Source organism: Desulfatiglans sp. (assembly GCA_012513605.1).
Lineage (GTDB): Bacteria > Desulfobacterota > DSM-4660 > Desulfatiglandales > HGW-15 > JAAZBV01.
Genome location: JAAZBV010000009.1, coordinates 1 through 46,740, shown reverse-complemented (window position 1 = coordinate 46,740; position 46,740 = coordinate 1). Strand labels below are relative to the sequence as shown.

Sequence of the window (46,740 nt, the reverse complement as noted above, 5' to 3'; positions counted from 1 at the left end):
GTAACCAGACTGAACTATTACTTGAACATGTAATACTACGCCATTGTTGCTATGAAAAACGAAAAGGAAGAATCAACTATTACAAACATTTAAACCATATTTGTCGCTTAGCTTGACGCCAATGCGCCTTCGCGGGAATGACGTATACAGGTAAGGAAAATTAATGTCAAATAAATATCCTATATATGTAGTTGATGACGAGCAATCCATCTGTGATTCTCTCAAGGGGATCTTTTCAGATGAAGGCTATGATATAGTCACCTGCCCTGATGCAAAGACTCTTTTTGAAAAGGCAGCAGAGTTGCCTCCCGCCCTTGTGCTTCTAGATATATGGCTGCCCGATATTGACGGCCTTGAGGTGCTGACTAAACTCAGGCAGTATTACCCTGATACAGCGGTAATAATGATGAGCGGTCATGCGGGTATAACATCTGCGGTTACCGCAATCAAAAAAGGCGCATCAGACTTTCTTGAAAAACCCCTTAATATGGATGTACTACTAGAAAAGGTAAGTAACGCCCTCAAGACACACGGTGAAAAAGATGTTGAGATACATCTCCCCGGCAGCAGGGAAAATATCAGCCATAAAAAGATAAATGCCGGGGTCGCCTCATTGATAGATTCTGATACGCCACAGAAGACCCTTAAGAGTAACATTGTTTTAAACGGCACAGGGCTTATGAGCGGCAGGAACACAGGAATTATTCTTTCCCCCCTTGGTGAGAACCAGGGAATAATATTTGAAACACTTGATGGTCAGCGCATTCCAGCCCATTTAACATCGCTTGAAAATTATCCTGCTGGTCGTGAATCATTAAACTTTCCGGCAAACTCAACTGTTCTTGTGTCAAACGGGAGCCACATCCGCACTGTTGAACACCTTATGGCAACCCTTCATATGTTTGAGATTAATAATGCCCTTATCAAGGTGGATGAAGAGATCCCCAATGTTGACGGGTCTGCCGAGGATTTCTGCAAACTGGTAGAGGAAACAGGGACAGTAAACCAGGGTGCATTATCCAAAAAGATAGTTATTAATGAAAGATTTGTCATAGGCATGGAAAAGGAAACTGAAAAATATATATGTGCCGAACCCTATAACGGGTTTGAGGTTTCCATGCGAATCAATTATGCGGCCCCTATATTTGAACAGATATTTACATTTAATAAGAAAAAACAGTCTTTTGCTCAAGAAATAGCCCCGGCCCGATCCTTTAACACATTTGAAAATATTGGTATGGCCCAGAAGATGGGGAAGGTTGGCGGAGGATACCTTGACTCGCACATTATCATTTATGATGGAGAGGTTATTAACACAACCCTTAGATACCCTGATGAGTTTGTCAGGCACAAGATTCTGGATATCATCGGTGACCTTTATCTTCTAGGATACCCGGTTCAGGGTAGAATAACAGCAAATATGACATCACACGGTTTTAATCATGCCTTTACGCAGAAGATATATGATGCTTTTCGATAAATAAACAATTAATAAAAGGAGGGGATTTATGAGAAAAGGATTTATGGTTTTTACTGTAATCTTGTTTTTATTACCCGGAGTTTATGCTTTTGGTGCAGGCAAAACCTGTGACCGCGCATGTCTTGAGGGCTATATAGATAAATATCTTGATGCCATGAAGGATAACAATCCGAGCCTTGATCTGTTTGCAAGAGACTGCAAATTTACTGAAAATGGCGTTCAGCTGCCTCTTGGCGGTGAAGGTCTGTGGTACAGTATGTCAGGAAGGGCAAATTACAAATTTTATGTGCCTGATATAGAGACGAGGCAGATCGCATATATCGGGACAGTAAAGGAAGCGGATATGCCTGCTCAGGGTGGTCAACCTGCCAATGAGAAGATAGTAGCGGTTTCCATACGATTAAAAATAGATGACAATGGGAAGATATCCGAGGCTGAGCAACTTGTGATGCGGCCTGAAAGAAAACTGTTTCCTGAAGAGCAGGCTGGTGGGGCACCCAGATTCCTTCCAACAGGTGAGGCAATAGATAAGATGGGTGCGCCGCACCCAATATATATGCAGGCCATACCTGAAAAAGAGCGTATGTCACGTGAAGAACTTGTAAAGGTGGCTGACTATTATTTTGAAGGCCTTCAGAGAAACGATGGGAAAGGTTATTATCCCTTTACCGATGACTGTGTCCGTTTTGAAAATGGTATGGATGTGTTGCTGCAAACCGATCCAACAACAGGTGCAAAGACACGCATGACATGCAAACAACAGTTTGAAGAAGGGTTAAAGGGTATTGTTACACGCATCCGTGACCGAAGGTTTGTGGCAGTTGACCAGGAACGAGGGATTGTTTTTGCATTTGGTTTTTTTGACCATTTATCAATAAACTGGACATGGCAGATTTCAGAGCTTTTCAAGATAGAAAAAGGGCAGATAAGGCGCATAGAGGCCGCATTTCTGCAATGTCCATACGGCATGAATTCAGGCTGGAGCACATATCAGCAGGGTATGTCTGAAGAGATCCAGAGTGTGAGATAGATTTTGTGCCAACAGCAGGGGACGGCCGCGACCATTCCCTGCTGTGGTGCTTGACCCAAATGTTTTCGTATGCTGTAGAGACAATGCCAACCAAAATACCGGCGGATAAACATGCCTTGTTTTTTCGGCATACAGTATTATTGTTTTAGGGACTATGCATGTCTTTTTCATTGTAACATACAGTTATAATTGTCTTGACATAGGGAGCTTATCTCCCTATATTCGCTCATAAAAAAGATAGCTATTATAGCTTTTATCTAAGGTGCCAGAAGGCACATCACACTATTTTCTCCAAGGTTTTTATGGTGAGGGTTGATATGAAATACAGATCATTATTTGCAGTCCTGATTTCAATTGGAATATTTTTATCTTTTTTATCATGCATGAAACGCCAACCCATCAGGTTCTATGATGCATCAGAGGTATCACCTGCGGAGGCAGCACGCATAAGGGTTCCCGCAGACATCGAGGTTGTAAGTGTTGATGACCACCGTGTCAAATCTGTTGCTGATTATATACTCAGCACAATAGAGGAGATTCATGTGGCTCCGGGTGAGCGTGAAATCGTGGTTCGCTATATTAAGTTTTGGCCCTACGACAAGAAAAAAAATGAAGAAATCAAGTCTGAAAATATTGCACTGAAGTTCATCGCGGAAAGGGGTGGTCTTTATACATTGATCCATCCCGAGCTTGATGACATTATGGAAGCTAAGAAGTTCGCTGAAAATCCAGATATTCGGATAACGCAGATTGGACAATCTTCCTACAAAGAATACAAAATAAGCCAACCTGACCATAAGATACAAATAGAGAAATCCTCTGCCATGAAAGAAGATACAGCGCTAAAAGACGAATGGTATAATCTGAGTGAGGAAGAAAAGGAAGAATTCAGAAAATGGTTGGAATGGAACAACATGAGCGCGGAGGAAAAACAGAAGTTCAGAGAATGGACGAGTAAAAGCGATAAAGAGTAGTATTCCAGGGGTGTAAATGCGGAAGCTGGCAAAAAGTTTTCGGGCAGTTGAGCTGATAAATTCCCCAAATACACTTTAGAACAGGTTGAAATAATTTAAAAAGCCGCATATATTTATGCGGCTTTTAATATTTATGGTGGTAGGCGCGAAGGGATTTGAACCCATGACCCCTACCGTGTCGAGGTAGTGCTCTCCCCCTGAGCTACGCGCCTGAAGGTGAATGGGATAATAAACAATCCATACTCAATATGTCAAGGGGATTTGTGAACAACATTATGAAATATAAGGCTGTAATTTTTGATATGGACGGGCTCCTGCTCGACACGGAAAGGATATTTCTGGATGCATTTATAAATACCTGTGCAGAGCTTGATCAAAAATTTGATATGTCCCTCTTTATAAGTATTATCGGGACAAACTCCGTTAAGACAAAGGGTATACTTACAGAGGGATTTGGCAGGGGGTACAACCATGACAGGTTCAGGGAGGTATGGCTCAGAAATGTTGAAGAATATCTCTCAACCAATTTTATACCATTAAAGGAGGGTGCAGTTAATCTGCTTGAAAAGATCAGCTCTGTACCCATGCCAATGGCTATTGCCACATCGACAGGATATCACGATGCTGTAAAGACCCTGGAATCCACACATATTATTGACTACTTTAAATTTGTTGTTGGCGGGGATCATGTGACCAATGGCAAGCCTGACCCTGAAATCTATCTGAAGGCGGCTTATAAACTCGATGTTGCCCCAAAAGAATGCATTGTGTTTGAAGATTCTGAAAATGGAGTGAAATCAGCCCATGCAGCAGGTATGGATGTTATACAGGTGCCTGACCTTGTAGCCCCTTCCGATGAGTTAAAGACACTTGGGCACAGGATTTATGATTCACTTGATATGGTGACAGGTGATTTTGAACTTATATTTACTGGCTCCCACGGTCCAGCCGTGAAATGACCTGAATTTATTTTTTACATCCTTCCAATAAACCTTATACACTTTGTGGGACATTTTTCTTTTGCCTGAGATGTCTCTTCATATTTTGAAGCGTTGCAGGAGCTGTAATCAGCCCTTGAAAGAGTGCCTTCTACTATGAATATGTCAGAGATTTTTGAACATGCCTTGCAGCCAATACATGCCTTTTGACATACCTCTCTTGATTCCTTGCCTGTGTCTTTATTAGAGCATGCAACCACAGGTATGCTGTTTTCATTAAATGGCACAATGGTAATAATGCCCCTCGGACATACACGGGCACATGCGCCGCAGCCAATGCATTTATCATAATCCACAGTGGCAAGGCCATCTGTAACATGTATTGCATCATATTTGCATGCCTCTATACAATCCCCAAGCCCGAGGCAGCCATATGTGCATCCCTGTATCCCTGCAACCTGACTGGCTCCTATACAGCTTTTTTCACCATGGTAGTCATTACACAGAAGGCGTTCATAAAGTTTTGACCCGCAGTGCACAATGGCATATGATTTTAGCATCTGTCCGGCATCAACCCCCATTATCCGGGCAACAACATTAGCGCATGATTCACCGCCAACAGTGCATCTGTTTACAGGTACATTATTATCAACAACAGCGGCAGCATAGTCACTGCACCCGACATAGCCGCACCCGCCACAGTTGGCGCCGGGAAGTGCATTAAGTACCTCCTCTATCTTTGGGTTAACTACAACTTTGAATTTTATATTTGCCCACCCAAGTATCCAGGAAATTGCAACAGCGAGTAAAAAGAGGGTACAGGCGGAAATAGCAATGGTAATAAATGTCATCTTTTAGTGCTCCTGTATCTCTCTGTTTTATTTGATTCAATAGATGCTGTTTTTAATGATGTTTCAATATTATACACGGTCTGATCATTGCTGTTTTGAATCAATTCCTGAGGAGAAGAGATAAATGCCTTTCTTATACCTGAATCCACGCCTGTAAACCCCATAAAGGCAATAGCAAGTATCCCGCCTGTTACCAGGGTAATCGCAGCCCCCTTAAACGGTTTGGGGATATTGCACAGTTCAAGCTCTTCCCTGATCCCGGCCATTATGGATATGGCAATGGTAAATCCCACTCCGCCAAAAACAGCCAGTGTTAAAGACCTGCCGAGGTCCCATACATCATCAGGGTTATCAACACCGACAATGTTGCTCATTATTGTAAGGCAGGCAAAAAGGATAGCGCAATTTGTGGTTATCAGGGGCAGAAAGACCCCAAATGATTTATACAGCGGCGGATAAAACCTTTTCACATACATCTCAACAAACTGCACTGCGCCGGCAATAGAAAAGATATAGACTATATAACAGAGGATGGTAAGGTCAATTCCCTTTGCCACTGACTCAGGGACAAACAGCCCTGCAATAAATGAAGAAAGTGGCGCGCCAGGAATCAACACCAGCCTGGTTATAACCCAGCAGATCATGGATGCAATTGTTATGACAAATGTAACCGCGCATCCCATGCCGAATGCCATGCTGACATTCCGTGATACACCTATAAAAGGGCATATCCCCACAAAGTAATAGAGAACAAAATTATTAATGAGCGCCGCAGTCAATGCAATCATCAATATGTCAAAAAGATAATTCATTCAAACACCTGTCTATTATAATTTTAAATATCTTTCACTATTTTATTTCCCGGATTTTTTCATGTCGATCCAGTTTACAAGCCCCAGCATCAGCCCAAGTGTAATGAATGCGCCAGGTGGTAAAACCATTATTACCCAGTCAGGCCATGAGGCAGGAAGAACTGCAATACCAAAGAGACTTCCTGTTCCAAGTATCTCCCTTATTGCTGCAATACTGAGAATGGCAAGGCCGTAGCCAATTGACTGCCCTATGGCGTCTGATGCTGCAACAAATACCGGTTGTTTTGATGCGCACACCTCGCAACGGCATATTATTATGCAGTTGACTATTATAAGCGGTATATATGGCCCCAGAGTCTTGCTCATCTGGAAAAAATAGGCAGCAAGAAATCTGTCGGCTATTGTAACAAAGGTGGCTATTGTAAGTGTGAAGATCACAATACGAAGATGAGGCTTGAGCAGGTTTCTTATGAGGCTTGTAACAACATTTGCCCCCAGAAGAACAAAGGCCACAGAACAGGCCATTGTGATAGCAGGCTTCATTCCGTTGGTTACCGCAAGGGTAGGGCAGAGTCCCAGCAGTTGTCTGTAAACCGGATTTTCAGGCAGTATCCCGTTGATAAATCTCTCAATGGCAGTAGGTTGATCGGCCATTATCTGTTCTCCATGTTATTTGATTCAGGTGTAAGCGTTATATCCTTTTTTACATCGCCTATGGCGCTGTTAATGATGTCAGTTACGCTTCTTGATGAAATGGTTGCGCCTGAAACAGCGTCGATTTCATTCTCGTTTACCGATTTTCCTTTAATCGCAACCAGAGGAGAATAGGAGGATTTGCCGTTAAACTGATTTCTCCATGCATCTTCAATAATCTTGTTGCCCAGCCCAGGGGTCTCCTTCTGGTCGAGAATAAAAAGACCGGTGATTGTTTTTGCAGTTGCATCAAGCCCTATCAATAACTCGATTTTATCAGCATACCCCTGGCCTGATGCCTTTACCACATGGCCTGCCACATTTCCTGTATTATCAATGGCATCATAAACCGTATATGATTTTACAATACCCTTTTTTTCTGCCAGGATGCTTCTCTGCTTTATTGTAAAGGGCCTAGAAGAGGAGTCTGTATTGCTTTCTCCGGTAATTAACGCCGGTATCCTCTCCATTGTCTCTCTGGTCTTGTTTTCTTCGATTACAGGGCTGAGCCTGATGTGGACAGCCGCAAGTGTTACACTGAAAAATATTGAAAGCAGCAAAACAAGCCATGCCTGCAAAAGGTTATTGTTTTTAAATGAGCCCATATTATTTCCCCCCGAATGGTGTTGGTATAAACCAGCGATTTATCAGGGGAGTAATTGCGTTCATCAACAGGATTGCGAACATAAAACCTTCAGGATAACCGCTGTACATCCTCATAATCATGGTTAGAAATCCTACGCCAATACCAAAACAGAGCTTACCTTTGAAGGTGAGTGGCGAGGTAACAGGATCGGTGGCAATAAAGAATGCCCCGAACATGGTCGCACCGCCCAGTAGATTGTGATAAAAAAAGAGACCTGCATGGCCGTAGGTAATATCAACAATACCGGATATAAGGGCAATTACTGCAATAATAGTTAAAGGTATCTCCAATGATGCGGCCTTTCTCAAGATGAGATACAACCCTCCTGTAACGCTGGCCAGGACGCTTGTCTCTCCAATGGAGCCGGGCGTGTTACCAATAAGCATATTTGGGAGCGCAGTATGAATATTGCTGTATTTCAATGCTGCAAGGGGTGTTGCGCCTGATACTGCATCCGCCACACCGGATAGATTTGAGTAGGCGTCTGCACCCAGTATCCCGGTAAAGGCCATAATTACAAATGCCCTCCCAACCATTGCCGGGTTAAAGATGTTCATACCCAGACCGCCATAAATAATCTTACCCAGCCCAATGGCGGCAAACCCCGCTATTACGCCAGCAAACCAGGGCATGGATGGTGGAAGGGAAAATGCCAGGATAATGCCTGTAACAGTCGCTGAAAAATCATTAATGGTTATGGATTTTCCCCTCAGCCGCACAAAAATGAACTCAGCGGTAAGGCATGAACCAGTGCATATAACTATCTGCTTTACAGCGTATAATCTGAAGAAAAAGAGAGATACCAACATGACCGGGATCAGGGCAATAATAACATCTATCATAATTCTTCTTGTTCCTGCCCCCCTGTCAAGGATATGGGGAGAAGAGGTCACATGGATCACTGGTTCTCTTTTTATAATATTGTTTGAGTCTGTAATTTCAGGCATGGTTTATTTACCTTTATTTAATGCCTGTTGATTTGCTGCAAGTCTTTTGCCTGACCTTATCAACTGCACTAGATTTATTTTAGCCGGGCACACATAGGCGCAGCACCCGCATTCAAAACATGCATTAATGTTGTATTTTAATGCAACATCCAAATTATTATATCTTGAGGCCAATGCAAGCCTTGTCGGGACAAGGTTCATTGGGCAGGCATCAACGCATCTCCCGCACCTGATGCATGAGGTCTCTTTACCTTCACTGATCTCCTCTTTTGACAGTACAATTATACCTGTATTCCCCTTTATAACAGGCGTTGAAAGGTCAGCGAAGGCAAATCCCATCATGGGGCCTCCGGCCACAATCCTGCATGCCTCTTCCCTGAGCCCGCCGCAGCAGGCGATTATCTCTCCAACAGAGATGCCAAGGGGAATGAAAAGATTTTTTGGAATGTTAATCCCCTTACCTGAGATGCTTACTACCCTGTGGGTCAGTGGCCTTCCCTTAAATACCGCCATTGCGATGGCAGCCATAGTACCTGTATTACCTACATTTACACCAATATCCCCTGGAAGGCCTCCAAGCGGAACCTCAAGCCCCAGCACTGATTTTATAAGCTGTTTTTCTCCCCCCTGCGGGTATTTTGTCTTAAGCACTGCCACCTTTATGGATGTTCCTTGAGCCACCTGTCTGAGTTTCAGCATTGCCTCAGGCTTATTGTCTTCTATGCAGATAATTGTCTGCCCTGCAGATATTGCATGAGCCGCTATAAGGGAGCCGGCAACGATCGAATGAGGCGCTTCAATCATAAGCCTGTAGTCGCTGGTAAGGTAGGGCTCACATTCACATCCGTTTATGAGGAGCGTATCGATTTTCCGTTTATCATTTGGGGCGATTTTTACATGGGCAGGAAATGCAGCGCCGCCAAGTCCCACAATCCCTGAATCCCTGATTACTTTTGATATATGCTGAGGATCATAGGAGGATATCTTATCTAGTGACCAGTCATCTGAGGTAAGTTCATCCCACAATATTTTCGGAGCAGTCTGTTCCCCTTCACTCTTTATAACAACAGCCGGTAGACGTCTCCCATTCACCATAGTCACATTTCTATTATTTTTAACGATTCCTGAAACAGGGGAATGTATTGAGGCGGAAATAAATGCCTCTCCTGCGGCAACTGTCTCGCCGAATTTTACCACCTGTTTTAGTTCGACAATCTGCCTGGCCGGTGCCCCCACATGCTGTAGAAGTGGAAGCGTGACTGTTTCAGCTCCTTTTACAACCTCTATCTTTGATGTCCCTGAGATACCCTTGTTTTCAGGGGGATGGATGCCATGTCTGAAACCGCCTTTTCCAGAGGGTCTCTTAAAATTGAAAAGACTCATTATTCAAACCTTTTATCAGTAGAGTATCTGTATCCTTGTCCAATTGAAGATGACTGTTTTACCGCTCTAAATTATCCTTGAATTTAGTCGGCTATATAACAATATTTTATGCAAATATATCAACAACTTTTTTAAAAAATCCTGTTTTTTTTCACTGGATACTATTTGTCAATATCTTTATATCTTCTCCCCAGGGCATCCGCGGCCAGAATGATATCAGAGGCAAGCTCCTCAGTTACATCAAATGAAAGATTCTTCAGGTTTGAGCCCGGCCCGAAACAGCCCTTTCCTGCAAACTGGATGTTTTCTCTCGAGAGGTCATCCACCCCAAGCTCTTTTAGTGTGACAGGAAGACCTACAGCAATGCAGAATTTTAATACTTTTTCTATTTCTTCAAATGGGTAATTCTCTATCAGAAGGTTTGCTATTACGCCGAAACTGACCAGTTCCCCGTGAAGACAAGCCTCTGTCCCATTAAGTGAACCAACCCCTATACCAAAGGAGTGGGCAGCCCCAAGCCCGCAGTTCTCAAATCCGATGGAGCTTAAATAGCAGTTGGCCTCTATTACCATTTCCACGGCAGGGGTGACAATCTTGAGGTCAACTGCCATTTTTGCAGACTCACCATACTGCATAACAGTGTCATAGGTAAGTTTCGCAATGGCATTCCCGGCAAGGGTCGGTCGTGCATTCGCAAGGTTTTTTGCGCCTGTCAAATTGCAGGTGTTTGCTTCAAACCAGGTTGAAAGGGCATCACCCATACCCGCTACAAAATAACGCACAGGCGCCTCGGTTATTATCCTGGTATCGACAATTACAATGTCAGGATTTCTTTTTAACAGGATTATCTCATCTATAATATGATCCCAGGTATACTGCAATGCAACAGAGCTGCATGGTGCATCTGTTGATGCTACTGTGGGAATAATTATGAGAGGAAGGTCTGTCTGGTGGGAAACAGCCTTGGCAGTATCAATAGCAAGACCTCCTCCTACCCCTACAATAACATCGGCCTTGTGACTAAGCGCCCTGGATGAAAGGTCAAGGGCATCCTTTTTTGTGCCCCTTCCTGTAAAAACAGAAAAACTGCATTCAAGGTCATAGATGTTGATGCCCGGTAGCATCCTCTTTTCAACACGCGAAAGGGCGGTTTTGCCTCCTATTATAAAGGGTCTTTTTCCCAGTCGTGTAACATGTGTGGCAAATTCATCAATAACATTGTAACCCTGAATATACATGCCCGGCGCCTTCATTGTCTTAAGCATTTGTTGCCCTCAATTTTTTTAAAACTGTTTAAATCTGGATATAGTATGGCGCAATATAACAGGTTATGTTTTAGTTTACTATACTTAAAAGACAGAAATATGGTTTAATTTGTTAGTTGAAAGCTCAAAGCTGCATCCGGAAATGGCCTGTTCCCGGATGTACTCTATTCAGGAAGCAGGTCATAAAAAAATCTCATGGCGTCTGTTCGTGTGATAATGCCTATAAGCTCATTTTCCTTCATAACAGGGAGTCTGCCTATATCATGTTTTACCATAAGACGGGTAGCGCTCGATACAGTGCTGTTAAGGTCTATATTGATGACCTTCTCTGACATAAATGCCTTTACAGGTGCTTCCATCTGTTTTGTATCCTTTACCTTTTTAAAGTCGCTGCGAGAGATAATGCCCACAATGGATTTTTCCCTTGTTACAGGGACACCTGTGCACCCCTTTTCACGAAAGAGCATGGCCACCTCCTTCATGGTTGCTGTTTCAGACACAGTTATCACAGGGTATGACATAAGATCGCCTATACTTGGAGAAGATGGCTGTTTTGTCTTCATGATATCTATTATCATCTCTCTGATATGCCTCTGGTCAACAGATTTTATGACACCTGAACCTGCCCTTGGACGGCCACCGCCATTATCAAGATGGCTTAAAATAAAACCTATATTTATAGAATCTACAGCGCTTCTGCCTATAACAGCGCTCTGATTCCTTTTTTTGTCAATAAAAACGCCAAAGACTACATCAACACCCATTATCCTGTGGTATATATCCACGATAAGTGAAAGACCGGGCGAATGCCCTTTGACCTCAGTAAAATTAATGCTTACCCTGTTGCCGTTTACCTCTTCTATATTTCCCTTTTCAATCATCCTGAAAAGGAGCTGTTTCTGGATATGGCCATATTTGGGTTTGAGAAAACTGTTCACAATGTCTAGGTCAGCGCCATTATCCAGGAGAAAGGCAACTGCCCTTGCATCTATGCCCCTGCTTCCTGGAAATGATAGATTCCCGGTATCCTCATAAATGCCCGCAAGGAAGAGGGTCGCCTCAATCACTGAAACGGGGATACGCTTTTCTATGATTTTCGTTACCAGGAGACTCGTTGCAGAACCGCAATCCTGGACGCAACTCCATTCAGCATTGATATCTGACTCACCAGGGTGATGATCCCAGACATGAAAGGCCGCATTAAGTGAGGAATAACGCTCTGAATTTTCAATCCTTTCCCACCTGTTGGCATCCACTATTATGATCCTTTTTACTGAATCTAGATCCTGAGGGTTTCCTGATTCCTGATACTTGAGTTTATATTTATGCATAGAGAGGAAGTTTTTTACATTGGGGTTGATGCTTGCCGGAAGGTATGGCATTGCACCCGGATAGACCATGGATGCAGCAATGGAAGAGGCAATGGCATCAAAGTCTGCATTTTTGTGAGTGAGGATCATTTCCATGAATTACCATTAAAAAGGTGATAATCTGCTGAACTTATTATCGGTCGGGCTGAAAATAACTTGAATAATATTCTTTATTTACATATTCTCTGAATATAAATCAGCTTTGAGCTTTCAGCCATCAGCTTAAGGCATCAAAATCAAAAATTTGCTGGCTGCTGAACATTCCATCCTGTAAAAAAACAGTTACCGGATGAACATCAGGTAGTTTTTTGCCAGTGTTTTTCGGTTGATCACTAAAAACTATTATTTATTGGAGGCATAAATGTCGATTGAATATAACAAGAAACTGGTAATGAGGTTCCTTAATGAATTTATGATAGGTCATGATGTAAAGGTGCTTGATGAACTGCTCGGCCCTTCATACAGACAGCATAACCCCGGCGCAGGGCATGGCAAGGCAGCCCTTATAAAATTTTTTCAGGATTTCTGGGAGATACACCCAAAGCCCGGATATTACCTCAAAAGGATACTCGCGGAAAATGACCTTGTCGCCATACATTATCATTTTCAGCCTGAACAGGACGAACCTGGATATGCCATTGTGGATATCTTCAGGGTTGAAAACGAGAAGCTGGTTGAGCACTGGGATGTATGCCAGGATATGCCTGAAAGTGCAGAGAATGACAGTCCGATGTTTTAGTAAATATATTATGAGGTGTGGAGGTACTGAAAACAGATGCGTGATAATCCCATTAAGGTCTTTTCTTATAAAATCATATTACTTGCTATTGCTGCTGCCATCACAACGATTTATCCTGCCAATGCACAGCTGGAGATAGAAAAATCGGTTGTAAAGATACATACAAATCAGAGAAGACCGGATGTATTTAATCCCTGGTCCAAGATGCCGGCTAATGAGATATCGGGCACGGGTGTTATTATTGCCGGAAACAGGATACTCACCAATGCCCATGTGGTAATGTATGCGAGCCAGGTTTATGTGCAGCCATACCAGTCCGCAGATAAATTACCCGCAAAGGTGAAAGGTATTGCACCAGGTATTGACCTGGCCCTGCTTGAGGTGGATGATGGCGCCTTTTTCAGTGACCACCCGCCATTGACACTATCTGCAATAGTGCCAAAGACCGGACAGAAGGTAAATGCCTATGGATACCCCATAGGGGGGACGGGTGTTTCTGTGACAGGGGGCATCATCTCAAGGATAGAGTTCAGCCCATATTATTATAATACCGCGGGCTTAAGGATACAGGTAGATGCTGCCCTTAATCCGGGCAACAGCGGTGGCCCGGCCATATCAGAAAATGAGATAATCGGCATTGTCTTCAGCGGGATCAGGCAGGCGGATAATATCGGGTATATTATCCCGGTTGAGGAGGTCAATATCTTTTTAAAGGATATGGAAGATGGCAGATATGATGGCAAACCCATGATGTTTGACCAGCTTCAGACCCTTGAAAATGATGCACTGAGGGAAAAGCTTAAACTGGATAAAATCCAGACAGGTATGATGGTTACAACCCCCTATGGCGATGGTGACAAGGGTTTATTAAAGAAATGGGATATTATTACAAAGATAGGTGATGAGAAGATAGATAATGATGGAAAGATCATAACAAAGGATGGCATGCGCCTCCATTTTGCATACCTGATTCAGCATATGGAAAAAAAGGGGCATATAAGCCTGACTGTTTTACGCGATGGGAAAGAGATAATAATTGATATGCCGCTTTTAAGAGAAAAAAATTCTCTTGTGCCGGATTTAAAGGATGGGTATCCAAGCTATTTCATATATGGGCCTCTGGTGTTTTCACCCGCTACAAATGATTTTTTAAGGTATCTTCAGAGAGAGTGGCTGGGAAATCTTTTAAGGAGTTCAAGCCCCCTGATCACAAGGCTCAATGACACAGCAACAGAGGAGCAGGAGCAGCTGATTGTTATATCATCAAGGATGTTTTCCAACCGTATCACAAAGGGGTACGGTGATCCAATGGCCCAGGTTATAAAAGATATAAATGGTATAAAGATAAAGAATATAAGACATCTGGTTGAGGTTTTACAGAACTCCAAAGAGTATATTGAGATAAATTTTGAGGGTAATTTTGTAGAGACCATGATCTTCAGGAAGGCTGATATGGAAGCTGCCACAGAGGAGATCCTTACTGAGAATGGCATAAGGTTCCAGTGCTCCAGTGACCTGATGGACATGATAAAAAGATAGGGGTTGGGCTAAAAGATAAAACCCTGAACCGCGAATTACGCGAAAGGCGCGAAAGTAAAAAAAAGGAAAATAAAACTTTTCGTGTGGTTCGTGTGTTTCGCGGTTAAAAATGCATCTTATTCATTCCGATAAACAGGCAAATGCCCTTCCTGTGTATCCCTGAGCGGGGGGTATCTGCTGTCCTTTTCTGATAAGAGGGGCTTTTCTATTGGCCAGTCAATACCTATATCAGGCGCATTCCATGCAATGCCATATTCATCACCGGGAGAATATACGTCTGTACATTTATATGTTACATCCGCCTCTTCACTCATAACACAGAAGCCATGCGCAAAACCGGGCGGTATATAAAACTGTCTCTTGTTTTTATCAGATAAAACCGCACCGGTCCATTTACCGAAAAAGGGTGAACCTTTTCTTATATCCACTGCCACATCATATATCTCGCCCCTTACCACATAAATGAGTTTACCCTGAGGGTGTTTGAGCTGGTAGTGGAGCCCGCGCAGGGTGCCTTTGACTGAGTGTGAATGGTTGTCCTGTATAAACGGTGTGCTAATGCCATTTTCAGCATACCTGGTAAAATGGTATGTCTCCAGAAAAAAGCCCCTTGCGTCATTGAATACGGCTGACTCTATAATAACTGCACCGGGAAGGTCTGTTTTTATAAATGATACTGGCATTAAGTCTGCTCCCCGTCCACTATGGAGATAAGGTATCTGCCATACTCATTGTTCCTGTATTCCTTTGCCAGATCCATAAGCTGTTCAGCGTTAATATAACCGAGCTGATAGGCTATCTCCTCAATACAGGATATCTTGATCCCCTGCCGCTCCTGTATGGTCTCAACATAATTTGATGCCTGCTGAAGCGCCTCATGGGTTCCTGTATCGAGCCAGGCAAACCCTCTGCCTAAAAGCTCCACCCTCAGCTGACCGCGTCTTAAGTATTCAAGGTTTACATCGGTTATCTCATACTCTCCGCGTGGAGAGGGCTTAAGGTTTTCCGCTATCTCTATCACGCTGTTGTCATACATATAGAGGCCCGGCACAGCATACCTGGATTTTGGCTTGGCCGGTTTTTCTTCAATGCCTACAACATTTTTATCCTTATCAAACTCCACAACGCCATATCTTTCAGGGTCTTTAACAAGGTAACCGAATATAAGGCCGCCTTTATCCAGTTTTACTGCATTCTTTAGTATGGCATCAAGATTGTTGCCATAAAAGATATTGTCTCCAAGTATAAGGCATACATTATCCTTGCCGATAAACTTTTTACCGATGGTAAATGCCTGTGCAAGGCCGTCAGGGCTGGGCTGCTCCTCATATGTAAACCTTATGCCAAGTTTTGACCCATCCCCAAGGAGCCTTTTAAAGCCTGGGAGATCAACCGGTGTGCTTATTATTAATATCTCTCTTATGCCCCCTGCCATCAGGATGCTCAGAGGATAATATATCATTGGTTTGTCATAGATTGGTAAAAGTTGTTTACTTACCACCCTTGTTAATGGATATAAACGTGTCCCTGATCCGCCAGCAAGTATAATTCCCTTCAATTGGATGCTCCTTTATATTGGTTTCCCATATTGTTTATCTATCCATGACTGGTATTCACCGCTTTTTACACGATCTATCCAGCCCCTGTTATCAAGGTACCATCTTATTGTCTTTTCAAGACCGGTCTCAAATGACTCTGAAGGATGCCAGCCTAAATCCCTCTGTATCTTAGTGGAGTCTATGGCATAACGCCTGTCATGACCGGGCCTGTCCTTTACAAATGTGATCAAATCCCTTCTTGATTTGTGATTTTTAGGTTTTTCATTTTTATCCAGATAATCACATATCAGTTCAACAATGCGGATGTTCTCCATCTCATTATTACCGCCAATATTGTATGTCTCACCCCTTTTACCCCTGTCCATTACCATTTTTATGGCGCTGCAATGGTCTTTTACATAGAGCCAGTCACGCACATTTTTCCCGTCGCCATAAACCGGAAGCTGTATCTCGGAAAGGGCATTAAGGATAATTAAGGGTATCAGCTTTTCAGGAAATTGGTATGGGCCATAATTATTACTGCAATTTGAGATGGTGACAGGGAGATTATAGGTCTTGAAATATGCCCGCACCAGGTGATCAGATGATGCCTTGGATGCGGAATAGGGGCTGTTTGGTTTGTATGGTGTGGTCTCAGTGAAAAGCCCCTCTGTGCCAAGACTCCCAAAGACCTCATCTGTGCTCACATGATGAAAGAGCTTAATATTATTCTGGTATTTTCTGGCACATTCAAGCAGGTTGAATGTGCCGATGATATTTGTATAAATAAAATCTGATGGGCCAACAATTGATCTGTCAACATGGGATTCTGCTGCAAAATGGCAGACCGTATCTATTGAATATGCACTGAACAGAGGCTCTATTGCATCCATGCTGCATATGTCTGCCTTGATAAAGATGTAGCGTCCAGGGTATTTCTCGTTAAGCCCCTCCAGGTTTTCCGGGTTACCTGCGTAGGTGAGTTTATCAAGATTGATAATTCGACCCCTGAAATCAGCATCCTCAAGCAGATACCTGATAAAGTTGCTCCCTATAAAACCGCTCCCGCCTGTTACCAGTAGATTATCCATATATATCATTCCTTGAATATAGCGCCTGTATTGGCTGAGGTTACCTGTTTTGCATACCTGTAAAGATAGCCTATCTTCACCTTGTAATCCGGCCTTTTCCATTCAGCGGAACGCTTTTTAATCTCCTCGTCCGTGAGTTTTACATTGAGTGTACGTGCAGGTATATTTATCTCAATTATATCCCCTTCCATGAGTATTCCTATGGGCCCGCCCTCCTGTGCCTCCGGTGATACATGGCCTATGGCTGCTCCGCGTGTGCCGCCTGAGAACCTGCCGTCTGTTATAAGCGCAACCTCTTTATCCAGGCCGACCCCTGCAAGGGCGGATGTTGGGGATAACATCTCCCTCATGCCAGGGCCCCCTTTAGGACCTTCATAACGGATTACTATTACATCACCCTTTTTGATCTTCTCATCCATAATGGCCTTCATGGCCTCCTCTTCACTGTTATAGATTCGTGCAGGGCCTGAGTGGGCGAGCATTGATGGGTCAACAGCAGACTTTTTAACAACAGCGCCAAGCGGGGCAAGGTTACCAAAAAGTATTGCAAGACCGCCATCAGCAGAATAGGGGGCATCGATCTTTTTTATGATATCAGGATCAAGGGACTCTGCCTTCCCCACAATCTCTTTAACCTTTTTACCGGTTACTGTGATTATATCTTTATGGAGCAGCCCTTTTTTCATCAGCTCTCCCATAACCGCTGTTACACCCCCTGCTGCATGGAGGTCTTCTATATGGGCTGACCCTGCCGGAGATATCTTGCAAAGGTTGGGTGTCTCTGCGCTTATCTTGTTAAAGAGGTCAAGATCAAGCTTAAAGCCTGCTTCATGGGCAATAGCAGGGAGGTGCAGCACTGTGTTTGTTGAGCTGCCTATAGCCATCTCCACATGCATGGCGTTTTCAAATGCCTCCATGGTGGCAATGTCCCTTGGCTTTATGTCATCAGCTACAAGCTTCATTATTCGTTTACCTGCCTCCTTGGCAAGCCTCTGTCTTTCTGCCATTACAGCAGGGATGGTGCCGTTTCCGGGGAGGGCAAGGCCAAGTGCCTCACTCAGGCAGTTCATGGAGTTTGCTGTAAACATCCCTGAACATGATCCAGCCCCAGGGCACGCGTTTTCTTCCATGTCATGAAGCTCATCCTCGGTGATCTTGCCTGCCTTTCTTGCGCCTACTGCTTCAAAGACAGTAATAAGATCAATATTCCTATCCCTGACCTTTCCTGCCAGCATTGGCCCTCCGCTTATGATAATAGAGGGTATGTTAAGCCTGAGCATGGCCATAAGCATGCCCGGTACGATCTTGTCGCAGTTGCATACAAGCACAAGGCCGTCAAAGGGGTAGGCAGTGGCCATTATCTCTACAGAGTCTGCAATCAGTTCCCTTGAAATCAGTGAATATTTCATCCCCTCATGGTTCATGGCAATACCATCGCAAACGCCTATTGTGGGAAACTCCAGTGGTGTGCCGCCATTCATGGCTATACCCATCTTGATGGATGTTACAAGGCTGTCTAAATGGATATGGCCCGGTATCACCTCGTTTGCCGAGTTTGCTATGCCGATTATCGGTCTGTTTAATTCATCATCTGTAAGCCCCATTGCCTTGCATAAAGACCTGTGAGGCGCCCTTTCCAATCCCTTTTTCATCTTGTCTGATCGCATTTGTTTCTCCTTAAAATCAAGTTCGAAGTGTGAAGTAACTAAAGTTCGAAATTAACTTCAAACTTCGAACTTCCAACTTCGTATTTAAAAAAATTCTCCCCCTCTGGCTATGGGATACCTCCTTCCATATCCGAATGCCTTTGAGGTTACCTTGAGGCCGGGTGATGCCTGCCTTCGCTTATATTCATTAATTACTATACGTCTGAATGTATCCTTTACGATAGAGGGATCATATCCCTGTTCTACTATCTCTTCAAAGGAAAGATTTTTTTCCACAATATTTTCTATTAATTGATCAAGCATATCATATGGGGGTAAAGAGTCCTGGTCTGTCTGGTTTGGCCTCAACTCAGCAGATGGCGGACGCTCTATGATCTCCTGCGGGATTATCACTTTTTCCCTGTTTATAAACCTTGCCACCCTGTAACATATGGTCTTTGGCACATCTGAAATAACAGCAAGCGCACCGCACATGTCACCATACAGAGTGCAGTAACCGGTGGCTGTCTCGGATTTGTTCCCTGTAGTTAAGAGCAGTGCATTAAATTTGTTTGACATGGCCATAAGTATGCTGCCCCTGATCCTGGCCTGCAGGTTCTCCTCTGTCTCATTCTCCTTGAGCCCCTTAAACATGTGGGAAAGGGCGCTCTTATAGCTGTCAAAGATATCTGTAATCGGGATTTCATCAAAATGGATGGCCAGGTTTTTAGCAAGGTCTCTTGCACATCTTTTACTCAGGTCTGATGTATATTGTGAAGGCATACTTATGCCTGTAACATTTTCAGGGCCAAGTGCCTTTGCGGCTATAAAGGCCACAAGGGATGAATCCAGACCGCCTGATAAGCCAACAAGTACCTTTTTAAAGCCGCACTTTGTAACATAGTCCCTGATACCCAGTGTAAGACAGTTTATAATAGATACCTCCTCTGCCGGCCATGGATCAGTGACTGGCGAATAATCCGTATCACTGTCCCATAAAAGTGTATCGGACTGGAATTCTTTACCCCGAAGAATAAGCCTGCCTTTTTTATCAAACACCATGCTTGACCCGTCAAACACAAGGTCATCGTTACCACCGACCTGGTTGCAGTATATTATCGGGAGCCCATATTTACAGGCAATCTTTTCAAGCACCTTCATCCTTAAGGAGGGTTTTTGTATGGTAAATGGGGATGCAGAGATATTAATCAGGATATCGATGCCTTTCTGGGCCAATTCTTCAACAGGGTCAACACTGTATCTGTGAAGGTTCCCTATATCACCCACATTCCATATGTCTTCACAGATAGTTACCCCAATTATTTTATTATCAAGTTCAATGTAAAGGCTATTTTCAGCAGGTTCAAAATACCTGGTTTCGTCAAATACATCATAGCTGGGCAACAACTTTTTGCCACCAGTACAGATGACCCTGCCATTTTGTAAAAATGCCACGCCATTGATAAGGGGCTTTCCTTTTTCTGATTTGTTTATATCTGCAAAACCGCAAATAATTCCAGTATTTAAAGACTCTTTTGAAAGCTTTTCCAGATATTCCAGGTTTCTTTTTATGAAAGCAGGTTTTTCTAGGAGGTCCTTGGGCGGATAACCCATGAGCGTGAGTTCCGGAAATACCGCAAGATCACATCCTGATAATGATGCTTTCCTTACCGCTTCAGAGACCAGTGATAGGTTATGCTCAAAATCACCGATAATCGGGTTTATCTGATGGATGGATATTTTCATAGTAAACAAGCTCAAAGCTCAAAGCTCAAAGTTGAAAGCTCAAAGTTCTTACTACATCTTCGAGCTTCGAGCTTCTCTCTTATACACCCCTCCCTGCCTTTTCTATTGCCTTTAACAGCCCCGGCATCTTCTCTTCCATATTCAGGGTAATCTGAATGGTAAGGGCCCTTGACATTATGGCTGCTGTTTTGGGCAGGGCATTTTTATCATAGCTGCATCTTGTCTGGCCTTCAGGGGTTTTAAAGGGATACCCTGTTCTTGTCAGGCTTTTACCCCCAATCAGATGCTCCCACCTCTCATAATAGTGCCAGTCATTATCATACCAGTATACAGCGCCATAACCCTCAGCAGCCATGATTTTATTGAATTCCCTTGCACGTTTTTCATCAGGCAGTAGAAATATCATAAATGTTGCGGTGTCACCGGATGGGTCAGGTATATGGCGGAATGTAATATCCCTGAACTGTGAAAGTGTTTCTTTAATTCTTGCCTTGTTGCCTCTCTGTATCTTAAGGATATTATCGAGCTTTTTAAGCTGTGCAACACCCAGCGCCCCCTGAAGCTCCATCATTCGGTAATTAAAGCCTATATAGCTGCGTTTCTCAAGCCCCCTTGAGACATTTGGGTTGTGATCATGCCCGTGGTCAGAGTACTCTGATGCCTTTGTGTGCAATGCCTTATCATTTGTAAGTACTATGCCGCCTTCACCGGTGGTCAGAGTCTTGACCGCATCAAACGAAAAGGTGCCAAAGCTGCCAAATGTACCAAGCGCCCTGCCATTGCAACTGCCCCCGGTAGATTGTGCTGTATCCTCAAGTACAGGTATGCCGTGTTTATCAGCTACCCTCATTATCTCCTCTATATTTGCGTGTGAACCGCACATATGGACAGGGATAATCGCCTTTGTTTTAGGGGTTATTTTTTTTTCAAGATCCTTGGGATCAAGGCACAGGGTATCATCTATCTCTGCAAATACAGGCACTGCGCCTGCATCCAGGATAGACTCCCATGTGGCGATAAATGTGAATCCCTGTGTAATAACCTCATCACCCGGCCCTACACCGAGCGCAGCAAGGGCTACCCTTAAAGCCGCAGTCCCGGATGATACTGCAAGGGCATAGCCTGCATTGCAGTATTTGGCGAAATTACGCTCAAATTCCAGCACCTTGCTGTTTTCTTTATGCTCATACCTGAGCAGCATCTTTTTTGATAAGGCCTTCTGTACCTCTTCAATCTCTTCCTGTCCTATAATCTCATATCCTGGCATTTTTTTTCCTTTCTCTATCCTTCATAGGCATTTCTGTATATCTCCATTGCCGCCTCTTCTGTCATTGGCCTGGGGTTATTTGCTATCGGTACAGCAACCTGCATGGCCGCCTTTGCCATCTCAGGTATGGAGTCTTCAGGTATATCAAGTTCCTTCAGGGTCATTGGCACACCTATATCCTGTGCAAGTTCAAAAACTGTATCAGCCACAAGCGACGCATATTCCCTGCCTGAAAGCTCTCCCATCTCCTGATCCATGCACATTGCCATATTACAGAATTTGTCGATATTTCCGGGATAGTTGTATTCAAGCACGTATGGAAGCAGAAGGCCGTTACCAATACCATGGGGCACATCAAATATTGCGCCCATAGGGTAGGCCATAGCATGCACTGCGCCGACACCGGCCATGGCAAGGCCCAATCCGGCAAGGTAGCTCCCCATCATCATATTTTCACGGTATTTCAGGTTCTTTCCGTCAAATACCGCACCTCTCAGGTTATCCATTATCAGTTCAATGGCCCTGAGCGATACTGTCTCACTCATGAAATGGGCCTTAAGTGATGTATATGACTCAATGGCATGTGTGAGCGCATCCATGCCGGTATATGCTGTAACCATTGGAGGGAGGTCTATCGTAAGTTCAGGGTCAAGTATTGCGGTGTGTGGGTAAAGATAGGGGCTGTTGATCCCGCCCTTCTTTTTAGTATCCCTCTGCGTGAAAACAGCGGTAAGGGTTGTTTCGCTGCCTGTGCCCGCGGTGGTAGGCACCATGATCGTCGGGATGCCCTGTTTTCTTACCTTGTTTTGTCCAATATAATCAACTGCCTTCCCCTCATTTTTAACGAGTACTGCGATGGCCTTTGCAATATCCATTGTGCTCCCGCCGCCCACACCTATGACGCACTGCACCTTTTCCTTGAGAGCGAGTTCTGTTGCAAGGTCTGCAACCTTTGGGTCAGGTTCAGGGGTTACATCCGAAAATATATAAGATCTGATCCTTGCGGATTTAAGTGATTCTTTAACCTTTTCGGCAATAGCCGATCTTGATAATGTCTGATCAATAACAAGAAGCACCTTTGATGCATCCAGTTTTTTACACTCGTTTCCAAGTTCCATTACAGAACCTGAACCGAAAATTGTCTTTTTAACACCTTCTATAGTCTTGATATTATACATATATTACCCCTTTAGATTGTTTTGCTAGGACGATGCTTTTTAAAACGGCTACCCCTGGCGTTGACTGTTTTTCTTTTATCATTACTGAGAAGCTGATATCTTTATGAAATCCCATGATAAAGATAAAATGAATTACATCAATATCAATTATTTTTCAAGTTATTAAAAAGGTTTATTTGGCCTTTAAACCGGCAAGTTCTTCTTAAATTTCAGTCTTTAACAGGGGTTTTTATATGAAAAAATAATGATAATTAATGTCTGGCATAATTATCGCATAATGATTGAAAAGTAAAATATTCGCATTGTTTTAGAATAAAGATCCTAAAGGGTTTTTATACAGGAGGAAGAGATGGATTTTTTAACACCAGCCCAAAGGCTTGGGCTTGAAATTGAGGAATATATTGAGCTTATAGAGCTGTTTCTTTCCACAGGTGATACGGATATAGGCGGAATGGAGAAGGCCGCTGCGGCTCATGATTATGCTGCCCTGGTGGAGCGTGCCCATTCATTAAAGGGGTCATCAGGTAATCTTTGGCTGACTGAGATTTATGAAAAGGCAAAACAGATAGAGATGAATGCAAAGGCAAATAGCCTTGAGGGGTTTAATAGCCTGTTATTGCAGATAAAACAGGAGGTTAATATTATTACTGATTCACTTAAAGGGCAGGTGTAAGAAATCAGGATTTACTGTTTTCCAAATGTCAAAAAAGCGTCGCATTCAGTCAACCGAATGACTGGTAATCTATATATTTCTTATTCTTAAAGCTGTGTAAAACTGGAGGTTTAAATGGTTGAAGGCAGGAAAACAAATAAAAAAACAGTTAAGCCGGGCAAGGATATATCCGGGTCAATTGTTGAGGATCTTAGGCTTAAACTTTTAAAGCTGATCAATAAGGATGTTAATGAGCTGGCAATAGACATGAAGGGCGTCAATATGATTGATTCAACAGGTCTGGGGGTATTGATAGCAGCCAGAAACTCACTGGATAAGGCTGGAGGGTTGCTCAGGCTTACCAATGTATCTGAAAATATAGATAACCTTTTCAAGATGATGGGCATTGACAGATACCTGAATACAGATGGTGTATAACAGGATAACCCTCTGTGTGGTTATCGTAAATATATAAAGGTAAATGAAAGAACCTGTGGGCTGTTTATATGAACAGGGTGTAAATAGCAATGGAGGATAAAAATGAGTATGCAGGATGATGAGACCTTGAGACTTTATGTGGAAGAATCATTAGAGCACCTGGCAGATATTGAGAATGATCTGCTGGCCATTGAAAAGGATGGCGCCGATATTAACGAGGAGCTGGTTAACAAGGTGTTCCGCGCTGCCCATTCAATTAAGGGCGGGGCAGGTTTTATGGGGCTTAACAACATAAAAGAGCTGTCCCATAAGATGGAAAATGTACTGGGCATGATTAGAGAAAGGGAGATGGTTCCAAATCCTGAAATTGTCAATATACTCCTTCTCGCATCAGATACGCTAAGGAACCTGCTTAATAATGTAGGCGCCAGTAATGAGATGCCTATTGAAGAACATGTTAATGCCCTTATTGCGCTTACCGCAGTTGCTGTTCCTGAGAAAAAGGCAGAAAAAAAAGAGCAAAACATAGACCTGATATTTGAGAATGGTAGGATGGTCTTTAATGTTTCATCATCTGACCTCAATAATTCAAGGAAAAAGGGGCAATACATATACCTGGCAGTGCTTGACCTTGTTCAGGATGTTGAAAAAAAGGGGCTTACAGCAGCGGAGATACTGAAAAGACTTAGTGAAAGCGGGACGATCCTATCTAATGAGGTGGATGTGCAGTCGGTTGGCACACTGGACAACTATTCAAGCTCCAGTAAAGTGCCTCTTCTTGTCCTGTTCGGCACCATACTTGAACCTGAAATGATTAATGCCCTTTTTGATATTGATGAGGATAATATTTACCTTCTTGAAAACAATAACAGTTTTATAAGTCTCACCGAATATGGTGAGTCAAAGGCCTCCCCTGAAATCAAGATGCCTGAAGAGAGTCCTGTTATTCAGCCTGTAGAAAAATTGTTTAAAGAAGAGGCATCTCCATTCCCTGCCCCTGAAACTGCTTCAGGTGTTGCTTTCGGCAGAGAAAGTGATTCAGCAAATTCCTCAAGCGCCAAGACATCTGAGACCAGTCTTAGGGTTAATGTAAGCCTGCTGGATTCTCTCATGACGCTGGCAGGAGAGCTTGTGCTAGGCAGAAACCAACTAATGCAGTCTATTGGTCAGAAGGATATCAGGGCAATAGAGGGGACAGGGCAGAGGCTGGATCTTATAACATCAGAGATCCAGGAAGCAATCATGATGACAAGGATGCAGCCTATCGGTAATGTATTTAACAAGTTTCCAAGGGTTGTAAGAGACCTTGCCCGCAACCTGAACAAAGAGGTAAAACTCACAATAGAGGGTGAAGGGGTAGAGCTTGATAAGACAATCCTTGAGGCAATCAATGATCCTCTTACACATCTTGTCAGAAATTCAGTTGATCACGGTATAGAACTCCCAGCTGAAAGGCAGAGGGCAGGAAAGGAATCTACCGGCCATTTGATGCTCAAGGCCTATCATGAGGCAGGGCAGGTGAATATCGAGATCAGGGATGATGGAAAAGGGATGAATCCTGACAAACTGGCAAAGGTCGCCCTTGAAAAAAAGGTTATAACAGAGGATCAGGCAATATCCATGTCTGATAAGGAAAAGATCAATCTGATCTTCCTCCCCGGTTTTTCAACAGCGGAAAAGGTAAGCGATGTGTCCGGTCGTGGTGTTGGTATGGATGTTGTCAAGACCAACCTCGATAAACTGGGCGGTGTGGTAGATATAGAATCTAAAATAGGAAAAGGCACAATCATAAAAATCAAGCTGCCCCTTACTCTGGCTATTATTCCGAGTCAGCTGATAAGCGTATGCGGTGAAAGATACGCAATACCCCAGGTTAACCTTGAAGAGCTTTTCAGGATACCTGCAAATCAGGTAAAAGATAGGATAGAAAAGGTCGGTGATGCAGAGGTTGTAAGGTTAAGAGGAAGCCTGCTTCCCCTGATCAGGCTTTCCGATGTTATAGGTATTGAAAGAGAATACCTTGACCCCAGCGAAAAAATCAAAAAATCCGACAGAAGGGAAAGCATATCAGACAGAAGGGGCAGAAAGAGCCCTCTTAAAAAGGCTATTAAAGCTGATGATGTGATCAGCACTATCAATGAGAAAATCGATGAACAGGGGGTGGATGATAGCATTGATGATTATTCAAACCGAAGAAAAAAATCCATTGATCGGAGATATCATGCCTCCAGTGCTGTAAATATTGTTGTGGTCTATACAGGGGCGCTGAAATATGGTCTTGTTGTTGATCAGCTTCACGACTCAGAAGAAATCGTTGTAAAACCTCTAGGAAGACATCTCAAACACTGCAAGGCTTATGCAGGCGCCACCATAATGGGCGATGGCCGTGTAGCCCTGATCCTTGATGTGGCAGGGATTTCCAAGATGGCCCGACTCATCTCAATGGATGGCACTGAAAGGGCGGTTCAGGTTGCAAAGGAACAGAGGATGAAGAATCAGAAGGATATCCAGTCCCTGCTTATTTTCAGGAATGCTGAAGATGAGCAGTTTGCAGTTCCACTGGGGCTTGTTGAAAGGGTGGAGAAGATAAAGCGGACTGACATAGAACATGTTGGAGGTAAAAAGGTCATACAGTACAGGGGTGAAAGCCTGCCTTTATTTGCTATAGAACAGGTAGCCAATGTCAAACCCCTGGCTGATAAGGAAGACCTGCTCGTAATAGTGTTTTCTATCGGAGGAAGGGATATCGGCCTTCTGGCCACACCGCCACTTGATTCAACAGAGGAGGCCCTGACAGTAGATGATATGACCTTAAAGCAGACCGGGATCATGGGTTCAGCAATAATAGGGAATCAGACAACCTTAATGGTAAATATTTTCGGGATTGTCGAGGCACTTAACCCTGACTGGTTTACCAAAAAGGAAACCGTTATGGTTTCTGAAAACAAGGCCGCTACTGTACTCTATGCTGAAGACTCCAATTTTTTCAGGGGCCAGGTTTCTGAATACCTTAAGGAAGACGGGTATAATGTTATTGAGGCAGAAGATGGCCGGATTGCCTTCGATCTTATTGAAAAACATATAGATGAAATTTCTCTTGTTATAACTGACATAGAGATGCCCAACATGGATGGCTTTGAGCTGACATCAATGATTAAAAAAGATGCAAGATTCAGGCATCTTCCTGTGATTGCCCTTACAACAATGGCGAGCGACGAAGATATGTCAAAGGGCAGTAAAGTCGGAATAGATGACTACCAGATTAAGCTGGATAAGGAAAAGCTGATGAAAAGCGTTTTCCAGCATCTCAAGGCAGCAACGAAATAGGAAATGACCATGTAACAGGTATGTTTAAATCGTTTTTGTAAAAACTATATACCGGATTAATGATGCGGGAGGTAATAATAAATGGCTAACCAGGCGGACAATAGAAATGCAGGGAATAAAACAATGGAGCTGGCAACATTTTATGTCGGTGATTCACTGTGCGGAATGGATATATTAAAGGTACAGGAGATAAATAAACTCCTTGAGATGACAGAGGTTCCGCTTGCCCCTGATTATGTAAAGGGGATACTGAACCTTAGAGGTCAGATAGTTACTGTCATAGACCTTGGAAACAAACTCAGTCTGGCAGACACAGAGATCTCCAGCGAAACCAGAAACATAATCGTCAATTCAAATGGTGAATATATAGGTCTTCTTGTGCAGAGGATAGGGGATGTTGAAAGGACAGAAGAGGATAAAATAGAGCCTCCGCCGGCAAATATCGGAGGCATTCAGGGGAGGTATTTTGAGGGTGTCTTTAAAAAGGAAAAGAGCCTGATCGGCATACTCAATGTGGAAGAGATCCTGAAGGATGACGGCAGTCAGACCATTTAGGTATCAGACAGAGATTAATCCAGGGCTTGATCTTTCAATTGAAAGAAAAAAGGAATTATAGGACTTAATGGAAAAAAACCCCCTCAGAGTGCTTGTGGTTGACGATACCGTGGTTTATCGCAAGACCGTGAGTGATGTGCTGGCTGAGATACCAGGCGTTGAGGTAGTCGGGACAGCTAATAATGGCAAGATTGCCATGATGAAGATAGCCTCCCTGAAACCAGACCTGATTACACTTGATATTGAAATGCCTGAGATGAACGGGCTTGACGTATTGAGGGCACTGAAAACAGAGGCCCCTGATGTTGGCGCCATTGTTTTAAGCACACTTACTCACAAGGGCGGTGATCTCACCATAAAGGCGCTTGAGCTGGGCGCATTTGACTATATTACAAAACCGGAAACCGGAAGCATTGAAGAGAGCAAAAGAACAATAAAAAAGATCCTTGATCTTTTACTAAAGAGTTTCTCCAGACATCTGGAGATGAAAAAGATCCTGCGGAGCGCAAATTATGGAAAGGCATATTCGACAGAGACATTACCAGGCCAGCCCGATTTAAGGACATCACGATACAGCGCAACAACATCAACAAGGTCACACAGAAAGGCAAAAGCGGAAATTATAGGGATTGGAATATCAACCGGAGGGCCAAAGGCTCTATCTGAAATGATGCCCAGGATCCCTGCCAATATTAATGTGCCTATATTAATCGTACAGCATATGCCTCCTATGTTTACCAATTCACTTGCGAAAAGTCTTAATGCCAGGTGCGCCATTGAGGTTAAGGAGGCAGAGGATGGCGAGGTAATCAGGCCAAATGTTGCATTTATTGCCCCTGGAGGAAAGCAGATGAAGGTAGTAGCAGGCGTGGACGGACTTAGCAGGATAATAAGGATAACGGATGATCCTCCTGAGAACAGCTGTAAACCCTCTGTGGATTACCTTTTCAGGTCAATTGCCGAGCATTATGTGGGGCGTTCTGCCGGTGTAATTATGACAGGTATGGGTTCAGATGGCACACTCGGGTTAAGGCTGATGAAGAGAAACGGCTCATTCATCATAGCCCAGGATGAACCAAGCTGCGTTGTCTTTGGTATGCCGAAAAAGCCTATTGATGAGGGGATTGTTGATATTATTGCCCCACTGGAAAGGCTTGCTGATGAGATAGTTAGCAGTATAAAATCTATTTAAGAAAAGTGGTTGCGTATTATTTATGATCAAGATTACTCCAAATGAGATAAAGGTCCTTTCAAAATATATCTATGATATTTCCGGGATTTTCCTGGATGAGAAAAAGGCATATCTTCTTGAGACCAGATTAAAAATGATCATGGATACAGAGGGCTTTACCTCATATCAGATGCTTTACCAGAGGGCAATTTCTGAAAAAAGCGGCCAGATGGAAAGAAAGATAATAAATGCAGTAAGCACAAATGAGACCCTCTTTTTCAGAGACAAGTCCCCTTTTGAGATGTTCAAGTATAAAGTCATGCCTGACCTTATAGATAAACGCACTGCTCAGGCCTCAGGTGTAATGCCTATTAATATCCGCATATGGAGCGCTGCATGTTCTACAGGCCAGGAGATTTACAGCCTTGCCATTATTTTAAGAGAGCTGATCCCTGACCAGAAGAAATACAGGGTCAAGCTTTTAGGTACTGATATATCGGATGATGCTGTGGCACAGGCAAGCTATGGCAAATATAACAGATTTGAGATAGAGCGGGGGCTTGAAAAGGATCTTCTGCAAAGATATTTTGTTTCAAATGGAAACGCCTGGAAGATCAGAGACGATATAAGGGCAATGGCTGTTTTTCAGAAACGAAATTTAATGGAACCATTCACTGGAATAGGGCAGTTTGACATAGTCTTCTGCCGTAATGTTGCCATATATTTCAGTATTGAAGACAGAAAGAGGCTCTTTGAAAAGATTGCAGGTGTCATGGCCCCTGACGGATATCTTATCATAGGTTCTACCGAATCTCTGACAGGGATATGCCCTCAGTTTGAACCTCAGAGACATTTAAGATCTGTTTTTTACACATTAAAAAGTAAATAGGAGGAATCAGAATTGAAGGAGGATCAATTATGAGAAACAGTAAATCATACATAATTTGGATGCCTCAAAATGGTTCCGGTAAAACACACCAGGTGATTATCAATCCATGGTATCTTATTGCGCTGGCAATTGCCCTTGCGCTCTGTATTGTTTCCATGCCATTTTTAGAGCATCGTATTTTTACACTGAACAAAAAGATTGCCTTTCTTGAGGGCAGCAGCACCGGTATGAAAACCGAGATAGCTGAACTCAGGTACCTTAAGGATAATCTTAAGCATATCGAAAAAAAGGATCGTCAGCTTAGTGAATATTTCGGAATAAGCACCAATTTAACTGATTTGGAAGGGCTTCCTGGCCAGGGAGGCGTATCCGATGATTCAGGATACATGGCTCTGAATAGTCTATTATCTCTACCCTATGATAATAACCTCTCCTCTCATCTAACCAATCTTGATGAAAGATTTAAAAAATATTCGGAATTGATCAATACCCGGGAGCAGATCCTTGAGGTTACCCCCAGTATACTTCCGGTTGAAAAAAAAGGCATATCGGTCTCATCAGGTTTTGGATGGCGTGAAAATCCCTTTACAAAAAGAAAGGAATTCCATGCTGCAATCGATATATCAGGGGACATAGGGACAAAGATTTATGCCCCTGCCAGAGGCCTTGTTTTGAAAACCGGCCATGATAAAAGGATTGGCAAGTTTATTGTAATCAGGCATACAGAAAAAATAACGACCATATATGGCCACCTTGATGTTGTATATGCGGAGACAGGAAAAGAGGTTAAGCGCGGGGAGAGGATTGGCCTTATGGGAAACAGCGGGCTGTCAACAGGCAGTCATCTGCACTATATGGTTATAAAGGAGGGCAGGGCAGTTAATCCCCTTGAGTATATCCTTGATATGGGTGATGGACTATGAATCTTAATTCTCCTTCGTTCAGGAAAAATATCATACCCGCATCTATCCTTATCTTACTCCTGACACTCCTGTCAGCGCATCCTTCCAGCGCTGCATTCCAACTGGATGAAGATACTGTATTCTGCTGTTATTTTTTTATAAGCGGTGACAGCCCTTCAGATCAGGATATTGAGGAGTTGTCTTATAACAGCGGCAGGCCATCCTATACCTCCTATAAGCCTTCCGAGATATTTTCAAAAAAAAGCCTGATCTCTGAAAAAAAAAGGATAAAAGAGAGGATAACCGCCATCTCTAATGATCCTGATGTTATCTGGAATGTAAGGCTTGATTCTGTTGACGCAGCCGCTATTGGACGATTTACAAGCGTTTCTAATATCAATGCCGCTATCCCAAGACCCACCCCTTATATAGGCGCTAAGATCTCTGAAAATGGTCTGAAATACATAAAAAATAACTTAAAGGCCCTTACTGATGCTGCGCCATCAATGGGGCAGGGTAAAGGGGCTGAAATATTAATCACCCTGCGCCCGGTTCATGCGATTCATGAGTTTGAAAAGAGAAATATAGTTGAACAGGAAGTAACCCTGCCTATCAGAAATGTCATTTTTCAGCCAATAAAAGTCCAGATACTTGACGGAAACAGTTTGAATAATCAGTCGGATAAATAGAATGGAACAATATAATGGTAACCCGGTTATAAGCCATTGAATTAATTGGATATAAAAAAAGGCATGTGGCTGCCTTTTTGGTATGTATCTTGCTTTGTAATGATGCAGATATTTTTTGAATTGATTATCGGGCGGAGGGTATTCTAATGGGAAATGTGTTAATGGGTGACCTTGATGGTTCGACAGAAAGACTTGCTTTTGATACACATGAGATTGAACAGATAATAACAAGGTATAAGGCCAGGGTTGTCTCAGGAACAGATGACAATGACTATATGGAATTTGATGGGCGAATTTTTCCGGTAAAGGGGATAAAGAATAGAGAGGAGTTAAAACCCTACTTTATTGTCCTGAAATCAGGCATGGCATTTAATGCAAGCGACTATCAGATACTCTTTAATACAGAAGAGCTTCCAAACAGCCTTATTTCCGGTATTGACCCATCAGGTAGAAAATATCTGTGCAGGCGATATATGAACGGAAGCAGGATAATGGAAACAACCGTTGAGAGTATTACCTCTTCCGGGAGTGCCCAGAGTCTGACCTCTGATGAGACTGAAAAACTCAAGGATGTTATAAATAAACTGAAAAAGGGCGAGTTTTTTGAGTTACTTACCATGGAGTTTTCAGATAAGATAAAGGGGATTGCCAAGGAGCTGATTGATTTCAGAAAAGATATCCAGACAAGGATAGAACCTGATATAGTAGAGATAGCATCAAAGGATATACCTGAGGCAAGTAACCAGCTTGAAGGGATAAATGAGACCCTTGAAGAAAGCACCATGAAGATAATGGATATCAATGAGGCACAGATGGAGGCTGCCAATACCCAATACAGGCTTCTTGAGCAGATTTTAACAAAAAATAGTGATGGAGATGGAAATATCTGCATGGGGCTGAGCCTTGAGGAGGCCATAGAGACGATTCAAGACCAGGTATCTTTCCTGAAAGAGATGGAAAATCGGTCGCTTACCATGATGGAGCCATTGAGTTTCCAGGATCTTGTGGGTCAGCGCATCCAGCGTATTATCAGGCTTGTCAGGTCAATGGAGATAAAAATTGAGGAATTGATTGTATCTTTTGGAATAAAATTAAAGAAATACAAGGAAGACCCCGAAATAACATATGAGGAATTGAATAAGGATGTAGATGAATTCATGTATGAACTTAAAGGTCCGCAAAGGTCGGGGGAGGGGCTTGATCAAAAGGCCATTGATGATCTCCTGAATAATATGTAAGATAAATAAACACAATAAAGCTGACTTTACGGCTTTTTTACAATATAATATGCGAAAAATGGAGGAAACAATATGGGATTTGATACTTCGATCAAGGTATTAGTGGTTGATGACTTCGCAACAATGAGACGAATTGTTAAAGGTGTGCTCAAGCAACTCGGTTTTAACGATATAATCGAGGCTGAAGATGGCAATATGGCGCTAAAGGAGCTACAGAAAGAAAAGATCGGCCTGATCGTTTCTGACTGGAATATGCCCAATATGACAGGGCTTGACCTCTTAAAGGCGGTAAGGGCAGATGAAAAACTCAAAAGTACCCCTTTCCTTATGGTGACTGCTGAGGGGCAGAAGGAAAATGTTGTGCAGGCTGTTCAGGCTGGCGTAAGCAATTACATAGTAAAACCCTTTACCCCTGAAACCTTCAGCGCAAAACTGGAAAAGATATTCTAAGAGGGGAAATTATTATCCTCAGGATGGGAAGAATATTCCTTTTCCAGGGAAAAAGAGATGATGTTCAGTCTATTTAATATTATAGATAAAATGATTGAAAATATTTATAACATACTGAATACAAAGAGTAAATCGCTGACCTTTAAGTGCAGTGCATTATCGGTTTATGATTATCCGGTCTATGGCAAGCTTATTGCAAATGAAAAATGTAATTCATATAAAAAGAGATTATACTACTGGGTATGATTTCTATTTGGTTGTCTAAACCGGAAAAGGAGTTGGAAAATGAGAATCGATGAAGGCCAGAGAATACTTATTGAACAGCAGGGCAAGATAAACAAGAGCCAGAATAGTGAAACTGGCAGTTTCCAGCAGATTATGGAGCAGTTGACCTCCCGTCCTGAAACAGGAAGGGTATTACCCTTAAATATCAATCCGGTTCAGATAATAAACGGGCCAGCTGGCATGATACCCCTGAACGGGCAATCAGATTCAAATGAAAAGACAATGCTGCTGGATTCCCTTAAGGATACACTTGATCTTATTGATTTTTATGCAGGAAAGCTGGCAGATACATCCTTACCGGCTGAAGATCTCACATCCCTTGTTGATCAGCTTGATGAGAAACTTTCTGATATTAAAGGCATCTCATCTATGGAAGGCATACCTGACAAGCTAAAACCTGTAATCTCTGATATTGCGGTTACAATGGGTACAGAGATAGAGCGTTTTCGCAGGGGTGATTACCTTTAGCTATAGAGGAAAACAGATATTAATATCGGCTGATTGACCTTTTCCGGTTTTGATGATTACTCCATCAGAGTGAAATACCTTTAATATCAGCATAATATCTGTTTCATTTTCAGGGGCAGTGAGCCTGTCAGATGAAAAATCTGTTTTCTGGATTATCTTACTCACCCTGCCAACAAGATCATTCAGTTCTGTAACTATTGTAATCTCATAAAAACCATTATTTTCTAATGCCCTGATATGGAGGGTTTTTCCCTTGACCCTCTCTATCTCTTCTATCACACTTTGAAGAAGCCAGCCAAATGCTAAAACTGAATCGTGAGGTAAGCTTTTAATAACAGGAGGCTCTTCTGACAGGTCAAGGGTTGTCTCCACATTATGCTTGTAATAGAGATTTGTATTTAAAAAAAACAGCTCCTGCTCAAGATATTCATTGAAGTTTAGAAAATTTTTATCCTCATGCGTGATCCTGCTGGATGATGTTTTTATCATTGCATTCAGACGCTCCAGCTCTTCTTCAATACGCCTGAGCCTTGGAATAATACTGCTTTCTTTGCCACCGTGAGCCTCTGCCTCTTTTTTAAGCATATACTGAGTCATCTCAAGGTCAAGGCCGATATTCTGTAAAGGGCCGTTAATATTGTGTATCAGACCGCCTGTTACCTTTCCAAGTGAGGCAAGTTTATACAGCTCAATCAGGTTCTTGAAAGAGAGTTCCATGGTTATTTCTCCTCCGGGGATTTTCGGTTTCTTATATCTACTCTCTGTTTCTGAAAGACCATTTTTATAATTGAATCATGGGCATCATCATTTATGCAGACTATCCTGGTCGCATATATGATTTTATCCCTCTTTTTTGCTGCCCTCAGTATCTCTGTTATCAATTCAATATTGTACTGGATAGCAGCAGGCATAACCATTTCCATTTTTAAGAGGGCGCCCTCTTCAAATTCCTCTTCTGATACAAATTTCAATCCTGAGGCGCTTATCTCAATTATATTGTCTTGTCCTTCTGACTCGCATGGCGGCCTGGATAACATCTGCTCGATAATATAGTCAAGCTTGTTATTCAGGAGTTTTAGGGCCTGAAAAAGTTGTTCATCTTTTGAACCCTTTGTGGTTTCCTCAAGAAATGCGTCAATCGGACTGGGGATGCTGCTCTGTTTAAACAGGGTGTTGCCCATGCCATTTTTCACCCTCTCTATCTCATCCTTTGAGAGTAATTTCCATTTAACCGGGACTGTTATCTCAACCCTGAAATGATCGCGTTTGTTTATTTCCGCCATTCGACCTGGCTCCTGATATTGTTTAAATTGAATAGATATAAATTTTTTGAAGTATATTATATTTTTTAAATGAATGAAAAGTAAAAACAGTTATGGTTTGAAAAGTAATAAGTGAAAAATGGTCTACGAGACCCTTAGACCGCCATACTGATTTTCTCCTGCGCAGGATATTCTCTAAATATACTGATTGATGCATCCACAACATCCGGGTCAAACTGTGTGCCTTTGTTCTGTATAAGCTCTTCAATACATTTATCAATTGGAATCGCCTTTCTGTATGCCCTGTCTGAACTCATTGCATCAAAACTGTCAGCAACAATAAGAATTCTTGATAAAACGGGTATCTCTGTAGCTTTAAGGCCATCAGGATAACCTTTGCCATCCCATCTTTCATGGTGGTTTCTAATAATGGCAAGCTCCTCTTTATCCAGCATTAGGGGTGAAACAATGTTTACCCCAATTAAGGGATGTGTTTTTATCTTGTCATATTCCATTCCTGTGAGTCTTGTCTTCTTGTTCAGGATGCTGTCATCTATGCCAATCTTTCCTATATCATGAAGAGGGCCGCATGTCCTTAGTCTGTGCAGATCATCATCAGAGCAGCCCATTACCTTTGCTATCTCAACAGCATATTTTGTTACACGCGAAGAGTGCTGACGTGTATATATATCTTTCGCCTCAATAGCCCCCACAAGTGACATCATTGATGCCATAAGGTTTTGCATAAGGTTGTCATACAGTGCCATATTTTCTATGTTCAGGGCTGTTCTTTCAGCCATAAACCTGAGTATGAACTGATCATCAGAATCAAACCCGGTTTTACCCTCCTTTTCACCAAGCAAAAGAAGACCGAAGGGTTCATTTCTGATATTGAAAGGGATGGATATATAATTGCTGTCCGGTATTCCGCTGCTATTATACATATCAGGGGTTAATCCAAAGCATTTTTCAAAGAGGCGCCTCGTGATGCTTTCCTCAAATTTTTCAATGCCTGTTGAGATGCGTTTGCCAGGGCCGCCATTATTAAGCCCCTTTTGTGAGAGCATGATATAACTGCTTGCCCTGTCATTGTCCCGGATAAGAAAACATGCCTTTTTTGCCTGACATATCTCTATACTTTTATTGATGATAAACCTGTAAAGCTCTTCTGTTCTGTTGATCCTAGAAAGTGAATCAACAATGTCATACATGAGTGTCTGGGACCTGATTCTTTTCTGGAGTTCAATATTGAGCTTTTCCACCTCCTGTTTCTGTTCCAGCTCCTGATTAAGCCTCCAGTTGTTTTCCATAAGGATTTTTAAACGATTGATCCTTTCCAGGATGATCTTGATATCCTGAAGACGAAATGGTTTTACCAGAAAGTCTGATGCCCCGCTGCGCATTGCATCAATCACAGTCTCCATTGTTGGGTAACCGGTCATGATTATCACATTTGTCAACTGATGGTTTTCATGTATGAGCTTGAGTGTTTCAAGGCCGCCAATGCCCGGCATCATAAGGTCCATGAATATATAGTCAAATGAACCGCGGTCGATCTCCTCCAGGGCCTTTTCACCCCTGTCCAGGATGGTGATGTTTTTGAAATTGAGATGTTCAAAGAACATGCCCAGTGTCTCACCGACCATTGGATCATCATCAACAATCATTACACGCATGGTGTTGAAATCCTGTTCAGTTACTGTCCCATGCTGTTGAATAGCTTCGACTTGCACAGCTCAAATTCCTTTCCTGTCAATAACCCTCTTTCTTTAAGGTCTGAAATCCGTTCAAGATTGTCCAGTATTGAGGTCTTCCCATTAGACACTGTACTTGAATAGTAAAAGGGCAGCATGCTGCCCGCAATTACCGGTCTGTCATCCTCAATATTCTCTTCGGATTTGTCACTGTTTATCTCAAGCAGTTTTTTCATCATATTTAACTGCTCATAGGCATTTTTCAGATCATCTATCAGTTTTTTATTTTCACGTATAAGCCTTATCTTTTCACGGGCATTATTTACAATGATCTTTATCTCTTCCAGCTTAAAAGGCTTGGTAATATAGTCATAGGCGCCTTCTCTTATTGCCTGGACAGCGGTTTCAAGTGAGGCAAACCCTGTTATAAGCACAACAAGAGAGTCAGGATCGATCTTCCTGGTTTCTGTCAGTACCTCCAGCCCGTTGGCGCCCGGCATCATAAGGTCAGTAATTATAAGATCAAACTTCTCATTTCTGCATAAATCAATTGCCTTTTTGCCATCATTACAAACAGTTACGTCGTTTTCCTGGTCAAAAACAGTTTTCAGGGCAGATAGTAATGTTCTGTCATCATCTACAATTAACAGTCTCAGTTTCATACTTTTTTCTCTTATGCAGAATTAATTAAGTGTTTCTCTTTTCTATACCTTTTCATCAAACAGGATGCCTGTCATCTCTTCAATCCTGGCTGCAAGATCAAGCAGTTCATCAGGGGGAATTTCTCTAATAACCTTTCCATTTTCTCTTGAGATAACTTTGACAATTATTTTACCGGTATTCTCGTCTACCTTAATTTTCAGATCCCTCTGTATAGATTGGACATAACTGTCCATTGTCTCTGCAATACGGCTGATCTTATCACTCAGAGAGTCTATATACAGCTTGATATCCTGCGGTTCCTTTTTGCTGTTATTCTCAGCGCTTAAGGCCCTGTTTTTTATATTTGCAGAGGAGGAGACAGGGGTGATTGTATCAATCTGTCTTTTTGACAACGCTCTGGTTATGTTTTGCACAGCTTCCATTCAGAGTCCTTCCTGCTTTACAAAATAGGCGTATAAAATCCATGTATACCCACTCTGTATTTTTTATCGGCATTAATCCCTTAAGGCTTTAATGATAATATTATTTTTTAAAGGGTAGTTGTAGAGCCGTTTTCCCGCAATGGTACAAAGGCCAGCACTACCCCCTTTTCCACGGAATTTTCCTGATGCAGACATGATATCAATATCAAAATCCGAGCCTGATATATGAAAGCCTTTTATTGTATCTCCGATGTCATTTTCTATTACATTTATTATCCTTCACAAGAAAGTTGCTATTTTTCGATTCATCCATAGATGCACCCCTTATACATGATTTCTATACATCCATTTCATGTGAGTATCTGGCCTGTTAAAAAACAAAACAGGAATATCTATATAAAATAAAGAAATTCCTGTTTATTCAGCCTGTTATATTATCAGGCAAATTCCGGTTACACCTTTTGGTCAAAGAGCACACCTGATATCTCTTCCATCCTTGCTGCAAGTTCAAGCATCTCCTGTGAAGGTATCTCCCTTATCACCTTTCCGGTTTCTTCAGAAATGACTTTGACTGAAATATCGCCTGTATTGCTGTTAACCTGAATCTTGATGTCCTTTTGTATTGACCGCACATAACTCTCCATCAGTTCGGTAATACGGGCAATTTTCTCATCAGCGGCTTCTTTTACTTCTTTAGATCGCTTTTCTGTATTTACTTCATGGAAAGTGATCTCTCTGGCACCTGAATTGACTGGCTCAGAGGTTGTTATATGAGACGGTGCAGACAATCCCTGATCAATTGAATGATCAACAGGTTTTATTGCTGAAAATGCCATTTTATTTACCTCCATGTACTATCCCACGACATACCTGTCATGGATTCCAGCCTTTACATCCTTGTAGCAACATTATGCTGCTACCTGATGTGAAAGCCTTCTTATTTCCATACCCGCGTTGTTACTTAACACAACAGGCTCTTCTTTTGGGGTTGAAATACCTTCCCATGACCCTTTAAGTTCTGTTAGGATATTCGCACACTCATCAAAAATATCATATGCCTTTTGTATGTCAGCAAGTATGAGCCTTTTAGTTACATATGAATATAATGAATCCAGGCTTTTTGCTATTTCGCCGCCCTTTTCAAAATTCAGGCTTGACTGTAATTGAGTTATAATATCCAGGGCATTCTGAAGCTTTGCTACCTTTTTTAATATTTCGCCATCTCTTAAATGACCTTTTGCCTGATTAATGCATAAGATAGCCTTGTCATAACACATTATTACCAGTTCAAGTTTTCCTGCTGTCTCTACAGATGACCTTTTATACTGCCTGAACGCCTTTCCGTAATCCATTTGCCCCCTCCCATTAGCTCTAATTCTATTAAAGGTGATTAAATAATTTTTATATAATTTCTATTTTACTATTATTATTACCAGGCCCAGCCACTTGAAGCAGCGCTCAATTGACCCGAAAGCCATGAACTCATATTTTGAATTTTGGACAGGGCCGATTCCATCATTACAAAACGATTAATCATTGCCTCCATCTTATGATCCAGACGAGCCTGCATAGTATCCATAGTGTCATCAATGTTTTTAATCCTGTCTGAAAGGGAACTTTGTTTAAAACCCACATACCCTTGATATGTATCAGTTATGGAAAAAAGCGTCCTGTCAAACAATTCTGCTATTCCAAGTGTAAGTTTGATTTTCCCGATTTCACCTGTTGAAGCTCCTGTATACTTAATCGCAAGCCCTGATATATTCTCTTCGCCTTTATCGCCGGTAAGTTTCTGGCCCGACCCGGTTGCTGAACGCCCATTAATTGTACCAGCAACATCAAGCCCATTATTAACAGTAACAGGTGTTGCCATGCTCCCTGTCCAGAGCCCTGCATCTGTAGTTTCCTCTATGGTAAAACTGGAATTTGAGCCGTAATTGTCACTGGTTAATTTTAAATGATTTGTTCCATCATTAGACGCAGTTATACTCATGGCATACCTGCCTTCATGTCCTCCGCTGTTAGAAGTGAGGACTGCCCCAAAGATATCAACCTGATTTGTTGTCTGTGAATAATCCAGTGCAAAAGATAAACTGCTTGTACCCTCAGAACCATCAATTATTTTCAGACGCCCATTCCCATCTATTGTTACAGATACATTACCAAGCATAGACTCTATTTCAGATAAAAGTCCCTGAATGGTATCTGTGGTAGTTTCATCGATCGTATATGAGCCTGATACCTCACTACCATTTCGAGTTGTCCCTGAAAAATTGATAATATCTCCATTGACCATGTTAGCGCCATCAATGGAACTCCATGTGGTGGAAAAGGTCACAGGAGATGCGCTTGCTGTAACAGATGTGTTGCCGACTAATGTTTCAGTATAGACAGTGTCAAATTCAGTGTTTGCTGCATTTACTATGTCAGGCAGGGTCATACCGGCAGTAAGAGAGATGACTGCTGTCTTGTCACCATCCTTTACTGTCAGGATTTCATCAGAACCAAGAGCTCCTATTATTGCACTATTACTAATGGAGCTATTTTTCGTTGCAGCCTGTGTTATATTTATGACATATTCTCCTGCCTGGGTATCCTTTGAGCTTGATACAAATTCCATGGTACCTGCATTAGAAGTGCCTGTAGCAGTGAATAACTGCTGTATATCGTAGAAATTTGTCTTTAAGAAATCGTTAAGCTTTGCACTGTCCAGGCTGAGCTGACCTTCATTGTTCAGGTTAATGCCTACAAGACCGAGTATTGAAAACTGGGAAGATACCCCCCATATCGGATTTATCAGGAGTGAAGAGAGGTCTGATTTAACAGATGAAAGGGTGCCGTCACCAAAGAGGACACCGCCTGTTTTCTCTTTTTCTGTATCATATGATTGTTGTTTAGCAATGTATGATGAAACTGAATTATATGAATCAACGAATGTTTTGATTTTATCTACTATACCGCTAATATCCCTGTCAATATTAAGTGTAATGGTTGTTAATTCATCAGATGCCTTAAGGTTTAATGTCACACCGTTAAGGACATTATTTATTGTATTATCACTGCTTTTTACATCAACTCCATCTATACTTATAAGCGCATCCTCTCCTGTAACTATCTCACGTTTTCTTACTGTGCTTAAAGCGCTGAACGCTCCTAATGAAAGGGCGCCATCAGAAATGGTTGAATTAAGGGATACTGCGAGTGAACTTGTCCCGGTTTCAAGGTCTTCAACCTCTATTTTACCATCAGATGTGATATATATATTTACATTATCGCCATTGCTTTCAAATGCATCCTTTACGCTGTCAAGCAGATCCTTTACAGTTGAGGAGGCGGTGATTGAAAAAGAGGTGTTTATTGTATTGCCACTGTGATCTGTCCCGCTTATTGATACGGAATCATCTGATGTCCAAGAATAATAGCCATCTATGCTACTTAATACGGTATCTGCTGTTATAGCATCTCCTGATGTGGTCATGGAGTTGGCCGATGTTGTGCCCTGTGAATCGCTTGCTCCCTTTTCAAGTACACCCATGGTTTCAAGGATATTGTTACTATCAGTAAAGTCCTGAGTCCCATTTATCTGGAGTACATATTTGGTAACTCCACTTTCTGTTTTTGTCACAATAGATGCAGAAATATTACTAAATTCATTAATCCTTGATTTAATATCCTCAAGGGAATCTACAGAAAGATCAATTGCAACTTCATGACCTCCGATTTGCACTGTGCCGGACTGTGTCGATGAAAGACCAAGAATGGATTTTATATCCTGAGTAGTGCTCGTGAAGGAATCAGACATTGCACCACCTGTAATACTGTTCTTTAATGACACACTGTTATCTTTCCAGCCAATACGCTCCAGGAGATTGTTACCTGATCCGTTTTGGAGGGATATTCCCGATTCACCTGTGATGTTGCTGGTAAGGATCAGGCGGTAATCATTTGATCCATAGGAGATAATGCTGGCTGTCACACCTGTAGGGTTTGTGCCTGAATTGGCATTGTTGATCCTGTTTCTCACATCATCAAGACCATCTGTCTCATTGATAGAGATTACCCTGCCATTTATAACAATATCGCCGGCATAGTCACTTCCAAGCGCATCTGAAAAAGAGTTAAAGGATGAAGATGAGAGTTTCTGGGCTACAGCCACATTTTTAACAAGAATAGAATAACTTCCTGCTGATGCATTTGATGTAGTGCTTATTGAAAGCAAATCTTCCGCATCAACAGTAGAACTGTCAGAGGTCATACTGGCGCTGAATACATTAAAATCATCCGGGTCTGAAAGATTTGAAGCAGCACTTTTAAGTGACAGGAGTGTGGTATTAAAAGAGCGCCACTCAGCAAGCTGACCCTCATACTTTGTTTTCTGGGCCTCCTGGTTTTGAATCGGTTTTGAATCCAGAGCGATTAACTGGTCAATCATAGAACGCCAGTCAAAACCGCTTGAAAGACCACTTATCAGATTGGTACTTATAGCCATAATAAAACCTCAGTACATTAATTAAATAGGAAATTACTTCCCATGATGCTCATTATATCGGAAAAAAATACCGAAAACTTAAAGAAAACTAATGTGATATTAAAGATTTGCAAGATATTTGCCAGAAAAAGAAAATAGTTCACCGCAAAGACGCAAAGTGCGCTAAGAAAATAAATTTATTACTAAAGGCTAATAATAGAATTATCAAACAGAGTATACATTATCTTAATGCTACCCGCCTGAAGGGGGTAAGTATTTACTGATTCTGACTTGACCGGTAAGGTTGTAATAATAACAACAAAGCGTATTTACCTTGTGGTTTCCTTAGAGAATCAAAAAAACTTTACGCTCTTTGCGCCTTTGCGGTTCAGGCATAAAAAACCCCGCTACCGGATTTCCGGAAGCGGGGTCAGTTTTAAGGTTTTACTTTAAGCCTTGAGCTTTTACTTTGAGCTTTGAGCCTTCAGCTTTCAGCTTTCAGCTTCTTACTCCTACCCAATCAGTGAAAGTATGTTCTGCGGAGCCATATTTGCCTGGGCAAGCATCGCAGTACCAGCCTGCATAAGTATCTGGCTCTTGGTAAATGATGTCATTTCCGCAGCCATATCAACGTCCCTGATCACAGATTCAGCAGCCTGGACGTTTTCAATCGTGGTTGCCAGGTTTGCAGCAGCATAACCAAGCCTGTTCTGGATAGCACCAATTCCGCCACGTGCATCGTTTAATGTGTCTATAGCTGAGTCAATTGATGTAAGGAAATTCTGTGCATTTTGTGCGTTGAGCATCTGATCTGCGCTGAGGCTTAACGTGCTTGTGCTTACAGATTTCAGTGTTATTCCAATACGGTCATCAACTGTATTCTTTGCACCTATCTGGAAGTTGGCTGCTGTTCCGGTATTGGCTATAATAGTTCCATCGGAAGCCGCACCAAAATTATCGTTAAGTGTAATTGTCAGACCAAAAGTTGCAAAATTCACATCTTTGGTTTCTCCTGTTCCTGGTGCTGTTACTGCATTGATGGTCTGAGACATCGATGTCCCATCAATTGTCGCGGAGACAGTAATATTTCCACCGGTGGCTGTGGCTACAGTATATGTCACCCCGGATTGAAGTCCTTCTGCCCCCTGAAAACCGTTTGTAGCTGTCAAAGTACCACCAGAGCTTGCAGTAACACCAAATGAGCCGTTAAGAAGCTTTGTTCCTGCATATTCTGTTGCATTAGCAATACGATTTATTTCATTCAGGAGTGCATTACCTTCATCGTTGATCTTGTCAAGATTTGATCCGGCATTAGCAGATGCTGCCTGTGTGGCAAGTTCTTTGAGCCTTACCAGCATGTTGCTGACCTGATCATAAGCGCCTTCTGCAACCTGTGCCAGTGCATTAGCTTCTGATACGTTTCTGCTAGCTACCTTATAAGATGCTATATCAGCCCTGAAGGCAGAAGAAATAGCAAGACCTGCTGCATCGTCAGCAGCCTTGTTGATCCTGTAACCAGATGAAAGCCTTTCCAGTGATTTTGACATCATGCCAGAAGTTTGTGTCAAATTCCTGTGTGCGTTCATTGCCTCGATGTTGTTCTGAATTCTTAATCCCATAGTATTAATCCTCCATGATTAATTAAAAAAAAGTTTTAAAATTCGGTTATAAAATAACCGGGGTAAATAATTGGCTTCCTTGCCTTTGGCTTTGTGGAATATTACAGTTTGTCTCACCTGCCTTTCATCCACTTACCCAGTGTTTGAAATCATTATCGGGATGAGATCAGATTAACTTTAATTTTTTTTTAAGGATTTATAAAAAAAATGCCATGGCTGACATATAAAGATATCAACTGTGGCATTTTGAAAAAAAAATTGATTTAAAATCTCAGGTAATGCGATTCATATATGAGTCCAACTCATTAATAATACTTTTTATTTTTAAATAATCTGTGACTATTAAATTAGGAGAGTTTCCTATCTCAATAAATAGATTTTTAAGATCAGCAAAACCACTAATCGTTCTTTTTGTTTTTATATCTAAATAATTTAATACCTTATCAAGATAATTAACATGTGATTCAATATCCCCTGATTTTAGTTTCAACTCACACATGATAAGCAAATTTGTTATATCATCCTTCTTAAGTATAAGCGCCTTTTCTAAAAAAACCTGTGAATCTTTAAAATTTCCAAGAGAATATGTGATCTCAGACAAAATGCTCCATGCTTCAGGTCTGTTGGGGTTCAACTCAGCCGCTTTCATATAACATTTAAATGCATTTTCAAGAAAACCTTTACTCATATAACTATTCCCGAGTTTCAGAAGATATGGATAAAAAGATAAATCAGGGACCTTAATAGATTCCAGCAGTGAGAATGCCTTACCATTCAATTCTTTATCAACATATAAAGCAAAAAGCCTGTTAAAAATAAAATATTCTTCAGTGCCTAATTCGATGACCTTTTCGAGCGCTTCGATTTCGTCATCTTTTAAACCGATTTTATTGTAGTATTTTGCCAACATGTACCAGGCTTTATATTCATTAGGTGCTTCTTCAACAGCCTGTTTTAAAAAACGACCGGCTATTTCCATGTCAAGAGATTTATCGAGATGAAATACCCCAATATTCCAAGAGGACTGCCATTTTTCTTTATCCGCTTCATAACTTTTTTGATAGTATTCATCCATTTTATTATAGTCTTTTCCAGCATGAAGGGCGTGTCCTATCAAGATATAAATTGCAGCAGCTTCACTAATTGTATTGTTTATCATCATCCTGGAATTTTCAGGATTATCATTAAGTCCTCTCCAGACCCGGATATAGCTTTCTCCATATTTGCAAACATCTTCCCATTCGGAATTTTCTCCTGCGATAATTGTGAGCATATAATAGGAATCAAGGTGGTCATGATATTTTTCCAAAGCATTTAAAGAAAACTCTTTTGCCCTATTAAAATCTCCCAATTTAAACAAAGACATGGAAGCGTTAAAATAAGTCCATCCGTATATGCTATTTGTATTTCCTAATCTGTCAGCAAGCTGAATAGCCAGCTCTGCTTCTTTCAATGCCTCTTCAAACATTCCCCTGGCGAGGTATGAACTACTTATATAGTGATGAGGAAGGGGATTATCAGGATCTTCTTCAATATCTTTTTTTAATAATACAGTCGTTCTCTCAAATTTTTCTTGGGCTTTATCTTCATCAACATCATATCCATAATGCCATAACTCAATACGGGAGTATCCCGGGTTTTTATATCCTACTATCCGGTTATGCACACGCCCTTCATAATGAATAATACCATTATTCCTGAAGAGTCGTTCAAAGTAGTGCATGGATTTTTTTGCGCCATTTGCATAACTGCAAAGTAATTTAACATTAATTACATCTTCGCTATATGTTTCCCGGACTGTTTTTCGGAGCAGTTCACCGCTACCTTCCATTAATTCTTCATCACCATCTATCTGAAATACCCAGTCACAGGTTGCATAGCTGAGAGCCTGATTTCTGGCCTTGCTGAAACTATTCTCCCAGGGATGAAAATATACCTTGTCTGTATATTTTTTGGCTATATCAACTGTGCTGTCTGTTGATCCTGTATCCACTATAATCAATTCGTCCACATATCCCTTTACACTTGCCAGACATTTGTCCAGATATTTTTCTTCATTTTTTACTATCATGCAGCAACTGATAGTATTGCCTGATGATTTAACGGGTTTTATTTTATTCAGCATGTCAGAGATTGTTGAATCATTAGGGTTAAGATTCAGGGCTTTCTCAAGATACTTTTTTGCCTTTTGGAGTTCTCCTTTAATATAAAAATAGATACCTATTGCCCTTAATACAGGAAATTGTTTTTTTGATTTTATAATTGCCTTGTCAAAAGCTTTATCAGCCTTTTTCCTATTTCCTGATTCAAAATAGGCTATACCTACTAAAACAAGAATATTCCAATCCATACTGACTGTAGATGAAACAAGTATCCCAAATTTATCAGGATCTTTTTTATATAAATTGCATAACT

42 protein-coding genes and 1 tRNA gene are annotated in these 46,740 nt (G+C 41.9%); 17 read left to right on the top strand and 26 right to left on the bottom strand.

Annotated elements, in window-relative coordinates:
- The first annotated feature begins 163 nt into the window (after nt 1-163).
- The 3 genes from lpxC (at nt 164) to GX654_01000 (ending at nt 3,484) form a co-directional block, all read left to right on the top strand.
- On the top strand, nt 164-1,480 hold the full coding sequence (lpxC, locus tag GX654_01010; GenBank protein ID NLD35429.1) for a UDP-3-O-[3-hydroxymyristoyl] N-acetylglucosamine deacetylase: 1,317 nt from the start codon (nt 164-166) through the stop codon (nt 1,478-1,480).
- 28 nt (nt 1,481-1,508) lie between these two features.
- Nucleotides 1,509-2,510: a hypothetical protein gene (locus GX654_01005; GenBank protein NLD35428.1), complete on the top strand. Its 1,002-nt coding sequence runs from the start codon at nt 1,509-1,511 to the stop codon at nt 2,508-2,510.
- A gap of 317 nt (nt 2,511-2,827) precedes the next feature.
- Nucleotides 2,828-3,484, top strand: a complete 657-nt coding sequence (locus GX654_01000) for a DUF2057 domain-containing protein (protein NLD35427.1) — start codon at nt 2,828-2,830, stop codon at nt 3,482-3,484.
- 137 nt (nt 3,485-3,621) lie between these two features.
- Here GX654_01000 and GX654_00995 read toward each other — a convergent pair.
- Nucleotides 3,622-3,696, bottom strand: a tRNA-Val gene (locus GX654_00995).
- A 51-nt stretch (nt 3,697-3,747) separates the two neighbouring features.
- On the opposite strand from GX654_00995, the gene GX654_00990 reads away from it, so the two are divergent.
- A complete protein-coding gene (locus tag GX654_00990) occupies nt 3,748-4,443 on the top strand; it encodes an HAD family phosphatase (protein ID NLD35426.1) in 696 nt (231 codons plus the stop codon).
- 14 nt (nt 4,444-4,457) lie between these two features.
- Here GX654_00990 and GX654_00985 read toward each other — a convergent pair whose 3' ends face one another.
- The 8 genes from GX654_00985 to GX654_00950 all read right to left on the bottom strand — a co-directional run bounded on the left by GX654_00985 (nt 4,458) and on the right by GX654_00950 (nt 12,485).
- Nucleotides 4,458-5,273, bottom strand: a complete 816-nt coding sequence (locus GX654_00985; protein NLD35425.1) for an RnfABCDGE type electron transport complex subunit B — start codon at nt 5,271-5,273, stop codon at nt 4,458-4,460.
- Nucleotides 5,270-6,085 carry an RnfA-Nqr electron transport subunit gene (locus tag GX654_00980; protein NLD35424.1) on the bottom strand — a complete coding sequence of 272 codons (816 nt, stop codon included), beginning with the start codon at nt 6,083-6,085 and terminating at the stop codon, nt 5,270-5,272. The genes GX654_00985 and GX654_00980 overlap by 4 nt, the downstream gene beginning before the upstream one ends.
- A 42-nt stretch (nt 6,086-6,127) precedes the next feature.
- Complete coding sequence (gene rsxE, locus GX654_00975; protein NLD35423.1) at nt 6,128-6,739, bottom strand: electron transport complex subunit RsxE; 612 nt, start codon at nt 6,737-6,739, stop codon at nt 6,128-6,130.
- Nucleotides 6,739-7,383, bottom strand: coding sequence for an FMN-binding protein (locus tag GX654_00970; GenBank protein NLD35422.1), 645 nt, complete (start codon nt 7,381-7,383; stop codon nt 6,739-6,741). The genes rsxE and GX654_00970 overlap by 1 nt, the downstream gene beginning before the upstream one ends.
- A gap of 1 nt (nt 7,384) precedes the next feature.
- Nucleotides 7,385-8,371, bottom strand: a complete 987-nt coding sequence (locus GX654_00965) for an RnfABCDGE type electron transport complex subunit D (GenBank protein ID NLD35421.1) — start codon at nt 8,369-8,371, stop codon at nt 7,385-7,387.
- Nucleotides 8,372-8,374: 3 nt separating this feature from the next.
- Nucleotides 8,375-9,754, bottom strand: coding sequence for an electron transport complex subunit RsxC (gene rsxC, locus GX654_00960; protein ID NLD35420.1), 1,380 nt, complete (start codon nt 9,752-9,754; stop codon nt 8,375-8,377).
- A gap of 161 nt (nt 9,755-9,915) precedes the next feature.
- Nucleotides 9,916-11,019 (bottom strand): glycerol dehydrogenase, encoded by a 1,104-nt coding sequence (locus tag GX654_00955; GenBank protein NLD35419.1) that lies wholly within the window; start codon nt 11,017-11,019, stop codon nt 9,916-9,918.
- 164 nt (nt 11,020-11,183) lie between these two features.
- A complete protein-coding gene (locus GX654_00950) occupies nt 11,184-12,485 on the bottom strand; it encodes a CBS domain-containing protein (protein ID NLD35418.1) in 1,302 nt (433 codons plus the stop codon).
- Between the two features lie 265 nt (nt 12,486-12,750).
- Between GX654_00950 and GX654_00945 the strand changes: the two genes are divergently transcribed.
- The gene (locus GX654_00945) at nt 12,751-13,128 is read left to right on the top strand and encodes a SnoaL-like domain-containing protein (GenBank protein ID NLD35417.1); all 378 of its coding nucleotides are present in this window, start codon (nt 12,751-12,753) and stop codon (nt 13,126-13,128) included.
- A gap of 36 nt (nt 13,129-13,164) precedes the next feature.
- Nucleotides 13,165-14,667 (top strand): serine protease, encoded by a 1,503-nt coding sequence (locus tag GX654_00940; protein ID NLD35416.1) that lies wholly within the window; start codon nt 13,165-13,167, stop codon nt 14,665-14,667.
- A gap of 116 nt (nt 14,668-14,783) precedes the next feature.
- On the opposite strand, the gene rfbC is transcribed toward GX654_00940, so the two are convergent.
- The 7 genes from rfbC to GX654_00905 form a co-directional block, all read right to left on the bottom strand.
- Nucleotides 14,784-15,350 carry a dTDP-4-dehydrorhamnose 3,5-epimerase gene (gene rfbC / locus GX654_00935; GenBank protein ID NLD35415.1) on the bottom strand — a complete coding sequence of 189 codons (567 nt, stop codon included), beginning with the start codon at nt 15,348-15,350 and terminating at the stop codon, nt 14,784-14,786.
- The gene (gene rfbA, locus GX654_00930) at nt 15,350-16,225 is read right to left on the bottom strand and encodes a glucose-1-phosphate thymidylyltransferase RfbA (GenBank protein NLD35414.1); all 876 of its coding nucleotides are present in this window, start codon (nt 16,223-16,225) and stop codon (nt 15,350-15,352) included. The genes rfbC and rfbA overlap by 1 nt, the downstream gene beginning before the upstream one ends.
- Nucleotides 16,226-16,237: 12 nt before the next feature.
- Complete coding sequence (gene rfbB / locus GX654_00925) at nt 16,238-17,296, bottom strand: dTDP-glucose 4,6-dehydratase (protein ID NLD35413.1); 1,059 nt, start codon at nt 17,294-17,296, stop codon at nt 16,238-16,240.
- A 5-nt stretch (nt 17,297-17,301) separates the two neighbouring features.
- Nucleotides 17,302-18,963: a dihydroxy-acid dehydratase gene (gene ilvD, locus GX654_00920; GenBank protein NLD35412.1), complete on the bottom strand. Its 1,662-nt coding sequence runs from the start codon at nt 18,961-18,963 to the stop codon at nt 17,302-17,304.
- 84 nt (nt 18,964-19,047) lie between these two features.
- The gene (locus GX654_00915; GenBank protein ID NLD35411.1) at nt 19,048-20,688 is read right to left on the bottom strand and encodes an NAD+ synthase; all 1,641 of its coding nucleotides are present in this window, start codon (nt 20,686-20,688) and stop codon (nt 19,048-19,050) included.
- Between the two features lie 79 nt (nt 20,689-20,767).
- Entirely contained in the window at nt 20,768-21,955 is a 1,188-nt protein-coding gene (locus GX654_00910) for a DegT/DnrJ/EryC1/StrS family aminotransferase (GenBank protein ID NLD35410.1), read from the bottom strand.
- A gap of 14 nt (nt 21,956-21,969) precedes the next feature.
- Nucleotides 21,970-23,133, bottom strand: a complete 1,164-nt coding sequence (locus tag GX654_00905) for an iron-containing alcohol dehydrogenase (GenBank protein NLD35409.1) — start codon at nt 23,131-23,133, stop codon at nt 21,970-21,972.
- A gap of 349 nt (nt 23,134-23,482) precedes the next feature.
- Here GX654_00905 and GX654_00900 point away from each other — a divergent pair, with 349 nt between their 5' ends.
- The 11 genes from GX654_00900 to GX654_00850 all read left to right on the top strand — a co-directional run bounded on the left by GX654_00900 (nt 23,483) and on the right by GX654_00850 (nt 34,197).
- Complete coding sequence (locus tag GX654_00900; protein ID NLD35408.1) at nt 23,483-23,806, top strand: Hpt domain-containing protein; 324 nt, start codon at nt 23,483-23,485, stop codon at nt 23,804-23,806.
- Nucleotides 23,807-23,920: 114 nt separating this feature from the next.
- Nucleotides 23,921-24,223: an STAS domain-containing protein gene (locus tag GX654_00895; GenBank protein NLD35407.1), complete on the top strand. Its 303-nt coding sequence runs from the start codon at nt 23,921-23,923 to the stop codon at nt 24,221-24,223.
- A 102-nt stretch (nt 24,224-24,325) separates the two neighbouring features.
- Complete coding sequence (locus GX654_00890) at nt 24,326-27,550, top strand: response regulator (GenBank protein NLD35406.1); 3,225 nt, start codon at nt 24,326-24,328, stop codon at nt 27,548-27,550.
- 123 nt (nt 27,551-27,673) lie between these two features.
- Nucleotides 27,674-28,105 (top strand): purine-binding chemotaxis protein CheW, encoded by a 432-nt coding sequence (locus GX654_00885; GenBank protein NLD35405.1) that lies wholly within the window; start codon nt 27,674-27,676, stop codon nt 28,103-28,105.
- A 67-nt stretch (nt 28,106-28,172) separates the two neighbouring features.
- Nucleotides 28,173-29,297 carry a chemotaxis response regulator protein-glutamate methylesterase gene (locus GX654_00880; GenBank protein NLD35404.1) on the top strand — a complete coding sequence of 375 codons (1,125 nt, stop codon included), beginning with the start codon at nt 28,173-28,175 and terminating at the stop codon, nt 29,295-29,297.
- 22 nt (nt 29,298-29,319) lie between these two features.
- A complete protein-coding gene (locus tag GX654_00875; protein NLD35403.1) occupies nt 29,320-30,165 on the top strand; it encodes a protein-glutamate O-methyltransferase CheR in 846 nt (281 codons plus the stop codon).
- Nucleotides 30,166-30,194: 29 nt separating this feature from the next.
- On the top strand, nt 30,195-31,088 hold the full coding sequence (locus tag GX654_00870; protein NLD35402.1) for a M23 family metallopeptidase: 894 nt from the start codon (nt 30,195-30,197) through the stop codon (nt 31,086-31,088).
- Nucleotides 31,085-31,756, top strand: a complete 672-nt coding sequence (locus GX654_00865; GenBank protein NLD35401.1) for a hypothetical protein — start codon at nt 31,085-31,087, stop codon at nt 31,754-31,756. Before GX654_00870 ends, GX654_00865 begins: the two co-directional genes overlap by 4 nt.
- A gap of 146 nt (nt 31,757-31,902) precedes the next feature.
- Nucleotides 31,903-32,994: a protein phosphatase CheZ gene (locus GX654_00860; protein ID NLD35400.1), complete on the top strand. Its 1,092-nt coding sequence runs from the start codon at nt 31,903-31,905 to the stop codon at nt 32,992-32,994.
- A 72-nt stretch (nt 32,995-33,066) separates the two neighbouring features.
- Nucleotides 33,067-33,444, top strand: a complete 378-nt coding sequence (locus GX654_00855; protein NLD35399.1) for a response regulator — start codon at nt 33,067-33,069, stop codon at nt 33,442-33,444.
- A gap of 285 nt (nt 33,445-33,729) precedes the next feature.
- The gene (locus GX654_00850) at nt 33,730-34,197 is read left to right on the top strand and encodes a hypothetical protein (GenBank protein NLD35398.1); all 468 of its coding nucleotides are present in this window, start codon (nt 33,730-33,732) and stop codon (nt 34,195-34,197) included.
- Here the strand turns inward: GX654_00850 and GX654_00845 are convergent, their stop codons facing one another.
- The 10 genes from GX654_00845 to GX654_00800 form a co-directional block, all read right to left on the bottom strand.
- Nucleotides 34,198-34,914 (bottom strand): hypothetical protein, encoded by a 717-nt coding sequence (locus GX654_00845; GenBank protein NLD35397.1) that lies wholly within the window; start codon nt 34,912-34,914, stop codon nt 34,198-34,200.
- A gap of 2 nt (nt 34,915-34,916) precedes the next feature.
- The gene (locus tag GX654_00840; protein NLD35396.1) at nt 34,917-35,480 is read right to left on the bottom strand and encodes a hypothetical protein; all 564 of its coding nucleotides are present in this window, start codon (nt 35,478-35,480) and stop codon (nt 34,917-34,919) included.
- Between the two features lie 134 nt (nt 35,481-35,614).
- Entirely contained in the window at nt 35,615-37,192 is a 1,578-nt protein-coding gene (locus GX654_00835; GenBank protein NLD35395.1) for a response regulator, read from the bottom strand.
- Nucleotides 37,156-37,815, bottom strand: a complete 660-nt coding sequence (locus GX654_00830; GenBank protein ID NLD35394.1) for a response regulator — start codon at nt 37,813-37,815, stop codon at nt 37,156-37,158. The genes GX654_00835 and GX654_00830 overlap by 37 nt, the downstream gene beginning before the upstream one ends.
- Before the next feature lie 42 nt (nt 37,816-37,857).
- Nucleotides 37,858-38,238, bottom strand: a complete 381-nt coding sequence (locus GX654_00825; protein ID NLD35393.1) for a flagellar protein FlaG — start codon at nt 38,236-38,238, stop codon at nt 37,858-37,860.
- 452 nt (nt 38,239-38,690) lie between these two features.
- A complete protein-coding gene (locus tag GX654_00820) occupies nt 38,691-39,074 on the bottom strand; it encodes a flagellar protein FlaG (protein NLD35392.1) in 384 nt (127 codons plus the stop codon).
- Between the two features lie 72 nt (nt 39,075-39,146).
- Nucleotides 39,147-39,590 carry a flagellar export chaperone FliS gene (fliS, locus tag GX654_00815; GenBank protein NLD35391.1) on the bottom strand — a complete coding sequence of 148 codons (444 nt, stop codon included), beginning with the start codon at nt 39,588-39,590 and terminating at the stop codon, nt 39,147-39,149.
- Nucleotides 39,591-39,667: 77 nt separating this feature from the next.
- Complete coding sequence (gene fliD / locus GX654_00810) at nt 39,668-42,727, bottom strand: flagellar filament capping protein FliD (GenBank protein NLD35390.1); 3,060 nt, start codon at nt 42,725-42,727, stop codon at nt 39,668-39,670.
- Between the two features lie 491 nt (nt 42,728-43,218).
- Nucleotides 43,219-44,325, bottom strand: a complete 1,107-nt coding sequence (locus GX654_00805) for a flagellin (protein ID NLD35389.1) — start codon at nt 44,323-44,325, stop codon at nt 43,219-43,221.
- Nucleotides 44,326-44,596: 271 nt separating this feature from the next.
- Nucleotides 44,597-46,740, bottom strand: a 2,144-nt coding sequence (locus tag GX654_00800) for a tetratricopeptide repeat protein (GenBank protein NLD35388.1), incomplete at its 5' end; no start/stop codon positions are given.

Coding starts and splice junctions, on each gene's coding strand:
- rfbC (NLD35415.1), bottom strand. CDS start 15,350: ATGCCAGTATCATTTATAAAAACAGACCTTCCCGGTGCAGTTATTATA.
- GX654_00840 (NLD35396.1), bottom strand. CDS start 35,480: ATGGCGGAAATAAACAAACGCGATCATTTCAGGGTTGAGATAACAGTC.
- GX654_00910 (NLD35410.1), bottom strand. CDS start 21,955: ATGCCAGGATATGAGATTATAGGACAGGAAGAGATTGAAGAGGTACAG.
- rsxC (NLD35420.1), bottom strand. CDS start 9,754: ATGAGTCTTTTCAATTTTAAGAGACCCTCTGGAAAAGGCGGTTTCAGA.
- GX654_00955 (NLD35419.1), bottom strand. CDS start 11,019: ATGCTTAAGACAATGAAGGCGCCGGGCATGTATATTCAGGGTTACAAT.
- GX654_00855 (NLD35399.1), top strand. CDS start 33,067: ATGGGATTTGATACTTCGATCAAGGTATTAGTGGTTGATGACTTCGCA.
- fliD (NLD35390.1), bottom strand. CDS start 42,727: ATGGCTATAAGTACCAATCTGATAAGTGGTCTTTCAAGCGGTTTTGAC.
- GX654_00940 (NLD35416.1), top strand. CDS start 13,165: ATGCGTGATAATCCCATTAAGGTCTTTTCTTATAAAATCATATTACTT.
- fliS (NLD35391.1), bottom strand. CDS start 39,590: ATGGATTACGGAAAGGCGTTCAGGCAGTATAAAAGGTCATCTGTAGAG.
- GX654_00915 (NLD35411.1), bottom strand. CDS start 20,688: ATGAAAATATCCATCCATCAGATAAACCCGATTATCGGTGATTTTGAG.
- GX654_00830 (NLD35394.1), bottom strand. CDS start 37,815: ATGAAACTGAGACTGTTAATTGTAGATGATGACAGAACATTACTATCT.
- GX654_00970 (NLD35422.1), bottom strand. CDS start 7,383: ATGGGCTCATTTAAAAACAATAACCTTTTGCAGGCATGGCTTGTTTTG.
- GX654_00895 (NLD35407.1), top strand. CDS start 23,921: ATGGTTGAAGGCAGGAAAACAAATAAAAAAACAGTTAAGCCGGGCAAG.
- GX654_00870 (NLD35402.1), top strand. CDS start 30,195: ATGAGAAACAGTAAATCATACATAATTTGGATGCCTCAAAATGGTTCC.
- GX654_00805 (NLD35389.1), bottom strand. CDS start 44,325: ATGGGATTAAGAATTCAGAACAACATCGAGGCAATGAACGCACACAGG.
- GX654_00900 (NLD35408.1), top strand. CDS start 23,483: ATGGATTTTTTAACACCAGCCCAAAGGCTTGGGCTTGAAATTGAGGAA.
- GX654_00980 (NLD35424.1), bottom strand. CDS start 6,085: ATGAATTATCTTTTTGACATATTGATGATTGCATTGACTGCGGCGCTC.
- GX654_00905 (NLD35409.1), bottom strand. CDS start 23,133: ATGTATAATATCAAGACTATAGAAGGTGTTAAAAAGACAATTTTCGGT.
- GX654_01005 (NLD35428.1), top strand. CDS start 1,509: ATGAGAAAAGGATTTATGGTTTTTACTGTAATCTTGTTTTTATTACCC.
- GX654_00845 (NLD35397.1), bottom strand. CDS start 34,914: ATGGAACTCTCTTTCAAGAACCTGATTGAGCTGTATAAACTTGCCTCA.
- GX654_00860 (NLD35400.1), top strand. CDS start 31,903: ATGGGAAATGTGTTAATGGGTGACCTTGATGGTTCGACAGAAAGACTT.
- rfbB (NLD35413.1), bottom strand. CDS start 17,296: ATGGATAATCTACTGGTAACAGGCGGGAGCGGTTTTATAGGGAGCAAC.
- GX654_00825 (NLD35393.1), bottom strand. CDS start 38,238: ATGGAAGCTGTGCAAAACATAACCAGAGCGTTGTCAAAAAGACAGATT.
- GX654_00820 (NLD35392.1), bottom strand. CDS start 39,074: ATGGCATTTTCAGCAATAAAACCTGTTGATCATTCAATTGATCAGGGA.
- GX654_00945 (NLD35417.1), top strand. CDS start 12,751: ATGTCGATTGAATATAACAAGAAACTGGTAATGAGGTTCCTTAATGAA.
- GX654_00890 (NLD35406.1), top strand. CDS start 24,326: ATGAGTATGCAGGATGATGAGACCTTGAGACTTTATGTGGAAGAATCA.
- GX654_00950 (NLD35418.1), bottom strand. CDS start 12,485: ATGGAAATGATCCTCACTCACAAAAATGCAGACTTTGATGCCATTGCC.
- GX654_00985 (NLD35425.1), bottom strand. CDS start 5,273: ATGACATTTATTACCATTGCTATTTCCGCCTGTACCCTCTTTTTACTC.
- lpxC (NLD35429.1), top strand. CDS start 164: ATGTCAAATAAATATCCTATATATGTAGTTGATGACGAGCAATCCATC.
- rsxE (NLD35423.1), bottom strand. CDS start 6,739: ATGGCCGATCAACCTACTGCCATTGAGAGATTTATCAACGGGATACTG.
- ilvD (NLD35412.1), bottom strand. CDS start 18,963: ATGCGATCAGACAAGATGAAAAAGGGATTGGAAAGGGCGCCTCACAGG.
- GX654_00875 (NLD35403.1), top strand. CDS start 29,320: ATGATCAAGATTACTCCAAATGAGATAAAGGTCCTTTCAAAATATATC.
- GX654_01000 (NLD35427.1), top strand. CDS start 2,828: ATGAAATACAGATCATTATTTGCAGTCCTGATTTCAATTGGAATATTT.
- GX654_00850 (NLD35398.1), top strand. CDS start 33,730: ATGAGAATCGATGAAGGCCAGAGAATACTTATTGAACAGCAGGGCAAG.
- GX654_00965 (NLD35421.1), bottom strand. CDS start 8,371: ATGCCTGAAATTACAGACTCAAACAATATTATAAAAAGAGAACCAGTG.
- GX654_00880 (NLD35404.1), top strand. CDS start 28,173: ATGGAAAAAAACCCCCTCAGAGTGCTTGTGGTTGACGATACCGTGGTT.
- GX654_00865 (NLD35401.1), top strand. CDS start 31,085: ATGAATCTTAATTCTCCTTCGTTCAGGAAAAATATCATACCCGCATCT.
- GX654_00885 (NLD35405.1), top strand. CDS start 27,674: ATGGAGCTGGCAACATTTTATGTCGGTGATTCACTGTGCGGAATGGAT.